Raw genomic sequence first — 57,671 nt, forward strand, 5'->3', positions numbered from 1 at the left:
GTTGCATGGGAGCTCGCATCATCAAGGGGAATGGGCGCATGATGCAAGCAAAGCCATTTATGCACTAGACTATCTCATTGAAGAACATTTATGAGTTGAATTCACAATGGCAAGACTGGATGTCAACCGTTCCGGCGAGCTGGAAGTGTTCGTGCGCGTGGCCGAGCTGGGCGGCTTTTCCGCCGCCGCGCGCGCCTGCGGCATGACGCCGTCGGCCGTCAGCAAGCTCGTCTCGCGGCTGGAGGCGCGCCTCGGCGCGCGCCTGCTGAACCGCTCCACGCGCCAGCTGCAGCTGACGGCCGAGGGCTGCGGCCTGTACGAGCGGGGAATACACGTGCTGGCGGCCCTGGACGAGGCCGAGCGCTGCGCCGGCGTGCAGGATGTGCCACGCGGCAAGATCAAGGTGAATGCGAACGTGCCCTTCGGCCAGCATTTCCTGCTGCCGCTGGCGCCGCTGTTCCTGGAGCGCTATCCGCAAGTGACGCTCGATATCGTGCTGACGGACGAAGTGGTCGACATCCTCGGCCAGCGCGCGGACGTGGCCGTGCGGGCCGGCCCCCTGAAAAGCTCCAGCCTGCTGGCGCGCAAGCTGGGCCAGACGCGCATGGCGATCGTCGCATCGCCCGCCTACCTGGCGCGGCGCGGCACGCCGCAGGTGCCCGCCGAGCTGGCGGCGCACAACTTGCTCGACGCCAATTATGCGCGCGCCCGCGCCGGCTGGCCGCTGCGCCTGCCCGAGGGCGACATCGTCGTGCCTGTCATAGGCAATGCCCAGGCCAGCGATGGCGAAGCCTTGCGGCAGCTGGCGCTGGCGGGACTGGGACTGGCGCGCCTGGCCGCCTTCCAGGTGCGCGCCGACATCGCCGCCGGGCGCCTGCTGGCGCTGCTGGAGGGGTACAACCCGGGCGACAGCGAGGACGTGCATGCCGTCTTTGTGGGGCAGGGCGGGCACGTGCCGCTGCGCGTGCGCGTCTTCCTCGATTTCTTGGCGGAACATGTCGACCTGGGATGAGCGTGCCCAGGCGCAATAGGCTACAGGCGGACACGGCCGCGCAGTACAATATCGGCATACAACAAATACGGTCCGCAATGGGTCGGCCCGTATCGTGTCTCTGAATGGAAATATGTTCCTGGTAAAACCTGAACGCCGCCGCCTGCTGCAGGTGGGCGCGACCGTGGCTGTCATCGCGCTGGGCCTGGCCTCGCGCGCCTTTCCCCAATTCGTTCCCGCCGCGCTCGGCAAGTATCCGGGCGACGCCCTGTGGGCCATGATGATCGTCTTTGCGCTGGGCGCCATCGCCACGCGCATGCGCACATGGCCGCTGGCGCTGATCGCGCTGCTGATCTGCTTTGCCGTGGAATTTGGCCAGCTGGTCCAGACGCCGTGGCTCGTCGCGCTGCGCGCCCATCCGCTGGGCCACCTGGTGCTGGGGTCGACCTTCGCCTGGGGCGACCTGATCGCCTACGTGGCGGGCGTGGCGATCGCGGCGCTGGTGGATGCAGCGGCGCTGTTCAAGCGCCGCTGAACCCGATTACTTGACGTTCCCCTCCGCATCGCGCAGTTCCACGGGCGCCAGCTTGAGCTTGGTCAATTGCGGGGCGATCTTCGCCTTGTCGCCCACGCCGATGACGATCAGCGTTTCCGGCTGCAGGTATTTCTTCGCCATCTGCTGCACCTGCTTGTCCGTCACGCCCGCAAAGCGCTGCGGCAAGGTGCTGTAATAGTCGAGGCCCAGGCCGTAGATATACGTGTTGGCCATGCTGCTGCTGATGCTGGCATTCGTCTCGAACTGGCCCGGCAGCGACAGCACCTGCGAATTGCGCGCATTCGACAATTCCTTGGCCGTGAGCGGCTTGGCGATCATGGCGCGGATTTCCTTGAAGGTTTCCGACACGGCCGGACCCGTCACGTCGGTGCGCACGCCGGCGGCTATCGAGAACGGTCCCGGCTGGCTACGGTACTGGAAGTGCGAGCGCACGCCATACGTGTAGCCCTTCTCTTCGCGCAAATTATTGCTCAGGCGGCTAGTAAACAGGCCGCCCAGCGCCGCGTTCATCACTTGCAGCGGCGCATAGTCGGGCGTGGCGCGGGCCACGCCGATGGCCGACAGGCGCACGGCCGTCTGCGGCGCACCCGGCTTGTCGACGAGGATCAGCCGCGCCTTCGTCGTCTGCGGCGCCGCCGCTACCGGGGCGGCCACCGTGCCCGCCTTCCAGCTGCCGAACTTGGCTTCGGCCAGGGCCTTCAGTTCCGCTGCGCCGATGTCGCCCGAGACGATCAGGGCCGCATTGTTGGGCAGGTAGTGCTGCTGCCAGTAGCCTTGCAGGTCGGCACGGCGCGTGGCTTTCAGGGCCGCTTCCGTGCCCAGCTGGATGTAACCGTAGGGATGTTGCGGGCCGTACAGGGCGGCCGCTTCCACGCGGGCCGCCACGGCCGCCGCGTTTTCGCGCTGCTGCGCCAGTTCGCCGAGGCGGCTGGCGCGCTGGCGTTCCACCTCTTCTTGCGGGAACTGCGGGTGCTGCACCACGTCGGCCAGCACGTCGAGCGCCTGCGGGAAGGTGGACTTGAGCGAGGTCAACTGGGCGAACGAGGCATCCGCGCCGGAGCCGGTGCCCAGGAAGGTGCCCAGCTGCGCCACGTCGTCGGCGATCTGCGGCGCGCTGCGCGTGGCCGTGCCTTCCTGCAGCAACTGCGCCGTGAAGCTCGACAAGCCCGGCTGCGCCAGCGGATTGGCGCCCGAGCCGCTCTTCACCACCAGCTGGCTGGAGACGAGGGGCACGGCCGGGTTGTAGTTGTGGATCACGGTCAAGCCGTTGCTCAGGGTGAAGGACGTCGCTTGCGGCAGAACAAGCTTTGGCGCGGGACCCGCCTTCGGCACCGCGTTGCGCCACGGCTCGTCCGGGTTGATGGCCGTGCCCGGTGCAGCCTTGACCTTGCCCGGCGCGGGCGTCGCCACTTCCGGACCCAGGTCCGGCTTGCCCGGCACGCCATACACGACCACGCGTGACTGGTTCTTCAGGTAGGTGTCCACGGCGCGCTGCACGCCGGCCGCCGTCACCTGGCGGTAGCGCTCGATATCCTTGGCCAGGTAGCCGGGATCGCCCAGGTACTGGTTGTACTGGTTCATCATGTTGGCATTGCCGCCCACTTTTTCCACCTGGATCAGCAAGCTCGTCTCGATGCTGTTGCGGGCCCGTTCCAGCTCCTTCTCCGTGGGGCCGTTGGCGCGCAGCTGCTCCAGTTCCGCCTGCATGGCTTGCTCGATTTCCTCGGGCTGGTGGCCGGGACGGGCCGTCACGTCCACGGTAAACACGGAGGCGAGGGCGTTCGAGCTCTGGTTGGCGCCCACGTCCTGCGCGATCTGCTTGTCGTACACCATGGATTTATACAGACGGCTGGACTTGCCGCCGGCCAGGATCTGCGCGGCCATCGTCAGTTCCGCGTCGTCAGGGGCATAGGCGGACGGCGTCAGCCAGGCCATGAAGACGCGCGGCAGCTCGACCCGGTCCTGCACCACGATGCGGCGTTCCTGCGTGATGGGCGGCGTGACGACATCGGGTTTCGGCACGGCCGGGCCGCTCTTGAAGCTGCCGAAGTATTTGTTGACCAGCTCCTTGGTCTTCGCCTTGTCGATGTCGCCGGCGATCACCAGGCTGGCATTGTTGGGGCCATAGTACTTGGTAAAGAATTCCTTGATGTCGTCCAGTTTCGCGTTCTGGATGTCCGCGTGCGAACCGATGACGCTGGCGTAATACGGATGGTTCTTCGGAAACAGCTGGTGGTACAGGGCCTCCTGCACGATGCCGTAGGGCGCGTTTTCCACGCTCTGGCGGCGCTCGTTGCGCACCACGTCCTGCTGGTTCGTCAATGCCGTCTGGTCGAGCACGTCCAGCAGGTAGCCCATGCGGTCGGAATGGGCCCACAGGGCCAGTTCCAGCTGGTTCGACGGCACCGTGTCGAAGTAATTGGTGCGGTCGAAATCCGTGCTGCCGTTCGAATCCGTGGCGCCCGCTCCCTCCAGCAGCTGGTCGGCCATGCCGCGCGGCACGTGCTTGGTGGCGGCAAACATCATGTGCTCGAACAGGTGGGCAAAGCCCGTCAGCCCCGGCGCTTCATTTGCCGGTCCCACGTGGTACCAGATGTTGACGGCCGTGACGGGCAATTTATGGTCTTCCACGAGGATCACGTCCAGGCCGTTCGGCAGCGTGTATTTCTCGTAGGCCGTACTCGGCACGCTGGTCGCTCCCGTCGCGGCGGCCGCAGCGGCGGCGTGGACGACGGTGGACGGGGCGCCGTACAGCGACAGCATCAGGGCGGGTATGGCCAGCAGTTTGATCGGTTTCATGCGTGCTTCCAGAGAGGGGTTGGTAGGATGCTACGGTTGGCTTGTGGCTTGCGTGGGGGGCGCCGCGGGCGTGCTCTTGTAGAGCAGGGCCGCGCCGCCCAGCACGAGCAGGGCGCTGGCGAGGGAAACGATGGCGGCGGCGCCCAGCAGGCGCCATTCGCGCGGCGTGAAGCCGGCCGGCGATGGCGCGGACACGGGCGTCTGCGGCACGGAGGGGGGCGGGGCGGCGGCCGGCAATTACAGCCTCAGCGCGCGCCTGCGCCGCCAGCGCCTCCGTGGCCCCTTCCAGCAGGGCCAGCTGGCGCCCGACGGTTTCCGCCAGCACCGCTTCGTTCAGCGCCACCAGGGCGAATACGGGGTCGTCGACGTCGATCTTGATGCCCGTCTTGTCGAACACCTGCGTGCGCAGTTTATGCGGGTCCATCTACCACTGCACCTTGTCGAGCTGTTCGAAGATGTCGCGGTAGACGACCTTGATGCGCTGCTTTTCCATGATGTTGAACTTGTCGTTCTGCAGCACTTCCTGCATCGTCAGGCGCGCCGTGTTCATCTTCTTGACGTCCGCGCCGAAGGTGTCGGGATTGCGCTGGCTCAAGGTGATGCTGCCTTTCACGCGCGCGCGGTTGTCGGCATACGATTGCGATTCGATGAACTGCTTGCCGGACGCCGATTGCAGCAGGCCGAAGTGCTCGTTCTGCCACAGCACCAGCGGCACCTTCGTCGATTGCGCCGTGGCAACAAAGCCCGTGGCCGTGTCGTGCAGGGTGTCGCCGCCGCCGACGATGGTGTGGATGTAGACCTTGCGGCCCGATTCTTCCAGCAGGGAAAAACAGTCGTTTTCCAGCAGATAGCCCATCAGGGGCGAAAAGGTGTTGGCGCCATTGTCGACCACGCAGTTGCCGTCGTCTTCGAGGATGTCGATCATCAGCGCGTCGAAGCGCTTCGGATCGATGTTGCGCGCATCCGTCATCACGGGCACGTGTTTGACATTCATCGCCTTGTAGCGCGAAAAGGTGGCGTTTTCCTGATCGGTGTCATAGCAGCGCAGGGGCGTGCTGTCCTTGCCGCCCATCCATTGCGCCAGCAGGGTCGAGACGAGGGTCTTGCCGATGCCACCCTTGCCCTGCAGGATGAAATGTACCGTGTTTTGCATTGCGACTACTCCAGGTTGTTGCGTCAGTTGCGTCAGAAATCGGGATCAGTGACAGCGGGCCATGCCGCTGTCGGGGGCCGGGCGCTTCACTTGCCCGTCGTCGGGCACGCCCAGGTATTGCCAGCTGTAGCCATCGTCGTGCAGGCGCAGCTTCAGCACGCCATGGCTGCTGTTGTCGCGCATTTCACTGTGCGGCATCAGGTAAAAGAAGGGCGTCAGGAAGGCGCCGCCCGTGCCGACGACGAACTGGCGCACGCCGCGCTGCGTGTCGACCTTGCCTTGCGCATCCTGCGGCGCGAAGCGTTCGTAGTCGTGGTCATGGCCCGACAGCACCAGTTCCGCGCCCGCGTCATACAGGGCTTGCCAGGCCGGCTGCATGGTTTTCGGCGCGATATGCCCGCCGGAACTGTACAGCGGCGCATGCCAGTAGGCGAGGGTGCAGCGCCGCGGGTGGCGCGCCAGGTCGTCCCGCAGCCAGGCCAGCTGTTCCGCCAGGCGCGCGGCCGGCAGGTGGCTGTTGAGGGAAATCACGTGCCAGGCGCCCAGTTCAAAGCTGTAGTAGTCGGGGCGGCCGAAATAGGCGGCATAGCCGCTGGCCTCCCGCGAGCCGTAGTATTCATGGTTGCCCGGAGTGGGGAAGGTGCGCTCCTTGAAGCGGCCCCAGGTGGGCGCGTAGCAATCGCGAAATTCCGCCGCCAGGCCCGCCGGATAGGTATGGTCTCCCAGGCTCAGCACGGCCGCGCGGGGCTTGTCGGCCAGTTCGCCCGCGATCAGGTCGGCCGTCTGCGCCGCTCCCGTGTAGGCCCAGCCCCGCTGGCGGCAGTCGGCGATGTCGCCGGCCGCGTACACGGTGTAGGCGGGTCCCTGCAAGGGCGGGCCGGCCGGCTCCTGTCCCGCCGGTGCGGCGGCGCAGCCGGCAAGCAGCAGCAGGCAGGGCAGTGGCAGGCAAAGGGGCGGGCGCGTGAACAGGGTCATGAAGGCGGCGTGGCGGGGGTGTCTGGCGATGGTTGAGAATAGTTCTTTTTGACGTATAGGGCAACCATGGCGCTGTCCCATGGCAACTGGCATTTTTACCACAATCCTTTGCAAAGTTGCCATGGGGAAGAACGAATCTGGTTATGATGTTAATCAGGATACCATTGTTGCAGAGCAATTTTTTTGTGAACCATCCACGCCAGAGTGTGCATGAGGAAGCAGTGCCGATCTCCAGTCTCGATAAAGCCGACATCGACCGCCTGAATCAGCAGGCCCTGTCTTGCCTCGTCGGCAACCGCCGCCAGGCGCGGCGGCTGGCACAGATGGCGCTGGCGGCGGCGCAGCGCCAGCAATATGGACGCGGCGCCGCGTATGCGGAACTCAATCATTGCTGGCTGGCCTATTACGGGGGCGAGGCCGAACCGCCGTGCGGCGGCTTGCGCGACTATTTCCGGCAGACGGGCGACCTCGAAGGCGGCATGGAGGTCGCCGCCCTGCAGGGCGCGTATGCGAGCCGGCGCGGCGACTTTGCCGAGGCGGAGCAGCATTTCTTGCAGGCGCGCACGCAGGCCGCGCAGATTCCCGACTCGCTGCATAAGTTCATGCTGTATGCGCGGCTGGGCGTCGATGCCCTGAACCGCGGCGACACGCAGGACGGCCCGCGCAATTTCCTGCTGGCGCTGGATATCGCCGAGCGCTTCGGCAGCCCCGCGCACCGGGTCAACAGCCTGTCGAACCTGGCGTCGTCGCAGCACGACCTGGGCAATGACGAAGACGCCATCCCCCTGCTGGTCGAGGCGCTCGAGATCATCGGCACGCAAAAGCTCAAATACCAGCAAACCATCGTCTCGGCCAACCTGGCCATGTGCTTATTGGCCACGGGCAAGCCGGCCGAGGCGCTGGCGCTGGTCGAGCCGTTCTATGAGTGGCCGGAAGAAGACCTGGCCATCCGCGCCTTCCTCTTCTGCATTGCCGCCCATGCGGCCATCCTGCTGCAGCAGCCGGCCAGCGCCCTGCAGCTGCTGCTGCGCGCCGAGGAATATGCGCGCCGGGGCCAGGACCTGGAAGAGCAGATGCACGCGTGGCTGGTGCGCGGCAAGCTGGACCTGGACGCGGGCCAGACGGCGCAGGCGCTGGCCTCGCTGACGCAGGCGCACAGCCTGCTGAGCTGGACGCGCAATCCGTTTCACCAGCAGCAGATCCTGCGCGGGCTGGCCGAGATCAACGCCCGGCTGGGGCAATGGCAGGCCGCCTATGGCTATCTGCAGCAATACCAGGCCGCGTTCGAGGCCAGCAGCAAGTCGGCGCGCGCCTCGCGCAGCCTGATGCGCAACCTGGAAAAGGAAATGCACAGCCTGAAGGCCGAGCGCGACAAGGCGCTGGAGCTGCAGGCGGCGCGCGAGTCGGAAAACCTCAAGCTCGAGCACCTGAACCGCGAGCTGGCGCACCAGATCCTGCACGTCAATTCCCTGCAGGACAGCCTGAAGGAGCAGGCCATGCGCGACCACCTGACGGGCCTGTACAACCGCCGCCATTTCGAAACCTGCCTCAATGCCATCCTGCACGAGGCCGACGCCCAGGCGCCCGTGACCATCGCCATCATCGACCTGGACTTCTTCAAGCGCGTCAACGACACCTTCGGCCACAATTTTGGCGACGAGGTGCTGATCCAGTTCGCGCGCCTGGTGGAAAGCCAGCTGCGCGGCAGCGACATGCTGTGCCGCTACGGCGGCGAGGAGTTCTGCCTGCTGTTGCGCGAAGCCGACAGCGTCATCGCCGCGCACAAGATCGACGATATCGCCGCGCGCTACCGCCAGTTGCTGATCCGCCAGGCGCCGCACAGCTTGACGGGCTGCACCTTTTCGGCCGGCATCGCCGAATACCCGCGCCACGGCGCGGGCCGCCACGAATTGCTGATGCGCGCCGACAGCGCCCTGTATGCGGCGAAACAGGCGGGCCGCGACCGCGCCTGCGTTGCCGATCCTACTTGATAAATCGCAATAGCCCCTGCAGGGCATGGGCGACGGCCTGTTCGCGCACGGCTTGCCGGTCGCCCGCAAACACCAGCCGTTCCGTGTGCACGTGGCCGGCGCGGGCCCAGCCGAAGCAGACGGTGCCGACGGGCTTGCCGGGCACGCCCCCCGTGGGGCCGGCGATGCCCGTGGTCGAGACGGCCACCTGGGCGTCGCTGTGGGCCAGGCTGCCCTGCGCCATGGCGGCGGCCACTTCCTCGCTGACGGCGCCATGCGCGGCGATCAGGTCGGCCGGCACGCCCAGCATGGCGGTCTTGGCGGCGTTCGAATAGGTGACGAAGCCCCGCTCGAACCAGGCGCTGGAGCCGCCGACATCGGTGACGGTCTGCGCCACGCCGCCGCCCGTGCACGATTCGGCCGTGGCCAGCAGCAGGCCGCGGGCCTGCAAGGCGTGGCCGACGGCGGTGGAAAGGGGGAAGAGCGCGTTGTCCATGCGGGATGCCTGTGTGCGGTGGGGGAGGAAGCGTGACTGTAGCATGGCGTACGGTAAAAGAAACTTTCCCCGGTATCGGCGAAAATGCGTACACTCTTTTATACATTTGCTACCAATATGGGCAGGCAGGCGGTCTGCCGCCGCGCCGCCCTGGTTCGCATCGCCCGAATAGGGACGCGGCATGGCGCCGCGCCTTCGAATGCATTATCTTTACTCGGTTGTCATGGCATTTCTGAACTGGACCTGGCGGCAGCAGCGCGGCCCCCTGCGTAGCCCCTTGCGTGGCGCCGGCCGCGGCCCTCTCCGCTGGGGCTGGCTATTGCTGCTGCTGGGCGCCCTGTGCGCCGATGCGGGGGCGCAGGTGCCGGCCGAGCTGGAACGCCAGGTGAAGGCGGCGTATCTGTACAAGTTTGCCGGGTTCGTCGAATGGCCCGATGGCAGCTTTGCCCGGCCCGATGCGCCGCTGGTGATCGGCGTGGCCGGCGCCGATGCGCTGGCCGATCAGCTGGAACTGAGCGTGGCCGGGCACAGCGTCAACGGGCGCAGCGTGCAGGTGAAGAAAGTGCGGCGCGGCGAGCCGCTGGCCGGCCTGCACGTGCTGTACCTGGGCGCGCTGGACAAGGCGACGCTGCAGGAAATGCTGGCCGCCAGCCGTGGCCTGGCGTTGCTGACGGTCTCCGATTCCGATGAGGTCTATGCCATGGGCAGCATGATCAATTTTGTGATGGCCGAGGACAAGGTGCGCTTCGACGTGGCCCTGAAGCCCGTGGCGCAGGCGCACATCCGCATCAGCGCGCGCATGCTGCTGGCCGCCTACCGCGTGCAGACGGGGGGCGCCTAGATGATACGGCTGCGTTCCATCCGCCGCAAGCTGATGTCGGTGGTCCTGCTGACTACCCTGGTGGCGCTCGTCATCTCGCTGGGCACCATCGTCGTGTACGACCTGCGCGTCTACCACCGCAACCTGGTGGCCGACATCAGTACCCAGGCCGAGCTGCTGGGGCACATGAGTTCGGCCGCGCTGGCCTTCGACGACGAGCGCCTGGCGCTGGAAAACCTCAACCTGATGCGCATCCGTCCGCGCGTGACGGCCGGCGCCCTGTACAAGGCCGACGGCAGCCTGTTTGCCAGCTACCGCGCCAACGAGGGCGTGGGCGCGCTGCCGGCGCAGGTGGGCAAGGAAGGCGAAAGCATCGCCGGCAATTCCGTGGAATTGTTCAAGCCCATCGTCGACAATGGAGAGCTGCTGGGCACGGTGTACCTGCGCGCCGACTATGAACTGGCGGGCCGCACGGCCGATTACCTGGCCATCGCCCTGGGAGTGACGGTGCTGGCGCTGCTGGTGGCCTTGCTGCTGCTGCGCCGCCTCGACTACGTCATCACCCAGCCCATCGTCGACATCGCCGACGTGGCGCGCGAGGTCATCGAGACGGGCGACTATTCGCGCCGCGCGCGCAAGCTCAGCGCCGACGAGGTGGCGCAGCTGGTCGATTCCTTCAACAAGATGCTGGCCGAGATCGAACTGCGCACGCAGGCGCTGGAGCGCTCGAACGGCGAGCTGGCGCGCGAGGCCGAGCAGCGCGCCCAGGCGCAGCAGGAAGTCATGCGCCTGAACCAGGAGCTGGAAGTGCGCGTGCATGAACGCACGGTGCAGCTGGAAATGACGAACGGCGAGCTGGCCATGGCGATGGAAGAGGCGCGCAGCGCCAACTATGCCAAGTCGGCCTTCCTGTCGTCGATGAGCCATGAATTGCGCACGCCCCTGAATGCCATCCTCGGCTTCGCGCAAATCCTCAGCTCCGACCGCCTGCCGTCGACCCTGGCGCAAAAGAAGGAATTCGCCGGCCACATCCTGAAGTCGGGGCGCCATTTGTTGACATTGATCAATGAAATCCTCGACCTGGCGAAGGTCGAGTCGGGCACGGTGAACCTGTCGCTGGAACCGGTGGCGCTGGACGCCATCCTGCTGGAATGCCGCGACATGATCGCGCCGCTGGCCAGTCAGCGCGGCATCGGCATGACCTTCCCCGACGCCTGCCCCCTGAACGTGCTGGCCGACCGCACGCGCCTCAAGCAGATCCTGCTGAACCTGCTGTCGAACGCGCTCAAGTACAACCGCGAGCATGGCGAAGTGCGCATCGCCTGCGCGCCGCAGCCGGGCGGGCGCGTGCGCATCAGCGTGCGCGACACGGGCATGGGCCTCGATGGCGAACAGGTGGCGCTGCTGTTCCAGCCCTTCAACCGCCTGGGCCAGGAAGGCGGCACGGAAGAGGGCAGCGGCATCGGCCTGGTCGTCACCAAGCGCCTGGTGGAACTGATGGATGGCCACATCGGCGTGAGCAGCGAGGCGGGCGTCGGCAGCACCTTCTGGATCGAGCTGCGCGCGGCCGCCAGCGTGCCAGAGCCCGTGTCGCCGGGCCTGCCGCGGCCCGACCTGGCCGGCGCCCTGCTCGACAACAGCGCCCCCGTCACCCTGCTGTACGTGGAAGACAATCCCGCCAACCTGACCCTGGTCGAGGAAATCGTGCGCTACTGCCCCCAGTTGCAGCTGCTGACGGCCAGGGATGGCCGCCTGGGCGTGGAGATGGCGCGCAGCCATTTGCCGCAGCTGATCTTGATGGATATCAACCTGCCGCACATTAACGGCACCGACGCCTTGCAGCTGCTGCGCGCCGACCCGCGCACGGCGCACATCCCCGTCATCGCCCTGACGGCCAACGCCATGCCGGGCGACGTCGAGCGCAGCATGGCGATGGGCTTCTACCGCTACCTGACCAAGCCGATCAACCTCGAGGAATTTACCGAGGCGATCAACAGCACCCTGGCCTACGTGGCGCAGCAGCGCCGGCAGAAAGGCACGGGCGCGCCATGATCAGCCAAGCCGACATCTATGGCGCCAAGATCCTCGTCGTCGACGACCAGGAAGTCAACCTGCGCCTGCTCGAACACCTGCTGGCAAGCGGCGGCTACACGGCCATCACCAGCACCCTCGACGCGCGCGCCGTGGCGGGCCTGCACCAGCGCCACCAGTTCGACCTGATCATCCTCGACCTGGTGATGCCCGCCATGAGCGGCTACGCCGTGATGGATGCGCTGCGCCCGCTGGAGCTGGAAGGCTACCTGCCCGTGCTGGTGATCGCCGCCGACCCGGACGCCAAGCTGGCGGCGCTGGAGGCGGGCGCGCGCGACTTCATCAGCAAGCCCTTCGACGCGCTGGAAGTGCTCACGCGCATCCGCAACATGCTCGAAGTGCGGCTGCTGCACCGCGCCGCGCGCCACTACAACGCGCTGCTGGAGCGCACGGTGGGCCAGCGCACGGCCGAACTGCAGCGCTTCCGCGGCGCCATGGATGCCACCACGGACGCCATCTTCCTCGTCGACGTGCTGGGCATGGCCCTGGTCGACGCCAACGACGGCGCCTGCCGCCTGCTCGGCTATGCGCGCGGCGAACTGCTGTCGCTGGCGCCGGGCGCCCTGCTGCCGTCGCCGCCGCCGGCGCCGCTGGCCGCGCTGCAGGGCGGTTCGGCCCACCTGGCCACGGAAGTGACGGAATGCGAACTGGTGCGGCGCGACCTGGGCCTGGTGCCCGTGGAGCTGGGCTGGCACTGGTATGCGCAATCGCCCGTGGCGGGCGAGCCGGCCACGGGCGGCCTGCTGCTGATCGCCGTGGCGCGCGACATCAGCGAGCGGCGCCAGGCGCAGGAACGGCTGAAGCACCTGGCCCATTACGACGGCCTGACGGGACTGCCGAACCGCAGCCTGTTCTACCAGACCCTGGCCCAGGCTGTCGAACTGGCGCAGGAAAAGAGCTGGCGCATCGTCGTGCTGTTCATCGCCCTCGACCGTTTTAAAAGCATCAATGACACCCTGGGCGCGGCGCTGGGCGACGAGCTGCTGCGCCAGTTCAGCAACCGCCTGGTCGAATGCGTGCGCCTGCGCGACACGGTGGGGCGCCTGGGCAACGACGAATTTGCGCTGATATTGACCATGAGCCGCAACCAGCAGGAGGCCGTGGCAGTGGCCAACCAGGTGCGCGAAACCCTGCGCGCGCCGTTCGACCTGCGCGGCCACGCGGCCACCCTGACGGCCAGCATCGGCATCGCCATGTATCCCGACGATGCGCTGGATCCGGAAACGCTCATCAAATATGCGAATACGGCCATGGGCGGCGCCAAGCAGGCGGGCCGCGACGGCTACCGCTTCTTCACGGCCGGCATGAACGTGCAGGTGCTGGCGCGCCTGGACCTGGAACTGGCGCTGCGCCATGCGCTCGAACATGAGCAGTTCATCCTGTACTACCAGCCCAAGGTGGACTTGCGCACGGGCCGCATCAGCGGCGTGGAAGCGCTGCTGCGCTGGCGCCGCCCCGGCTACGGCCTGGTGGCGCCGGCCGAATTCGTGCCGGTGCTGGAAGACACGGGCCTGATCGTGCGCGTGGGCGCCTGGGTGATCCACGCCGCCTGCCGCCAGATCGCCGAATGGCGCGACAGCGAAGTGGGACCCGTGCACGTGGCCGTGAACGTGTCGAGCCGCCAGTTTGCCGAGGGCGACCTGGAAGGCGAGGTGACGCGCGCGCTGGCGCAGTACCAGGTGGCGCCGGAACTGCTGGAGCTGGAACTGACGGAAACGGCGCTGATGTCGAATGCGGAGCGCACCATCGTCGTGCTGGGCAAGCTGAAGAAAATCGGCGTGAAGGTGGCCATCGACGATTTCGGCACCGGCTATTCCAGCCTGGCCTACCTGCAGCGCTTCCCCATCGACAAGCTGAAGATCGACATCGCCTTCGTGCGCAACATCACCAGCAACCCGAACGACGCCGCCATCGCCCTGGCCATCGTCAGCATGGCGCACAGCCTGAAGCTGAGCGTGGTGGCCGAAGGCGTGGAATCGCGCCCGCAGCTGGAATACCTGCGGCGCAACCGCTGCGATGAAATCCAGGGCTTCTATTTCAGCCGCGCCCTGCCGGCGCTGGAGCTGGGGCAGATGATCGCCGCCGGCGCCGGCTTGCCGCCCGGCCACGATCCGGCCGCCCAGCCGGCGCAGACCCTGCTGATCGTCGACGACGACGTCAACGTGCTGTCGTCGCTGCACCGCCTGTTCCGTCCCGAGGGCTACCAGATCCTCACGGCCAGCACGCCGGCCGAAGGCTTCGAGATGCTGGCCCTGCACCGCGTGCACGTCATCGTCTGCGACCAGCGCATGCCGAGCATGAGCGGCACGGAGTTCCTGAGCAAGGTCAAGGAACTGTACCCCGAAACCATCCGCATCATCCTCTCCGGCTACACGGGCCTGGAAGCCGTGCTCGACTCCATCAACCGGGGCGCCATCTACCGGTTTTATACGAAGCCGTGGGACGACATCCAGCTGCGCGACAACATCCGCCTGGCCTTCCAGCACTACTGGATGGTGAACCAGCCGGGGCTGGCGCGCGTGACGGTGCGGTAGACCTTATGCGCTGAAGTGGTCGAAGGACGCCAGGCGCAGATCGAGTGGCTGTCCCGTTGCATCCACCAGGCGCAGGCCCGGTGCCGCCTCGATGCGGCCCACGCGGGTGGCGGGCGTGCCGCAGGCGATGGCCAGGGCGGCGATGGCCTCGCGCGACGATGCCGGCGCCGTGAAGCACAGTTCATAGTCGTCGCCGCCGGCGGCCGTGTAGCGCCGCCGCAGGGCCGTGTCCTGCTGCGCCAGGATGGGACCGGCCGGCAGGGCATCGACGTCCAGGGTGGCGCCCACCCGCGACGCCTTCAAGATGTGTGCCAGGTCGCCCGCCAGGCCGTCCGAGATGTCGATGGCCGCATGCGCCAGGCCCTGTTCCGCCAGCGCGCAGCCCAGCGCCACGCGCGGCGTGGGCGTATGCATGCGCGCCGCCGCCGTCAGCAGGTCGGCTGGCGACAGCTCCTGCTCCATGCGGTAGCCGGCCAGCGCCAGGCGCGCGTCGCCCACCGTGCCGCTGACCCAGATGTCGTCGCCCGCCACGGCCGCGCTGCGGCGCAAGGCCTGGCCCGGCGCCAGTTCGCCAAAGACGGTGATGCAGATATTTAAGGGACCCTTGGTGGTGTCGCCGCCGATCAGTTCGCAATCAAAGGCGTCGGCCAGGGCAAACAGGCCTTCGGCAAAGCCGGCCAGCCAGGCGCGGTCGGCCTGCGGCAGGGCCAGGGCCAGGGTGAAGGCCACGGGACGGGCGCCCATGGCGGCCAGGTCGGACAGGTTCACGGCCAGGCTCTTGTGCCCCAGCATGCGGGCATCGGCGCCGGCAAAGAAGTGCCGGTCCTCGACCAGCATGTCCGACGAGATGGCGATCTGCTTGCCCGCGCCGGGCGTCACCAGCGCGCAATCGTCGCCGATGCCCAGGGTGGCGCGGCCGGGGCGCTGGCGCACGAAATATTGTTTGATCAGGTCGAATTCGGAAAGCGCGTCGTGTGGGGCCATGGTTCGTCTGCTGGTTGAGGGAGGGTGTGGCGCCCCTATTATAGGCTGGCCTACAATGGACGCCCCAGCCACTACCGTCCACCTTCCCATGCCCCTCCACGATATCCACGCCGTGATGCAATCCTATCTTGACGATGGCTGGCTGCGCGAGCCGCAGGCCGTTGGCCTTGCCAGTTTCACGGCGCCGGAACTGCTGGCGCGCGGTTTTGATGAACTATGCGATGGCGGCCAGCTGTGCCTGTATGAGGATGAACGCTGGTTCCGCCGCGCCAGCCGGGCCGTGCAGGCATCGTTCAAGGTGTATCTGCAAGGCGGCCGCTTGCACGCGAATGGGCTGGAACTCGGTTATCAGGTGCGCCTGGCCAGCGTGCTGCGCGCGGCGCGGCGGCCCTTGCCGCCGTATCGATTGCTGCTGGAGGCGGGGGCGCACAGCGGCGCGCTGCTGTTCGACAGCGGCCTGGTGCTGCAGTTTGCCGCCAACCTGCGCGGCGCGCCCCGCCATTATTTTTTGACCCTCGTCGAGGGGCAGTTACCCGACCCCGGCGCGGGCGAGCTCGACCTGCGCGCCGCCAGCGAGGGCCACGTCCAGGCCCTGTACGGCCACCGTGCGCCGGAACAATTGCAGCGCCAGGCAAGGCGCGGCCATGCCGCCCTGCGCGAGCTGGCGCGCGTGCTCGCTTAAACCTTCTTCGCCTGCGCCATGCCCTGCAGCAGCTTGGCCAGCAACCGGTCGAGCTGGCGCTGCTCGTCCCCGCTCAGCGCCGACAGCATGGCGTGCTCGTTCTCCACGTGCAGCAGCACCAGTTTGTCGATCAACTCCAGCCCCCTGGGCGTGAGGGCCACCAGTACGCCGCGCCGGTCCGTCGGGTGCTTGCGGCGTTCGATCAGTCCCGCCGCTTCCAGGCGGTCGATGCGGTTGGTCATGCCGCCCGAGGACAGCATGGCCGCCTCGTACAGGGCCGTCGGCGTCAGGGCATGGGGCGCGCCCGAGCGGCGCAGGGTGGCCAGCACGTCGAATTCGCCCGGCTGCAAGCCGTGTTCGGCGAACAGGGGGTTGAGCCAGTCGCGCGCCATCAGCTGCGCTACCGTGCCCAGCTGGCCCACCAGCTGCATGGCGCTGGTGTCCATCTGCGGCAGTTCGCGCTGCCATTGAGCCGCGGCAAATTGCGCGCGCGTGTGTTCTTGCGGGGTATCCGTCATGGGGCGTCCTCTGTCTATCTTAGCGTCAAGATATAAATCTATCTTTGTGTTAAGATACTTTTCATCGAGTTATATTTTGATGCTGCATTAAACCATGTGCCTCCCCGCGAGGCAAGGACTACTCTCCCATGCCATTCGACCGACCTGTTTCCTCCCCCCGTGCCTCTTCCGCCCTGCTGGTGGCCGCCATCATCCTGCTGGGCCTGAACCTGCGCCCCATCCTGGCCGCCATCGGCCCCTTGCTCGACAGCATCCAGGCCAGCACGGGCATCAGCAATGCCGATGCGGGCTTGCTGACCACCGTGCCCGTCTTCGCCATGGGCGTGTGCGCGCTGGCGGGCGCGCAGTTGCAGCGCCGCCTGGGCGTGGCGCGCGGCATTGCGCTGGGCATCGCCATCATCGCCGGCGCCTGCGCGCTGCGCTGGCCCCTGCACGGCAGCGGCGGCCTGATCGCCACGGCTGCCCTGGGCGGCCTGGGCATCGCCCTGGTGCAAGCCTTGTTGCCCGCCTTCATCAAGCGCCATTTCCCCGAGCGGGCCGGGCAATTGATGGGCTTCTATACGACGGGCATCATGGGCGGCGCGGCCATTGCCGCCGCGTCCGCCTCGCCCCTGGCGCAGTCGCTGGGTTGGCAGGCGCTGCTGGCCCTGTGGGCCGTGCCCGCCGTGGCGGCCGCACTGCTGTGGCGCCGCGCGGCGGCCGGGCGCGTGGACGTGGCCAGCGGCGCGGGCGCCAGCCTGCCCGTGGGCAGCCCCCGCGCCTGGCTGCTGATGGTGTTTTTCGGCATCGGCACGGGCGCCTATACCCTCGTGCTGGCCTGGCTGCCGCCGTTCTACACGGAGCTGGGCTGGAGCGCGGCCGACAGCGGCTTGCTGCTGGGCGGCCTGACCCTGATGGAAGTGTTGGCGGGACTGGCCGTTTCCACCGTCATCCACCGCTTTCCCGACCGCCGCATCCTGTTGCTGGCCGTCCTGCTGGCCGTGCTGGCGGCCTGCCTGATCGTGGCGCCCGCGCAACTGGCGCTGCCCGCCGTGATATTGCTGGGCTGCGGCATCGGCGCCCTGTTCCCCCTGTCGCTGATCGTCAGCATGGACCACGTGACGGACCCTTCCGGCGCGGGCGCGCTGCTCGGTTTCGTGCAGGGCGGCGGCTACATCATCGCCAGCAGCATGCCCTTCATCGCCGGCCTGATCCGCCAGCAGTCGTCCAGCCTGGCACAGGCGTGGATGGTGATGGCGGCCGGCGTGGCGGTGCTGCTGCTGATCGCCTTGCGCTTTGCGCCGGGCGCGCGGCTGGCCATCCCCCGGTGATTCTTAAAATCAATGAAAAATGAGAATTCGATAGTTTTTGCTGCTATCTCCGTTTGCGCAAGCGGGCGGCCTTACAATGGCAGGTTATGCGTTTTCGTGATATCAGACTGTGGCTAGCGGAAAATACCTAGCTAATTGAAAGAATCGGTCTGATAAAATCCGAAACACCCGATCGATCAAACAGGAAGGCAGCACAGCATGGATTCGTCATCTGATAAAAAAGAAGAATTGCGTCAACAATTGCGCTTGGCCGCACTCGAATACCACGAGTGCCCGCGCCCCGGCAAAATCAGCGTGACGCCCACCAAACAACTGACCAACCAGCGCGACCTGGCGCTGGCCTACTCGCCAGGCGTGGCGGCTCCCTGCGAAGAAATCGTCATCGATCCGGCCAATGCCTATAAATATACGGCGCGCGGCAACCTGGTGGCCGTCATCACCAACGGCACGGCCGTGCTGGGACTGGGCAATATCGGCCCGCTGGCCGCCAAGCCGGTGATGGAAGGCAAGGGCGTGCTGTTCAAGAAGTTCGCCGGCATCGACGTCTTCGACATCGAGATCAACGAATCGGACCCGGACAAGCTGGTCGACATCATCGCCTCGCTGGAACCGACCTTCGGCGGCGTGAACCTGGAAGACATCAAGGCGCCGGAGTGCTTCTACATCGAGCGCCAGCTGCGCGACCGCATGAAGATTCCCGTCTTCCATGACGACCAGCACGGCACGGCCATCATCGTCGGCGCAGCCATCCTGAACGGCCTGAAAGCCGTCGGCAAGCAGATCGAGGATTGCAAGCTGGTCGTGTCGGGCGCGGGCGCGGCGGCATTGGCCTGCCTGGACCTGATCGTCGACCTGGGCTTCCCGCTGAAAAACATCTACGTCACCGACCTGGCCGGCGTCGTCTACAAGGGCCGCACGGAACTGATGGACCCGGACAAGGAACGCTTCGCGCAGGATACGCCGCTGCGTACCCTGGCCGAGATCATCCCGGACGCCGACATCTTCCTCGGCGTGTCCGCCGGCGGCGTGCTCAAGCAGGACATGGTGCGCAAGATGGCGCCCAATCCATTGATCCTGGCGCTGGCCAACCCGAATCCGGAAATCCTGCCGGAAGAAGTCAAGGCCGTGCGCAGCGACGCCATCATCGCCACGGGCCGTTCGGACTATCCGAACCAGGTCAACAACGTGCTGTGCTTCCCGTACATCTTCCGCGGCGCCCTCGATTGCGGCGCCACCACCATCACGCGCGAAATGGAAATCGCCGTGGTGCACGCCATCGCCGACCTGGCGCATGCCGAGCAGTCGGACATCGTCGCCACCACGTACGGCATCAGCAACCTGTCCTTCGGTCCCGAATACCTGATTCCGATGCCGTTCGATCCGCGCCTGCTGATCAAGATCGCGCCAGCCGTGGCCAAGGCGGCCGAGGATTCGGGCGTCGCCACGCGTCCGATCAAGGACCTGCAAGCCTATGCGGACAGCCTGCAGCAATTCGTCTACCGCAGCGGCACCTTCATGAAGCCGTTGTTCCTGATGGCCAAGTCCACGCCGGCCGACCTGAAACGCATCGTCTACGCCGAAGGCGAAGAAGAGCGCGTGCTGCGCGCCGTGCAAGTGGTGGTCGATGAAAAACTGGCGCGCCCCATCCTGGTCGGCCGTCCGCCCGTGCTCGAAGCGCGCATCCAGAAGTTCGGCCTGCGCCTGAAGCAGGGCGTCGACTTCGACGTCATCAACCCGGACTTCGACGAGCGCTATCGCGATTACTGGAATACGTACTACGACATGACGAGCCGCAAGGGCGTCACCGAGGAATACGCTAAACTGGAAATGCGCCGCCGCCATACGCTGATCGGTTCCATGATGATCCACAAGGGCGACGCGGACGGCATGATCTGCGGCACCTTCGGCACCACCCAGCTGCACCTGAAATACATCGACCAGGTGTTGGGCAAGCGCGCCGGCAGCAATGTCTACGCCGCGATGAACGTGCTGATCATGCCGGAACGCCAGCTGGTGATGGTCGACACGCACGTCAACGAGAACCCGGACGCCGAGCAGCTGGCCGAGATCACCATCATGGCCGCCGAAGAGATGACCCGCTTCGGCCTGTCGCCGCGCGCGGCCCTGCTGTCGCACTCGAACTTCGGTTCCAGCGACAGCGCCTCGGCGCAGAAGATGCGCGCCGCCCTGGCCATCATCAAGGAACGCGCGCCGGACCTGGAAATCGACGGCGAAATGCACGGCGATACGGCCCTGGACAGCAAGCTGCGCCAGAAAATCATGCCGCATTCGGCACTGAAGAACGACGCCAACTTGCTCGTCATGCCGAACATCGAGTCGGCCAACATCGCCTACAACCTGGTCAAGACGGCGGCCGGCAACGGCATCGCCGTGGGCCCGATCCTGCTGGGCTGCGCCAAGCCCGTGCACATCCTGACGCCATCGGCCACCGTGCGCCGCATCGTCAACATGACGGCCCTGTGCGTCGTCGACGCCGTGGCACAGCGCAAAGCCTAAGGCTGTAGCTGTCGCTTGAAAGCCGCGCCATCCGCAAGGAGGCGCGGCTTTTTTTACATGGGCGGCACGGGAAGGGCCGCGGCGGGCGGATGGCGGTGCCGGTGGTAGTGGCGGTACAGCATGATCTTGCCCCATACCAGCAGCAGCGCCGCCAGCGCGAACAGGCCCAGCGTGATCTTGAGCGAGCTGAAATAGGCGCCGGCCTGCCGTTTGATGGCGTCGACGAAAATCATCGGCACCGACTTGTCGAGTTTGCTCAAGTCGGCATGGCGCGCGCCTGGCTTCAGTGTGCCATCAGCACCGGTACCGTCATCTGCCGCAGCACGGTTTCCGTCACGCCGCCCAGCAGGAGTTCGCGGAAGCGCGCATGGCCGTAGCCGCCCATCACCAGCAGGTCCGCATGCACCTCGGCCGCCATGGCCAGCAGGGCCGCGCCGATGTCGCCCGTGGTGACGGACGAGCGCACCTCGACGGGCACGCCGTGGCGGCTCAGGTAGGCGGCGATGTCGGTGCCCGGGTGGCGCGCCGGCTGCGCGTGGCCGGCGGGCGGGTGCAGCAGGGCCAGCACCACCAGGCGCGCCGCGCGCAGGAGCGGCAGGGCGTGGCCGATGGCGCGCGTCGCCTCCATACTGCCATCCCAGGCCACCACCACCGTGCCGCCTGCCTGTGCGCCATCGGCGCCGGGCGGCACGATCAGCACGGGCCGGGCCGCGTTGAGCATCACGTAGGGCACCAGGTCGCGCATGGCGCCGGGCAGGGCTTCGCCGGCATCGTGCTGGCTCAGCACCGTCAGGTCGCTGTAGCGGGCGCTGACGGCCATGCCGCCATCTTCGTCGTCCTCGATCAGGCGCCGCTCCAGCGAGACGGCGCCGGCCTGGCGCGCCAGGGTTTCGAACTGGTCCAGCGCCTGTTCCGCCCGCCCGTACAGGGCGGCGATGTGCGTCGCCACGGCGTCGCCGCGCATGCCGCGGTTGTTTTCCAGGGTCAGGCGCGAGACGCCCGTCATCGCCGCGCCGATCAGGTGCGCCTGGTGCGCGTGCGCCAGCCGCGCCGCGATGGCGATGCGCCGTGGCGCATGGCGCGACAGGTCGGCGTGGACGAGGATGGATTTGTAGGCCATGGTGTCATTCGCTAGTCAGGATGGCAACAAGGCTAGAACGGCAATGCGGCCAAGTCCAGCATTGCCGTGGCGGGTGGCGGTTTTCTTGTGGGAGGCTTGATTTGGGTCAATAAATGCGGCAGCAGGCGGCTGGCCGCATCAAATTTCCGTCAAGCCCTTTGCCGTGTTCAAGGCGTTTTGCAGGGCTTGGTATTGCTTGGCGGCATGGTCGTCGAGAATGCTGCGGTTGCCCGTGTCGGTGGCCGAGTCGGGCAAGACGGTGAGTTCCGCGCGGGTTTGTTTCGCTTGCTGGATTTCCACGGTTTTCCAGTTGCCGTCGCCGGAGACGAAGCCGATGCGGAAGCGCGCCTTGACGGCATCGCCGCGGCGCAGGCCGGTGCTGTTGCCGCTGTCGTTATTGTAATTGCTGAACAGCTCGGATTCCGCCACGGGGTCGGGCTTGTCGTCGACGTACAGGCGGGCGACGAACTTGACGCTGCTCAGGTCGTGCGAGCTGCCGTTGTGGATGGTGGCGACGACAGTCGGCTGCAGGCCGAAAAAATCCTTCTCCATCGTAAAGTGCACGTCGCTGGCGGTAATGCGGGATAGATCCGCCTGGCCGGCCACATACGCTGCCCTGGCCGTTTCCAGCTGCGCCAGCTTGGCCGGCACGTCGCGGATCACCTTGTCGCGCTCGGCGCGGATGATGGCTTTCGGCGTGCCGTTGGGGTAGCTGGCATGCAATTGCTCCAGATTGAAATCGCTGACGGCCCAGTCATAGGCGCGCTGCTCCTTGTCCGGCATGTCCTTGAGCGCCTCCTGCAGGGAGGTCTTGTAGGCTTCCATGCCGTGGCCGGTATCGAGCCGATGGTCGCTGCCTTTGGAACAGGCCTGTAATAGCATGAGCACGAGGAGCGCCGCTCCCAGCTTGCTGCGTGTACGCATAGTCGTATGGAATGGTGAGGGTTGATGGCAAGAATGCGCCGCCGATTTTAATGCCAAATAGAAAATGTCGCCATTGAAATATTTCTTTGGCGAAACAGGTGACACCCATGCGGCGCGTACCGCCGGAGCCAAGTGGAAAGCATGGCATGCTGGTGTTTGCTTTTATTGATGCAGATCAATGTTCGCTTTGACCAGTCGCCCATAATGGCAGCGAACTCTTTGCCCTTTCAGTGGTCTGCATCGGCGTCGGCACCAACATGTCCGACACTTCCTTGTGTGACGCAACAACGCTGGCCGTGGCGGGAGTTCACTTCTCAGGCCGCCGTGTGGCCGGTCTCCTTTTCCGCCCAGCGCAGCCGGATGGCGTCGATGGCGGGCATTTCCTGCACGAACAGGTCGACGAGATGCGCATCGAAATGGCGGCCTTTTTGCTCCTGTAAATACGCCACGGCGTCCGCCACGGGCCAGGCGCGCTTGTAGGGACGGGCCGAGGTCAGCGCGTCGAAGACGTCGGCCACGGCGACGATGCGCCCGGCCAGCGGGATGGCCTCGCCCGCCAGGCCGTGCGGGTAGCCGCTGCCATCCCATTTTTCATGGTGCGACAGGGCGATCTCGCGCGCCAGCGCCAGCATGCCGCCGGCGGCGTGTTCGCCGAGGATCTCGCCGCCGATGCGCGCGTGCGTCTGCATGACGGCCCATTCGTCCGCGTCGAGCTTGCCAGGCTTTTGCAGGATGCGGTCGGGGATGCCGATCTTGCCCACGTCGTGCATGGGCGCCGCGTGCAGCAGGTCGTCGGCCGCCGCTTCGTCCATGCCGGCCGCCACGCCCAGCAGGCGCGCGTAGTGGCTCATGCGGATCACGTGCAGGCCCGTTTCATTGTCCTTGTATTCGGCCGCCAGGCCCAGGCGCTGGACGATCTGCAGGCGCGTCTCCTTCAGTTCGTCGATGCGCACCAGCGACAGGTGCGTGCGCACGCGGGCGCGCACGATGGCGGGGCTGAGGGGCTTGGTGAGGTAGTCGACGGCGCCCGCCTCGAAACCGCTCAGCTCGTCGCGCATGTCGTTCAGGGCCGTGACGAAAATGACGGGAATGGCCGCCGTCAGCGGCTCGGCCTTCAGGCTGCGGCAAGCTTCGTGGCCGCTCATGCCGGGCATCATCACGTCGAGCAGGATCAGGGCCGGGCGCTCCTGCTGCGCCAGTGCCAGCGCCCGCGCGCCATCCTTGGCGAACAGCAGCGCGTAGTCGTCCTGCAAGATGTGCCGCAGCAATTGCAGGTTGGCCGCTTCGTCGTCGACGAGCAGCAGCAGGGGCTTGGCCTGGCGTGGCACGCTCATGGGTACTCCGTATCGAATGATTGCAGCAAGTCGTGCAGCAGTGACTGTGCCAGGGGGAAATCAAAGTCGTCGATGGCGTGCGCGAGTGCCACCAGCGGCGGCGTCTGCGCGCCCATGGCGCTGTGCAGCTGGGCTTGCGCCACGTCATCCAGTTCGCCGCGCCGCAAGGCTTGCAGCAGGGTGCCGGCCGCCCGCCGCGCGGCCGGCAAGTCGCCGGCGCCCGCCGTGGCCGCGGCGCTGGCGGGCGGCGCCAGGCTGGCGATGGCGGCGATGGCCGCCGGCCATTGCGCCTGCAGGGCGGCGGCCGCCGCGCCGCGCTGCTGTGCCGCTGCGGCATCGCTTCCCGCGCACAGCTGCTCCAGCGCCGCCAGGGTGGCCGCCAGTTGTTCCAGTCCCAGGTTGCCCGCCACGCCGCGCAGCTTGTGGCATTGCGGCATGAGCGCCGCGCGGTCGTTGGCGGCGATGGCGGCCAGCAGCGGCTGCGGCACGCGGGGATGGTCGTGGCCGAAGCGCGCCAGCGCGGCGCGGTAGGCGCCCTCGTTGCCGGCCCAGCGCTCCACGGCTTCCGCGTCATGCAGCACGCGCCGGCCTGCAGGCGCGGCCAGGTCGCCCCCATCGGCGGGAAGGGCGTGCGCCAGGCCCAGCACGCGCGCGATTTCCTGCGACAGGGCGGCCCACTCGACGGGCTTGGTGGCGAAGCCGTCCATGCCGGCCGCCAGGGCCGCCTTGCGGTGCGCCTCGAGCACGCTGGCCGTCATGGCGATCACGGGCACGCGCGGGCGGCCCTCGCGCAGGGCGGCCGCGCGGATGGCGCGCGTGGCGGCCAGGCCATCCATGCGGGGCATTTGCAGGTCCAGCAGCAGTACGTCGAAATCGCGCTGCTGCGCCATGTGCAGGGCCTGTTCGCCATCGCCGGCCGTCTCCACCGCATGGCCGCGCTTGCGCAGCAGCAAACACAGCAGTTCCAGGTTTTGCGGCACGTCGTCGGCGGCCAGCACGCGCAGCGGCGGCAGGCGCACGTTGCGGCGCTCGCTGGCGGGCAGCGCTTGCCGGTGCGCCGGGACGAGGGGCAGCATGACGTGGAAAACGCTGCCGTGCGGCAAGGCGGCCTCGGCCCAGATGCGGCCCTGCATCAGCGACACGAGCTGCCGGCTGATGGTGGTGCCCAGGCCCGTGCCGCCATAGCGCCGCGTGGTCGACGCATCGGCCTGCACGAAGGGGTCGAAGATGGCGTCGCGCCGCTCGGGGGCGATGCCGATGCCGCTGTCCTGCACCAGCAGGTGCAGCTGGCCGTCGTCCAGGCGGGCGGCCAGGCTGACGCTGCCGCTGGCCGTGAACTTGATGGCGTTGTCGAGCAGGTTGCCCAGCACTTGGCGCATGCGCAGTTCGTCGCCATGCAGCAAGGCCGGCAGCTGCGGATCGTATTGCACTTCCATCAGCAGGCCCTTGGCGCGCGCATGGGTGCCATACGTGGAAACCAGCTCGTCGACCAGCGCCAGCAGGCTGTAGTCGCGCAGTTCCAGCGCCATGGCGCCTTTGTCCAGCTTGGCCGTATCGAGCACTTCATTGAGCAGGCGCAACAGCGAGCGGCCGGACTGGCGCACCGTGTCCAGGTGGCGCCGCTGTTCCGGCGTCAATGGCGAGTCCAGCAGCACGTCCGTAAAACCGAGGATGGAATTCATGGGCGTGCGGATTTCATGGCTCATGTTGGCGACGAAGCTGGCCCGCGCGGCGGCCGCCAGTTCCGCTTTTTCCTTGGCCATGCGCAAGTCTTCCTCCATTTGCCGGCGCTCGCTGATGTCGAGGATGACGCCGTCCACCCAGCGCACGGCGCCCACCGGGTCATGCACCACCGTGCCCCGCTCCCACAGCCAGCGCGACCTGCCGTCCGCGTGCAGCAGCCGGTATTCGAGCAGGTAGGGTTCGCCCGTGGCGACGCTGCGGTTGAAGACGTCGATGACGTAGGCGCGGTCTTCCACGGCGATCAGGCCCGTGATGCTGCGGCGCGGCACGGGACCGAGGAAGTCGGCGGGCGGATAGCCCGTGACGGCTTCCACGCCGTCGCTGATGAACAGCATGGGCTGGTTTTCGGCCGTGGTGCAGCGGAAGGCGATGCCGGGAAGGTTGCCCATCAGCGAGCGCAATTGCTGTTCGCTTTCGCGCAGGGCGGCCAGCATGGCGCGCCGTTCGCTGACGTCCGTAATGAACAGCACGTACAAGTCCTGGTCGGCCAGGCGCGCGCTGGCCATCGAACGCTGCACGGCCACGGGGGCGCCATCCTTGCGCAGGTACAGGATTTCCTCGCTGGAATGCACGGCATCTCCCTGGCCCGTGCGCAGGTAGTGCAGCAAGCCATGCTGTTCCGACTGGCGCACGTCGCTGACCAGCACGCTGATGGGGCGGCCGATGATCTCGTCCCGGCGCCAGCCCAGGATGCGCTCGGCGGCGCCGTTGAAATCGACGATGTTGCCTTCCTTGTCGATGGTGATGACGCCGTCGACGGTGGTCGTCAGCAGCGAGCGCGTCCAGTTCTCGCTCTGGTTCAGGTGGCGGAACAGTTCGCGGTAGCGCAGCACGCCCACGGCCGAGGCGACGAGGATGGTCAGGGCGACGGTCAGCAGGGTCACGCTGATGACGAGCAGGGGACGGTTGGCATCGGCATCATTACCTGGCGGAATTGTTCCCACGAAGCGGGACGCCTGCATGCCCATGTAATGCATGCCCGCGATCGCACAGCCCATGACGACGGCGCCGATCAGGTTGCGCTGCGCCGCGCCCAGGGCGCCGCGCCAGCCGCGCAGGCCGAAGCGTACCCACAGGGCCACGCTGGCCAGCACCACGGCCACCACCAGCGACAGCACGAACAGCAGCGGGTCGTAGCGCAGCGACAGGCCGACGCGCATGGCATGCATGCCCATGTAGTGCATGGCGCCGATGCCCAGGCCCACGAGCAGGCCGCTCCACAGCAGCCGCGGCGCCGTGACGGCGCGCCGGCTGATGGTGGCCAGGGCCACGAACGAGGCGGCCACGCTGGGCACGATGGACAGCAGGGTCAGGCCCGGGTCGTAGGCGACACTGGTGCACAGCTCGAAGGCCAGCATGCCGATGAAATGCATGGCCCACACGCCGCAGCCAAGGGCCAGGCTGCCGGCGAACAGGCACAGCAAGTGCAACTGGCGGCTGATGCTGGCCTGCGAGCGGCTGTAGGCCGTCATCTGGAAGGCCATCCACGACGTGAAAATGGCGATCACGAGCGACAGGACGACCAGTCCCGGGTGATATTGCCCCTGCAGCAGCAGGGCGGGATCGGCGGGCAGGCGGAACAGCTGTTGGACGCTGGCAGGTATCATCGTGGGCAAGGCAGTAAGGCGTCGGGGCGCGGAAAACAGGATAGGGGCCGGCCGCCTCTGCGGGTGACCGATGCAGATTACCTTACCAGATTTCTGGAAACAAATAGCTTAATTGTAATTATTTTGCCTGTCGTGCAATGCCTGTTGCGGCAGGAAAAGGCGGCGCACGCCGTGCGGCGCCCGTGCCGGCGAGGAAGTTGCAGTTGGGAATTGTGTGGTTTTTCTGCAAACGGCGACGCCGTGGCGGCGGCCATGCTACATTCGCGTCCTGTTTTTTCTGAAAGGATGACGATGCCTTTAGGTAATAACTTTTTGCAGCACAATCAGCAGGCCTGGGACGCCCAGGCGGCGCAGAACAGCCCGTGGTCGCAGCCCGTCGACGGCGCCACCATCGCGGCGGCCCGCGCAGGGCAGTGGCAGATCCACCTGACGCCAGGCCCCTTGCCGGCCGGCTGGCTGGGCGAGGTGCGCGGCCGGCGCATCCTGTGCCTGGCGGGCGCGGGCGGGCAGCAGGCGCCCGTGCTGGCCGCCGCCGGCGCGCACGTCACCGTGTTCGATCTGTCTGAGCAGCAATTGGCGAAAGACCGCATGGTGGCCGAACGCGACGGCTTGCCGCTGGTCACGGTGCAGGGCGACATGCGCGACCTGGCCTGTTTCGCCGACGCCAGCTTCGACGTCATCGTCCACCCCGTGTCGAACCAGTACGTGCCCGACATCGCCCCCGTGTGGCGCGAATGCGCGCGCGTGCTGGCGGACGGCGGCGTGCTGCTGAGCAGCTTCTTCAACCCGGCCGTGTTCATCGGCGACCGCGACCCGCAGTGGGCACAGCAGGGCCTGATACGCCCCCGTTACGTGCTGCCGTACTCGGACGTGGCGGATCTGGACGCCGTTGCGCTGGCCGCGCGCATGGACAGGGGCGAGGCGCTCGTCTTCGGCCATGGCCTCGACAGCCAGATCGGCGGCCAGCTGGCGGCCGGCTTCGTGCTGGCGGGTTACCACGAGGAAATGCATCCCCACCCGCGCTTTGAAATCGAAAAATACCTGCCCAGCTTTATCGCCACGCGCGCCGTGCGGCTGGCGCGCGCGGCATAGGTTTTAATTGTAGGGTTGCAAGTCCAGCCACACGGCATACGCCAGGCGCTTGCCGTTCCACAGGCCGCCGCCGCGGATGACGGCGTCGCACGAGGTCAGCTGGCCCACGAGGTCCATGCGGCCCAGGTTGCGGCGCAGGCGCAGGGCGTCGTTGTGCGACAGGTAGCCCACCAGCTGGGCGTCGATGAAGACGGCGATGGCCTTGTCCTGGAAGGGGTTGGCATCGTCGCAGACGAGCAGGGCCAGGCATTTTTCTTCCGCATTGCCGGGGCCATGCTCGCCCGCCAGTTTGGCGATGGTGCTCTGGTACATCGATTCGTTTTCCACTTCCGACGCGAAGCGTCCCTCGTCGCGCCAGTGATGCGCGGGCGCGCCCGGGGGAATCGCCGGCACGTACTGGCGTATCGACAGCAGCGGCTTTTGCAGCGGCTGGACGGGCGTGCGGCCGCTGAAGACGTAATACAGCAGGGCGATGACGATCACGATGGCAAGCAGGTAAAGCATGGTATCTCTCTGATTTCGGGGTAGGGGAGGCCGGGGGCAGGGGCGCGCCGCGCGCCGCTGGCGCTACTATAGCAAGTTCGCCGCCCGGTCCCAGGGAATTCCCGCCAGCAGGCGCCGGCGCCGCCGCAGCGCGCGCGGGTCCTTCAGCACGATGGGCGCTGCGCCCGTCAGGCCCGAGTAATACTGGCCGTGCCGGCGCAGCAGGGCGGCGTAGTCGCGCCAGGCGTGGCCCTGCGCCAGCATGCGCGCATCGCAGTCGACTTCGATGGCAAAGCGCAGCCGGTGCAGCTGCCACCACAGGGGCAGGTTCCACGGCATGAGCACGATCAGGGCATGGGCCAGGGCCAGTAGCTGCGGGTCGCGCGCGGCCAGCCGGCATTGCTCGTGCGCCAGCAGCAGCGCTTGTTGCTGTGCATCAATCGAGGATAGCCACACGGGCATGACGATGCGCGGCCGCAGCCAGCCCGCCACGCAGGGGCCGATGCCGCCGCTCAGGTACACGGGCGTGCCCAGCATGCTGGACTGTTGCCAGCGGCGCTGGTGCGCCAGCAGCCAGGCGCCGCGCAGGGCCAGCATCAGCAGCATGCCGAGCGACAGGACGAGCCATGCCAGTTTCAGCTGCGCCTGCTCCGCCGGCATGGCCGCCAGCACGCCGGGCAGCCAGGCCAGGGGCACGATGGCGGACACGGCCAGCGCCGCCAGCCACGGCCAGCGCGTGCTGCTGCGCCGCCGCTGCAGCCGGCGCTCCGTCCACCAGGCGGCCCCGCCCAGCAGCAGCGCCAGCGCCATGCTGGCAGCCAGCCAGGCCGGCATCAGCATGTCTGCCCGGCTAGCCGTAAAAGGAGCGGCGACGCCGCTCGTGTTCCGGGATGGAAAAGCATTGCAGTCATGTTGCTCGCAGTCGTGGAATGAAAATAGCGGGCAGTGTAGCCTTTGCACGCCTGCCCTGGCGCCACGGCTCGCCCGCCAAGCCCGTTTTTGCAACCGCAGCGATGTCGTAGTGGCCAAATTAGCATGCTTAAAAGAAATAAATGCTAGTATTGCATTATTTATTTCAGGCATGATCATGAGAAAAACGTTGTTGCTGTCACTCCTGTTGTGGTGCGCCGGCGTGCAGGCGCAGCCGGCAGCCGACGCGTTTGCGGGCAAGCCCGATTGCCTGGTCGAGCGCAGTGGCCAGTCTGGCGAGGCGACGGCCGTATGGAGCGGCGGATGCAAGGATGGTTATGCTGAAGGGCTGGGCACGTTGCAATGGTTTCACGCGGGAAAGGAAGGCGACCGCTACGAAGGCGGCTTGAAGCGTGGCTTGCCGCATGATTCGGGCAGTTTCCTCGGCAAGGACGGTACGCTCTATCAAGGCGGCTACCAGGCAGGAAAACGGCACGGCAAGGGGATCTTCGTCGCGGCGGACGGCACAAAACTGGCCGCCAGCTACGAGGCAGGCGTGCTGACTGGCCCGGTGGTGCTGGTGCTTCCCGATGGCGGGCGCTACGAAGGCGCCTGGCACGGGGCGGCGCGCGATGGTCATGGGGTGATGCAGTATGCCTTGGGCGGACGCTATGAAGGCAACTGGAGCAAGGGCCAGCGCGAGGGCAAAGGCATCATTACTTATCCGAATGGCCTGAGCCGCGCCGTCGAGTACCACGAAGATCGCGAAATCGGACAGCCTCCCTTGCCGCCAGCGGAGGCGCATCGCTTGCTGAGTCCTCCCGACTTTTCCGCCAACTGGGCTTGGCGCGAGGTATCGAGCAAATCTATCGTGCCCTATGAACTGCCTTATCATGAGTTGACGCCGGCGCAGCAGCGCCGCTACAAGCAGAGATATAAGATACTTCTGGAGGATGACGAGCCCCCCTATCCCGTCAATGGCAGTGCGGAAATTGTCCGTGCGCTGGCTATTGCGATGCAAAAATTGGGCGCTCCCAATGACCAGGGCGACTTGCGCGCCGACGTGCTGATTGATGAACAGGGCATACCCGTCTCCGTGCGGGTACTCGAAGCACCGGGACCCAAGGTGGCTGAGTTGATCAGCAAGGCATTGTTGGTGGGCAAGTACAAGCCTGCCGTCTGTGGCGGCACGCCTTGCAGCATGTACTACCCGGTCTCCTTTTTAATGAGTACGTATTAGTTAGTAAGCTGCTCAGCGCTTGAGCGCCATCCCGACGGACGCGGGCGCTGTGTGTCGGAAACCGAACTGCGCGTACAAGTCTTGCGCCTGGCCGTCGGCGATCAGGCTGACATAGGCGCTTTGCGGCACCTCGGTCTCGATGAATTGCATGATCTCGCGCATGATCAGCTTGCCCAGGCCCTTGCCCTGGTGGGCCGGCAGCACGGCGATATCGACCACCTGAAAGAAGCAGCCGCCGTCGCCGATGATGCGGCCCATGCCGACCACTTCGTCGCCCTGCAGGATTTGCACGGCAAACAGCGAGTTCGGCAAGCCCTTGGCGGCCGCCGCCGTGCTTTTGGCGCTCAGGCCGGCGGCGACGCGCAGGTGCTGGTAGGTGGCGATGGCGGGAATGGCCAGGCGGGTGATGTAGGGTAGTGCTGCGCTCAAGGCGGTCTCCTGTTAAATGAGTTGTAGCGACAATTATAGGCGGCGATGCGCGTCCGGGCCGGCACGCTTTATTCGCCCCGCCCTATGTCGCCGGTGCCGCTTTTGCGCTATGGTGGCGGCATCCCTTGAATTGTTGAAAGTACGCCATGTCCGCAGGATTTACCGCCACCGAGTTGTCCGTCGTCAATGAAGACGATGCCCTGATCACCACCCTGGCCGCGCCCGCCGGCAAGGGCGAACCCGTCTACCTGATGCTGCAGCGCGCCGATGCCTACGACGAGCAGGACGTGGCGCTGGGCATGGATGAGCCCTACATCGAATATGGCGGCCAGGAATTTTCGTGGTACGGCCACATGCACGCCGTGATCCTGCATCCGAACCGCCTGTCCGTGCAGATGGATGCCGAGGCGGCTATGCAGATGGACGACGATGGCCAGATCGACGTGCGTTTTACCTTGACGCCGGAGCGCTACGCCCAGCTGCAGCAGGCGCTGCGCACGACGTTCGACGGCTGCGACTACTATCGCGAGGAACGTTGATCTGCGCGGACGGCGCCGGCCACGGCGTCGTCTATGATCGATAGCTGGTGATGACTGGGGGAGAAAGCGATGACGGTGCTGATACTCGGTTTGCTGCTGTTTCTCGGGGCGCACTCGGTGCGCATCGTCGCCGACGGCTGGCGCGGCGTCCAGCTGGCGCGCCTCGGCGAACAGCGCTGGAAGGGGCTGTACTCGCTTATTTCCCTGCTGGGCCTGGGCCTGATCATCTGGGGCTACGGCCTGGCGCGCCAGCAGCCGCAGCTGCTGTGGACGCCGCCCATGGGCTGGCGCCATGCCAGCGGCCTGCTGATGCTGTTGTCGCTGATTCTCCTGGCGGCGGCCAATGTGCCGCGCAACCGCATCAAGACCCTCGTGCACCATCCTATGCTGCTGGGCACGCAGCTCTGGGCCGTGGCGCACCTGCTGGCCAACGGCAACGTGGCCGACGTCGTGCTGTTCGGCAGTTTCCTGGTCTGGTCGCTGGCCGACCTGCGTGCCGCCATGCGGCGCGACCGCGCGGCCGGCGTCGCGTACCAGGGCGGCACCGTGACGGGCACCCTGGTCGCCATCGGCGCCGGCGTGGCCTTGTGGCTGCTGCTGGCGTTCTGGCTGCACGGCGTGCTGTTCGGCGTGCAGCCGTTTGCTTATTAATGGAATATTGAGATGGATCAAACGATGGAGTTCGCCTTGCGCGGCCAGCTGGTCGACTTGCTGCCCCTGCAGGCCGGGCACGCGCCGCAACTGCTGCTGGCCGCCGCCGATGGCGAACTATGGAACATGAGCGTCACCGTCGTGCCGGGTCCCGCCACCATGGCCGCCTACATCGACGCGGCGCTGGAAGGGCGGCGCGCTGGCACGGTCATGCCCTTCGCCATCGTGCACAAGTCCACGGGGACCATCGTCGGCAGCACCCGCTTCTGGAAAATCGACAGGGTCAACCGCAAGATGGAGATCGGCCACACCTGGCTGGCCGCCTCCGTACAGCGTACGGGCGTGAACACGGAAGCGAAATGGCTGCTGCTGACGCACGCCTTCGAGACCATGCACGCCGTGCGCGTGCAGTTGACCACCGATGAACTGAACGAAAAATCGCGCGCCGCCATCCTGCGCCTGGGCGCCGTGCAGGAAGGCATCGTGCGCCACGAGCGCATCATGCCGGACGGACGCAAGCGCAATTCCGTGCGTTTCAGCATTATCGATACGGAGTGGCAAGCGGTGAAGGCGGGGCTGGAGAAAAAGCTGGGGCGTTAATATGAAAAAACCCGCAGCATCTGGCGATGGACGGGTGTTAATCAGTATTGCTTGATGTTCTGTGGGGGGGCAGGATCACCGGAGTCGAAAACCGCTCTGTTATAGACGCATCCCAATTGACTGCCAGAATATCGTCGGAGCAATACGCGCAAATTCACACTAGGAACGAACGTTTTTCGATGAAGGGGACGGAGCCAACGCGCTCTTTGAGTGCAACAAGAAATGGCTCTGGCGTTTCCAAACCAGGAAGCGCGGCCTCTCCGCCATTGCCTTTAAGCAGGATCTGAGCAATATCCTCGCTGAAAAAGCGACGTTTGATTGTAACTGCGCGAACGCCTTGGTAGGGAATCACATAACTTGCATCAGACGATACGACTGAAATGCCTTCATCGATGAGTACATACGACACCGTGGAAAGTTCAGCCGCAGTCTCGCGAAGACGTCGAACTTGCATAAGGCCAACTCCGCCAACGACGAGTACTGTGAAAAGAAATGGTCCAGCAGGAGTGTCCTTGGATTTTGCTGGTCCAAGGAACATTAGGTAGCTAAGGAGTAGCACGACGCTCACCAACACAACTACAACCCGCCTAGGGCCACGTTGAAGGGACTTGATGTATTGTGCTGACGGTTTGTAGCGCATGGATATGTAGCCTTGAATCGAGCAATCGTGAAAAGTGTATGGCGGAAAACGCGTTTCGACAAATGGCCGCTCTTGGCCGATCCCGGCCGACGGCGTTCAGGATAGCGGTTTCCTATCTGTAAAACGCACTAATTCTCACTCTAGGCTGGCACCGCTCTGAAGCCAAAGGGCAGCATTTCCGTGCACGCGTGGCCGTTTCGCAGCGGGGAACCAGTCTAATTGCAAAATTGCAGTTACTAAAATGCCCTCTACCCCTCTACTGGGTCACGAGCTGCGCAGAAGCGCTGCCTTCGGGGATAATCAGGGCAAAGTCGTAGCCGTTGATCAGGTTGAACACTTCAATGTCGCCCCCCGCCAGTTTGCGTGAGCCTGGCCGCAGTGACCGCAGATCAAAGAGAGACCAACTGCCGTCGGTGGCGCTCGCGCTGGCCAGCAGTTTGGAGGCCGAGCTGCCAAGTGCGATTTGTGCCGGCTGATATGGCTTGCCCGCGCCCGCGAATCTCAGTTGCGTACCCTTCACCGCCAGCACGATCAGGTGCAGCGAGGTATGGCCCTGGCCTTCGGCGCGTTCAGCCAGAAAGTTGCCAATGTCTCGATTGTTGAGTGGATTAATTCCCTTGTATGCGTGATTTGCGCCGACTTTGACCACCAGCTTTTGCTCTTGCATGCTTAGCCAGGTTTCCCGGGGCCGCTTTAACAGCGTCAAACGTAAGCGGTTGGACAGGTCGCGATCACCTGGCACTTGCGAGACGCTTTTCTGAAAGATGGCGCGGGTGGCCAGCAATGCATCGAGCAGGCCTCGCGCGGTTTGCTCTTTGGGGCCGCTAAGTAGCGGGCGCAAGGAGGTCAGTTCCTCGGTTGAGGCCGACAGTATGAAGTACTCGAAGGGATTGCCGGTGGATGCCGCCTTTTGAGCCGCGACATCTTCCATTTGACGCAAGGCTTCCAGCTTCGCGCGGGCGGCCGGATTAACCGGCTGGGTCAGCATCAGGGTGATCAGGTATTTGGCCGCCCCTACGAATTCCTGATCGATGCCCCATTGCTGGAAGCGCGGTCCTGCGGCCCGGGCAAAGCCGGCGAGCATCTCTGCTTCCTAGCGCATGGTGTAGAAAGCAACGGAGTCCGGATAGGTGGCGTTGAATCTGGCGATGGCAGCAACCGCGTCGGTGCCCTTGAGTATCCTTTCGAGCGCGCTCGTCACGGCGGGACCACTTTCAGTTACCAATGTCGTGAAGCCGGCAGGGGGCAAGGCATTGAGGTAGGCGGATGAGAACTGGGCGATCTCGGCGACACCGTGATCCTCGCCGAGGAGAACGTACTGCGCCTGGCGCGAAGCCTGCAGCAGCAGTGCCGCACCGGGTCCCGATAACGTGCCTTTGTCCAGGGTGATGGCGAGCCGGCTAGCTGTGAGTTTTTCGAGGACGGCGGTATCGGCGACGGCCGAATCGGCGAAGCCGAGCGTCAGGGTGGCGGCAAGGAAGGCGAGACGGAAGAACATGGTAGTGTGGGCCGATCAGGGTGGTTAGTGAATAAGTCAACAGTTTAAATTGTCGCTAGCAACGTAGGCTTCTGGACGCTTGGCGCCGTTAACTAATTAAATCCACCCTCGCCAGCCTGTCCCGAGAATAGCAAATTGCCGAACAGAAAACTACACGCATTATCACGCCCCGCTGTCTGCCTTATCCATGTCCCTGACGGTCGCCACCATGTCGAAATGCAAGCGGAAACGCTGCTGCCCAGGCCGCCAGCACCGGGATGCCGATTATCTGGCGCGCCCGCTTGAGCGTTTCCGGATGGCGCCCCGCGGCATGGCCAGCCTGGGCGGTAGTGGCGGATCCGGCAGGTGCGCCATGTGCTCCAGGCAGGGCGCTGCGGCGGCCGCTGCTCCGCTCGACGCTTGCAGCAGCGCATAGCGCGCCGCTTGCCCCTCGGCCGTGGCCGGCGCGTGGCAAGTCAACCCGGCCAGCGCGCCAAATTCCGCAACCGTGATGTCGCTGTCGCTGCCGCAGCCGCAGCCGCAGCCGCAAGGGTCTGCGGCCATGCCGGACGCTGCCTGGCTGCCCGGACAGTTTGATCCAGGCCTGGAAGCGGCTGCGCCGCACCTCCAGCGCAGCGGCGCCCTGCCAGCCGCGCGCATCCAGGCGCTGCAGTCGGCCTGTTGCAAGCCGTCGAGCAGCACCAGGCCCTGCTGGCCTGCTGGCCGCAGGGTGATGTTCTAGCGGCGCGCATTCATGCGCTTGAGCCAGGCTAGGCTGCGCAGCAGTTCCAGCCCGCTCTACTGCCGCATCTCTTGCCTGCCGTCCCGTGCCTGCACCAGGCTGACGACGAACTGCGCGCAGCCCATTGCCGTCATTTGCCCGCGCACGGCTACCGCCCTGCGGGAGTGAGCAGGATCAGCGCGGCCAGCATGTTCTGCAGCTTGGGGGGATTACCCTCTCATGAGGACCTGGAAAAAGCGTCCGCCGCTTGAACTGGCCCTGCGTAGTGGCAACGCTGAACTTTGATTGCGTTGGAAAATAAGAAAAGCCGTAGGAAAATGCAAAAAAAAAGGGTTACAAGCCGGAGCGGGTAACCCTTTGACCTACTTACTCATTCTGTGGGGGGCTGATGGGGTTCGAACCCACGACAACAGGAGTCACAATCCTGGATGTCGCGGAATTGCTGCATTATCCAGTTATCGCGAGACACATTTATTAATGTGCGCGTGGCTATAAAACTCCCCAGATACACTTTCTTAAATCAGGCGTTCAGCACGCACAGCAACGTCTTTGTGGCCATGGTAGTCGGTGCTTGCAAATTGGTTGCTCGAGACAATAATTGCCGGCTGAACAGGTTCTAGCTTGAGACAGGGAGCGATGATTGTGGCTGTTGGTGCAGCGGCAATCAGCCATGGCCAGGCTGTTCTTGGTGTTGCTGCAGGGTATCAGACACTAGCATTGGCCGTCTCTTTTTGGGTGTTTAAACAACTTTTATCACTGGGTAGCAACAGTATTTTTGGGATGCGGTCAATCAAAATTAATGCGCGCGCTTCAACCCATCGGAAAGCGATCGCGGCTGTTATGGATGCGGCCACGGAAGCGGCAATTATCAGCCAAGCATTAGTGACGTTCAGTGCTGATCGGTTGTATGCTTCAATCACCAAATATGAAGTTAGGGAGCTAATAATCGCAAAGTGTACGAGATACAGTGGGAATGAAATTTCTCCAAGAAATACCGAGATTTTATTGGAAAAGAACGCTATTGCCGATTTTGAGGTGTAAAAGCAATACACCAACACTGGCGCGACCAGCATGTTCACATGCCCCTGAACTCCCGGCATTTCATTGGTAACGATCAGGATTGCTATCATTGCTGCGGCCAATGCGCCTCTGCAGAGGCGGAACTTGGTACCTGTCATTTGTTTGTCGAAAAAACCGTTTGACCGAAGCTGTGCGAACAATACTCCAATCAAAAATAAAGCGTTGAATGAACGGATCAAATAAAGAAATACTATTGCTGTGATCAAGGTCTGGGTCGGATAAGACAGGCGTCTAGACATGTACAAATAAAGGATAACTACAAAAGATCCGACCATTTCAACTGACATTGTCCAGAGGTATGGGTTGTAAGAGATAGCGACAGTGTGTGCGTCATAAACCGAAATTAACGAGTACCGTAGCATTCCAAGTAGGCTAGGGTTAAAGTTGATGGCAGCGCCTAGCCAGTCTTCTCTGTGAACAATTGCAGCAGCTTGGATGTTGAAGGTCAGCCCAGATCGCATAAGGGCGTACACGATGCTACAGGACATTAAGATAGGAACTGTCAGCCTAAAGTAACGTTTGATCAAAATTGAATCAAGTGATCGATAGGAGTTGGTCCGGAAGTATGAAATCGAAAGTGCGTCTCCTGATAGTACGAAGAAAATTGCTACCGCCAATCCCCCGTTGAAAAAGATATGTGTGAGAGGGTTACGGAACTGAGGAAATAATGCTCCGAACATTTCGTTAATCAGGTGAAAAAATAGAACTGAAGCCGCGGCCCAACCGCGTATTCCGTCTAGTTCAAGATTTCGTTTCTGCATTTTTGGCTCATTGTGGGAAAAATCCTTGTATTGTAAGCAGGTCACGTCTGTCTTCCAAGAAATATCGATGTTACACAGAGTCGATTGTATTTTTTGACTATTTGGTCACTATGCAGCTAGTCAAATTAGTTCGCCATTGAAGGCACGCCCCATGCGTTACCCGCCAATACGAACTCAATTTCGTCCTAATTTCTTCGTGATCTGCCCAGCAGTTTCGTTGTAATAAGCCTGCAGTTGCCGAATGTCTTTATGTCCGATCATCCTGGCCAGTTCAAGAATGCCCAGCTTCTTGGCTAGTCTTGTGACGGCTTCGTGCCGAGTGTCGTGGACGGTTAAATTTTCGATGCCAACGCGAATGACTGTCTTCCGAAATAATGCATCGCGACTTTCGTCGGACACTTTGAAATAGGGTTCATGAGCGCTTGGCTTTGGCAGTCCGCTGAAAATCTCAAGCGCACGCTTAGATAGGGCGACGTCCCGCTTGGCATCATTTTTTGTGCGAGGCAGGTGCGCTACTGCGCCTGTGACGCGTTCTGGTGTGATGCTGAGAATTTCTCCTGATCGCATGCCCGTTTCGAGTGCAAATAAAAATGCGGCTGCGACGATACTTGAGGTGTTTGTGATTTCGCCGTCGTACCCGAGTGCCAGGCATATTCTGTCAATTTCATCTTGGCTGATGAGACGGTCCCTGAGCTCTGGGTCCTTTGGTCGACGCACATCGGCCGTGGGGCTTTTCGAGGCCCAGTTCCATTCGCGGCGCGCAGTTGTGAAAACGTGCGAGATCAAGTTGAGATCGCGGTTGACCGTTGAGTCCAATACTGTTTTAAGACGCATATCGCGCCATTGCCCCAGGATGTCCGGGGTAATTTCCGCAACCAGGTAGTCGTCTAATTTCTTATCGGCAACAATGTGCTTGGCGATTGCGGAAAGTCGGATGGTTTCCCATTGTGCGCCATTCTTGTGAAATCTCGTAGCGGTACCGCTCAAATGCTTGTTGGCAAGTTTTGCCTGCGACGATGCCAGTGGCGTCGCTAAGGCGCAGTTGTGCTTCCCGTTCGGTCGCCCATGCAACGGCTTCTGCCTTAGTACTGAATGTCTCCGATTCGCGGGTGCCAAGCACTGCTATTTCTGCGCGCCAACCGCCTGAACGTTTTCTGAATGATGCCATGATCTCTCCAATTTGGCGTAATCATGGCGTAAATTTGGCGTAACGCCTATCAGTTTTTATCGGGATCAATCGGGAGTGATCGGGTTGATCAGGCAAGAAAAAAGCCACTAAATCCTTGATTCTATTGGATTTAATGGCTTTATCGGTACTTCTTCGATTTGTCTGGTGGTGCCGGGAGCCGGAATCGAACCGGCACGCTGTTTCCAGCGCGGGATTTTGAGTCCCGTGCGTCTACCTATTCCGCCATCCCGGCAACGCGAGACGCATTATCACTGATTTATCCTGATCCGGCAAGTTTTTTGCTTTGTATACTGTTTAGCGCGTTTTTGGCAAGCAGATCAGGCATGCAAAACGCCGTCCCGGATCTGCACCCGGGACGGCGTTGTCACAGTGCGGCGACGCTAGACTCAGTTATGCACGGAGTTCAGCTGGCGCGCGATGATGTCGTGGTTCAGCCAGATGACGGGCGCTGGCGGTTCCGACATGGTGTGGAACATCAGCGGGCCCGTGCCTTCCAGCACCAGCGAGCTCAGGTGGTCGGTGATGAGTTCCTTGCGGTCCTTGTGCAGCTTGGTGATGTCGTCCGACGTGCCGATCATGACTTCGGCCAGTTCCGGCGTGTTATCCATCGGCCAGGCGGCGAAGTTGCGGAATTGCACGCTGGTCGTGTCGCCGTTGTAGGCGGCGATGCGGTCGAGCAAGTCTTGCAGCGACACGCCGTCTTCCAGCAAGCCCTGGCAGATCTTCCACTGCTCTTCGGCCCAGGCGCCGCCGCCTTCTTTTTTCAGCGCGTCGAGCAGGGGGAACAGGGACAGTTCCACGCCGACGAAGATGTCGGACGAGTTGGTGCGGATTTCCGGGCAGTTGAAGACGGTTGCCTTGATGCCTTTTTCCCACGCGGCCTTGGCCACGTTTTCCAGGCGCATCTTGGCCAGGCCTTGCGTGTAGTTGCTATACGTTTGCCACTGGTATTTGCCGTCGATCAAGATCTCCGTGCCGTGGTAACCGTAGGCGCTGTAGCGTACCTGGCCGCCCGTTTTTTCGATGCGGGCGCGGATGGCGGCGCTGCCGTCGATCAGGTGCTGCAGGGTGTTGGCCGTCACTTCGTCGAAGTTCATCAGGATCAGCTTGCCCAGGTCGCTGTCGAGCAGGGCACGCGAGGACATGAAGCGCTCGCCGCGGCCCTTGTAGATGCGGTTGGCGATGGCGAGGAAAACCTTGACCTTCGGAATGCCGCCAGCCATGGTGTGGGCGAAATACACATTGCTACCGTCAGGAATCAGGGTGTCCAGCTCGGCCATGGCTTTCGCCACGGAGGCCGTGAAACGGGCGATGCCCGCTTCGCGGCAGCGTTCGATCTGCGCCCAGTCCAGCTTGTCTTCTTGCCAGCTTTTCAGGGTCATGTCGGCCAGCAGGGCCGTCGGCGTCGGCTCGCCGGCCGGCGCGTCGAGGTCGAAACCGGCCATCAGCGGCACGTTGATGATGCGGCCGCCCAGGTTGGCTTCCGCTTCCGCCAGCTCTTCCGCGTTCAGCGGGCGCAGCGCCATGTTTTCATCGCGGCGGCCCACCGTCATGCCGACGATATTCATGCCCGCCTTGCGCGCTTCGTCCAGCAGGCCATTCACATAGCCGCGGCCGAACAGCTCGCCGAACAGCACGAAGGTGTCGCCCTTGCGGAAGATATTTTTTTGCGGGATGTCTCTTAAGGACGTGATCTCGGTCATGGTGTCAATTCATTCAAAAATTAGCAGGGCAGAGGGAGAGCGATCTGCCTGCAGGTTCAACATAGTTGTAAATTATGCGCCATTTCAGTGGGGAAAATCATGTTGCGAACGATTCTCGTCTGGAACGGCATCTTCTTCTGCGGTGGAGCTCTTATTCTTTCGCCATGGCGTATTTTACGCTGCCGCTGCGCGCAGCGCCCGCGGACAGGGCCAGACAACGCCCGGCAGGCGCCGATATTACCTCAGCTTGAGCGCGCAGGTAAGCAGAATTGATTTAAAACAAATTTAAAACAGATCCTGCTGGCCCGACACGAGGCGCGAAAAATCGTCGCCCAGGAAAGGCAATATCGCGTCCGCCACGGGCTGCAGCTGGCGCGTCAGGTAATGCTGGTAATCGATGGGCGAGCGCTGCGTTTCCAGCGGTTCCGGGCCCGCCACCGTGATGACATAGCTGATCCAGCCGCCGTTCTGGTATTGCAGCGGCCGCCCCTGCGCCAGGTTGTAGGCGTCGGCCATGCGCGCGGCGCGCACGTGGGGCGGCACGTTGCGCTGGTAGTCCTCGAGCGGGCGGCGCAGGCGTTTGCGGTAGACCAGCAGCGCGTCGAACTCGCCGCGCACGGTGCGCGCCACGTAGTCGCGCACATAGTCCTGGTAGGCGGCGCGCTGGAAGATGCGCCGGTAGAGTTCCTGCTGGAACTGCTGCGCCAGCGGCGTCCAGTCGCTGCGCACGGTTTCCAGGCCCTTGTAGACCATGTCTTCGCTGCCGTCGGGCTTGCCTACCAGGCCCGCGTAGCGCTTCTTGCTGCCTTCTTCCGAGCCGCGGATCGTGGGCATCAGGAAACGCCGGTAATGCGTCTCGAATTCCAGCTCCAGCGCGTTCTCCAGGCCGAACTCGTCGCGCAGGTGGCGCTCCCACCACGCATTCACGTGCGCCACCAGGGCGCGGCCGATCTTGCCTGCCGCGTCGTCGCTGTGCGCCGTCTTCAGCCAGACGAAGGTGGAATCCGTGTCGCCGTAGATGACCTGGTAGCCCTGCTCGGTGATCAGCTCGCGCGTGCGGTGCATGATGTCGTGGCCGCGCAGGGTGATCGACGAGGCCAGGCGCGGATCGAAGAAGCGGCAGCCGCTGGAGCCCAGCACGCCATAAAACGCGTTCATGATGATTTTCAAGGCTTGCGACAGGGGCGCGTTGCGCTCGCGCTTGGCCGCCTCGCGGCCCTGCCACACCTGTTGCACGATGGCGGGCAGGCAGTGTTTCACGCGGGAAAACTGCGCCCCCCGGTAGCCGGGCACGGTATCGGCTTCGTCGCCGCCCGTGCCCACCACCAGCCCCACGGGGTCGATGAGGAAGGTGCGGATGATGGACGGGTACAGGCTCTTATAGTCGAGCACGAGCACGGAATCGTACAGCCCGGACTGGGAATCCATGACGAAGCCGCCGGGGCTGTTTTCGCCGGAGACATCGCCCAGGTTGGGCGCCACGTAGCCTTGCCGGTGCATCAGCGGCAAATACAGGTGTTCGAAGGCGGCCACGGAGCCGCCGCTGCGGTCGGCCGCCAGGCCCGTCACGCTGGCCCGTTCCAGCAAGAAGGTCAGCAATTCGGTCTTGGCGAAGATGCGCGTGACCAGTTCGCAATCCTTGAGGTTGTAGCGGGCCAGGGCGGGCTTGTCTTCGCGGAAACGCCGGTCGATCTCGGCCATGCGCTGGTAGGGGTTGTCGATGGACTTGCCTTCGCCCAGCAAGGTCTGCGCCACGTTTTCCAGGCTGAAGGATGGAAAATTCCACGTCGCCGAGCGCAGCGCCTCGATGCCGTCGATGATGAGGCGCCCGGCCGCGGCGGCAAAATAGTGTTCCTGCTTGCCGCCATGCGCGCGCCACTCCATGACGGCGCCTTCGCGTCCCAGCTTCAGGGGCACTTGATAACGCTCGGCATGTTCCTTGAGCACGCGCAAGTCGAACTGCACCAGATTCCAGCCGATGATGGCGTCCGGATCGTGTTGCGCCATCCACGCGTTCAGGCGTTCGAGGATCTGCGCGCGGCTGTCGCAGTATTCCAGGTCGAAGTCGCGCTCCCCGTCGACGCCGTTTGGCGGCCCCAGCATGTAGACCTGGCGCTGGCCGCAGCCTTCCAGCGCCAGCGAATACAGGTCGCCGTGGGCCGTCGTCTCGATGTCGAGCGATGCCAGTCTCAATGCGGGACGGTAGCCGGCCGCGGGTTTCAAATGGACGCTCTCGCCCGCGATGACGCCGTCAAATGCCACCGGCGCCGTAATGAAACGCTCCATCAGGTAGCGCTCGGGCGGGCGGATGTCGGCCTCGTACACGTCGACGCCATGGGCGCGCAGCTGCTTTTCCAGCTTCAGCAAGTGCCGGTATTGCTTGCAGTACAAGCCCAGCACGGGACGGTGGTGGAAGTCGGACAGGGACAGGGGGCGCAGCTCGGCATGGCGTTCGCCGCGCAGCAGCTGCTCCGCCTGCTCGCGCTGCTCCATGGGGATGAAGGCGACGGACGTCTGCACGGGCAGGCGCACGTGGCGGGGCCCGGCATCCGTTGCCAGCCAGAAATCGACCTCCGTCCCGGCGCTGGTATCGCGCCAGTGGCGGGTGAGGATGAAGCCCTGTTCGGGCGGGTGCTGCGTGTTGCCTGTCATGGTGCCGTCAGTTGCCGTGGGTATCGTGTGTGCCGGTCTGCACATTACAGCAAGGCGGTGCAGGGTGGGGGCGGTTGCGGCTATAATTTTTGTAGTCGATGACCATAAGAAGAGCGCGTCGCGCCATTACCCTGGAGACAGCATGCAAGCAATGAGTTATGTACACGGCGCCCACGAGACGCCGCTGATCGGCGAAACGATAGGCGCCTACCTGGACGGCATTGCCGCCCGCTACGGCCAGCACGATGCCCTGATCGTGGCGCACCAGAACGTGCGCTGGACGTATGCCCAATTCCAGCAGCGCGTGCACCGCCTGGCCGCCGGCCTGCTGAAGCTGGGCCTGCAGCCGGGCGACCGGGTCGGCATCTGGTCGCAAAACTGCGCCGAGTGGGTGCTGACGCAGTTTGCCACGGCAACAGCCGGTTTGATCATGGTCAACATCAACCCCGCCTACCGGCGCTCGGAACTCGAATACGTGCTCGACAAGGTGCAATGCAGCGCGCTGATCCTGTCGCCCAGCTTCAAGTCCAGCGACTACCTGGCCATCGTGCAGGACGTGGTGCCGGAGATCGCCCGTGCGCGCGCCGGCGCCCTGCAGTCGCCGCGCCTGCCGCAGCTGCGCCACGTCATCCGCCTGGGCGCGGCCGCCACACCGGGCATGCACAACTTCGACGCGCTGATGGACGGCATCACGGACGCCGACCTGGCGCACCTGGAAGAAGTGAGCGCTACCTTGCAGTTTGACGATGCCGTCAACATTCAGTTCACCTCCGGCACCACGGGTGCGCCCAAGGGCGCCACCTTGACGCACCACAATATCCTGAACAACGGTTTCTTCATCGGCGAAGCCATGCGCCTCACGCAACAGGATCGCCTGTGCATCCCCGTGCCCCTGTACCACTGTTTCGGCATGGTGCTGGGCAATCTGGCCTGCGTCACGCATGGGGCGGCCATGGTGTTTCCGGGCGAAGGCTTCGACCCGAAGGCCGTGCTGGAAACGGTGCAGGCCGAGCGCTGCACGGGCTTGCACGGTGTGCCCACCATGTTCATCGCCATCCTCGACCATCCTGATTTCAAGCAATACGACTTGTCGAACTTGCGTACCGGCATCATGGCCGGTTCGCCCTGCCCGATGGAAGTCATGACGCGGGTCATCGAACTGATGCACATGGCGGAAATCACCATTGCGTATGGCATGACGGAAACGTCGCCCGTCAGCTTCCAGACGGCGATCGAGGACCCGCGCGAAATGCGCGTGTCGTCCATCGGCCGCGTCCACCCGCACCTGGAAGTCAAGATTGTCGATGCGGAAGGGCGCATCGTGCCGCGCGGCGAAAAGGGCGAATTGCTCACGCGCGGCTATTCCGTGATGCAGGGCTACTGGGGCGATCCTGAAAAAACCGCGGAAGCCATCGACACGGCGCGCTGGATGCACACGGGCGACCTGGCCGTCATCGACGAGAAGGGCTTTTGCAGCATCGTCGGCCGTTCGAAGGACATGGTCATCCGCGGCGGCGAAAACATCTATCCGCGCGAGGTGGAGGAATTCCTGTACCGCCACCCGAGCGTGCTTGACGTGCAATGCGTGGGCGTGCCCGACGCCAAGTATGGCGAAGAGTTGTGCGCCTGCATCATTCTGCGTCCCGGCACGCAGGCCACGAGCGAGGACATCCGCGCCTTTTGCGATGGCCAGATCGCCTATTACAAGATTCCCCGCTATGTGCGCTTCGTCGAGGAATTCCCCATGACGGTGACGGGCAAGATCCAGAAATACCTGTTGCGCAAGCAGGTGGCGACGGATCTTGGGCTGAGCGCGGATTAAGTTTTTCGCCAGCCCATAAAAAAACACCGGGACGCTCGCGCGGCCCGGTGTTTTTTATTGCTCTAGCGTAAAGCTCAGGCCAGTTGCGCCTGCGGTGCGCGCGCTGGCGTGCGGCGGCGCATGAAGGCCAGCAAGCCCAGGCCGGCCAGCAGCATGGCGTAGGTGCCTGGTTCCGGCACAGCCGACACGCTCACCGTGTTGAAGCCGGAGCCGTTCATCGACACGTGGCCGGAATTGATGGAGCTGACGGAATTGGCGATCAGGGTGCCGTTCATGTTGCCCGAGCCGGAAAACGCGGCGTTTGGCGCCAGGATGCTGCCGTTGATGCCAACGTTGTTCAGGCTGGTGGTGGTGGCATTGGCAAAGTTGAACAGCGTGCGGTCGGCGAAGCTGCCGAAATTGTCGAAGCCGCCGCTCATGGTGATGTTGGTGGCCGTGCCGTTGATGATGATGCTGGCCGTGCTTTTCAGCGAGGACAGGTCCAGGGTCAGGTTGTGCAGGTTTGACGCATCGATGTTGAAAATATTCACATCGGCGTTGATGTTGCCCACCAGGGTCATGTTGCCGTATTGCGACACCACGGTGCCGTTCGATTGCAGCTTGGCCACGTCGCTCGACAGGGTCGTCAGTTGCTGCTTGGCGCCCGCAAAGTCCAGGGTGGAGGCATTGCCCTTGCTGATGTTATTAGTGGGGAACCATTGTGGCGCCGTCAGGGTGGCGTTGGCATTGTTGACGCCGTACACGGCCGAACCGTTGAGCGTGCCCCAGCCCGTCGTCAGGTTGCCGCCCGCGACGATGGTGTTGGCGGCGGCGCCCGGCTTTTTATTCGTGCCCACGCTGTAGTTGTCCAGGTAGACATTGCCGCCGGCCGCGATGCTGCCGCCGACGCTGGTGAAGCCGGTGGCCGTGCTGCTGCCGATGTTGCCGAAAATAAAGGCGGAATAGCCGTTGGCGACGCCGAGGTCAATCACGGTGGCCTGGGCCGAAGCACTGAAGGAGAAGGCGAAGAGGGCGGCGCTGATGAGCGGTAAGGTACGTGTGGCAAAAAATTTCATGGACATTCTCATAGTGAATTGGGGGACGATGTGGGCGGGAAAGCAAGACACCGCCATCGCGCAAGCCACCATTATAATCTAAAAAACAATTTTAGTTCAATTTAGGTAATTAACTATATTTTAAGACAACACTTTTCCTGCCGCCGGCGCGGCGGTGACGGGCATGAAAAAACCGGGCGAGCCCGGTTTTTTTGTTGCCTACCTGATGCGCTGATACAGGCGGAAGCGTTCCACGTCATCGGTGGGGCGGCGTCCTTCCCACAGCTTGATCCAGTCGGCGCCATGGTGCTCGGGCAGTTGTTCCTTGTTGTCCGGTACTTTGATGCTGTCTTGCAACAGGAACACGTCGCATTGCTGCTGGTTCACATTGGCAAAGGGCAGGTGGCCATAGTAGGCGAACGAAGCGCGCTGGGCGCCACCGACGTTGCTGTTGATGCACGTCGTGCCCGGCGGCAGGTGCACGGAAATCTGGTGCGCCACGCTGGCGTAGCTCTTGCTGTAGTTCAGCGGCGGCAGGAACAGGGTCATGATCAGCACCCAGATGAGGATCAGGCCGCCGGACGACAGCACCACGGCGCGCCACAGCACGGCCGGCTGGCGCGAGATGCGCCAGTGCACGAGGGCCACCCAGCCCGCGCTGACGCAGGCGGCGACGAAAAAGGCCACCAGGTCCAGCTCGGGTTTGAAGCCGGGCAATAGTTTCAGTGCGTTATAGGCCAGGCGCGGCGGCCAGCCCGTCAGGGTGGCGAACCAGAACAGCCACAGCACGAGGGCGCAGATGGTCAGCACCATCACGGAGAACCAGTCGATGGCGTTGATGGCGCCCCGTTTCATGGTCAGCAGGCCAAACGCGGCCATCACGGCCAGCGGCGGCAGCAGGGGCAGCAGCTGGCTCGGCTCGGGATCGGGGTGGCACAGGCTGAGGATGGCCAGCATGGCGACAAAGGTCAGCGGCACGACGATGTGCAGCACGTGGTGCTGGCGGCGCCAGGCATACACGGCCCAGGCGGCGAAGGGCCAGGCGGGCCAGAAGAACCAGATGCCGACGCGGAAGAAATACTGCACGCTTTTCACGCTGGGCGGGGCGAACTGGCGGCAATTCCACTCCATCCACGCCTGCAGCGGCGAATGACCGTAGGGTTGCAGCCATTCGCCCGGCAGCAGCCACACGAGGGCCAGGGCGATGGCCACGAGCACGGCCAGCGCCAGGTGGCGCACGCTGCGCAGCAGCGGCAGGCGCAGGAAGACGGTGCACAGCAGCATGGCGACGCTCAGCGCCGCGGGCGTGATCCAGCCGCGCGTGAGGGTCAGGCCGCCCAGCGCCAGGCCCAGCAGGGCAGCATTGCGCACGGACGGGCCTTCCACATAGCGCACGGCGCGGTACAGCAGGTAGGCCATCAGGGAGACGTACAGCGCCTCGGCCGTGATGTCATGGCTGTGCTGCAGCAGGCCCAGGCAGCCCAGGTAGATGAGCACGGCGGCATCGGCCAGGGTGCGGCCGAAATCGTCCGGTTCGGGCTGGCCGCCGAAGGCCAGGCGCAGGGGCTGGGCGTCGTTGCGGCGGCCCAGGTTGAAGGCCGTGTACCAGACGGACAGGGTGCTGACGACGAAAATGCCGATGGTCGACATGCGCGCGCCGAAGACGTCGCCATCGATCCAGCCGAACAGCTTGATGGCGATGGCGCCCAGCCAGAAGGCCAGCGGCCCTTCGTCGGGCACGGACAGGCCGGCGATGTTGGGCCACAGCCAGTCGTTCAGGCCGCCATGCGCCATGGTCCACATGATGCCGAAACTGGCGGCGTCATCGTTCTTCCACGGTTCGCGGCCGATCAGGCCAGGCAGGATGTACAGCAGGCCAAGCGCAAACAAGGCCCATCGTGGCAGCGCGAGTGTGGCAGCGGCGGGAAGGCGGACTGGCTTCATCGATAGTCGGTATCAGAAAAAATGGCAAGACGCGACGAATGGCGTCGGGTATGCGCGAGTATAAAGTAAAGCGGCCAAAGACAAAAAAGGCAGCCGTAGCTGCCTTTTCTCTGGTAGCCGAAGCTGCCCTCTTTGCCGCAGAGCGGCAAAAATCAGCCTGCTGCGACTGCGGTTTTCGAACCAACGGAACCGAACTTCTGACGGAACTTCTCGACGCGACCGGCGGTATCGACGATTTTGTGCTTGCCCGTGAAGAATGGGTGCGATTCAGCCGAAACCTCGATCTTCACCAGTGGGTATTCTTTACCGTCAAGGGTGATTTTTTCGCGGGTTTGGATGGTCGAACGGGTAACGAATTTGAAATCGCACGACAGGTCGTGGAAAACAACTTCGCGGTAATCTGGATGGGTATCGACTTTCATGGGATTCTCTCTGAGTAGGTAGCCAAACAGCACTTCGTCGGTCGTCTTGCTTCTTGACCCGATTGCCGATCACTTGCCAGGGTTTAAAATAATGCAACCGTCGATTATATAGCGCTTTCCCGCCGCAGGCAATAAAAAAGCCGCTCCAGGAGCGGCTTGGGCCGGTAGCGCCTTGATATGACGCCACCGAGGGGAGGGAAACCGTAGCGAGCAGGCCCGATATACGGCCGAGTAGCGCAGCTGTACGAAGGTACAGCGAGCAACACAGGCCGTAGAGCGGGACGCGCAGTAGGTTTACCCCCCTCGGCGCATCATGTCGAAGAACTCGGCGTTGTTCTTCGTTGCTTTCATCTTGTCGAGGATGAACTCCATCGCCTCGATCTCGTCCATCGAGTACAGCAGCTTGCGCAGGATCCAGATTTTTTGCAGCTCGTTCGGCTTGATCAGCAGTTCTTCGCGGCGGGTACCCGATTTGTTCAGGTTAATTGCCGGATAGACACGTTTTTCAGCCAGGCGGCGTTCCAGATGCACCTCCATGTTGCCGGTACCCTTGAATTCCTCAAAGATCACGTCATCCATGCGCGAACCCGTTTCGATCAGGGCCGTGGCGATGATGGTCAGCGAGCCGCCTTCTTCGATATTGCGCGCGGCGCCGAAGAAGCGTTTTGGACGTTGCAGCGCGTTCGCATCCACACCGCCGGTCAGGACCTTGCCCGAGGCAGGGATGACGGTGTTGTAGGCGCGCGCCAGGCGGGTGATCGAGTCGAGCAGGATCACCACGTCTTTTTTCATTTCGACCAGGCGCTTGGCTTTTTCCAGCACCATCTCGGCCACTTGCACGTGGCGCGTGGCCGGCTCGTCGAAGGTCGAGGCGACGACTTCGCCGCGCACCGAACGTTGCATCTCGGTAACTTCTTCCGGACGTTCGTCGATCAGCAGCACGATCAGGGTGATGTCGGGGTGGTTCGCCGTGATCGCATGCGCGATGTGCTGCAGGATCACGGATTTACCGGATTTCGGCGACGCCACCAGCAGGCCGCGCTGGCCCTTGCCGATCGGGGCGATCAGGTCGATGATGCGGCCGGTGATGTTTTCCTGGCCATTCATTTCACGTTCCAGACGCAGCGGCTCGTTCGGGTGCAGCGGCGTCAGGTTTTCAAACAGGATGCGGTGCTTCGAGGCTTCCGGCGATTCGCCGTTGACCTTGTCTACTTTGACCAGTGCGAAATAGCGTTCGCCATCTTTCGGGGTCCGTACCTCGCCTTCGATCGAATCGCCGGTGTGCAGGTTGAAACGGCGGATTTGCGAAGGGGAGATGTAAATGTCGTCGGTGGACGCCATGTAGCTGGCGTCGGGCGAGCGCAGGAAGCCGAAGCCGTCAGGCAGCACTTCCAGGGCGCCGTCGCCAAAAATCTGTTCGCCGGACTTGGCGCGTTTTTTCAGGATAGCGAACATCAGCTCCTGTTTGCGCAAGCGGGCTGCGTTGTCAATGTCAAGACCGATCGCCATCTCAAGCAGGGCGGATACGTGTAGGGCCTTTAGTTCGGATAAATGCATATGTGTTGAGTGTCCCGAGACGGGATGTAAAGGTAGGGGAGGGAACTGCGTGGCTTGATTAATTATTCGGGAAGGTTTTGCACGAATGGTACGAAAGCCGCTTCCCGGTGTGTCCAATCAGGCGGCGCTGCGGGCGCAGCGCTGCCTATCATACATTAAATGTTGCTGTCGACGAAAGCGGTCAACTGGCCCTTGGCCATGGCGCCCACTTTTTGCGCAGCGGCGACACCATCCTTGAACAGGATCAAGGTCGGGATGCCGCGGATGCCGAACTTGGCAGGCACTGCCTGGTTGGCGTCCACGTCCATCTTGGCGATCTGGATGCGGCCGGCATATTCCTTGGCCACTTCTTCCAGGATCGGGGCGATGGCCTTGCAGGGACCGCACCATTCTGCCCAGAAGTCGACCAGTACTGGCAACTCGGATTTCAGGACGTCTGCTTCAAAAGATGCATCGCTAATGTGTTTGATATTTTCGCTCATATTTTCCTCAAATGAGGGTGGGATCAATAATGCCTGGAATTAACCATACGCTGGTTCGCCATCCATGCTTCCTGGAGTGCAGCTAGCAGATGGGGGCAATGGGCACAGTTTCAATGTTCTTGGAAGGTGCGACCAGAGGTATGCAGGCGGGGATGGCTGAAATAATAACCCATTTTTTCAAAGCGTGGCGATTATTGCAGAAAAACTTGAGGCAGATCTGTCCGGGGCCCGTTGAGCGGGCGCCAGGGCCGCATGCCTGCTGGTCCCGCGGCCTGTCTGCCATCGCCGTTGCCCCGCCGCCGTATCAGGCTTGCACGCCGGACAGGCGCGCCGTGTGCTGCCGTTGCAAGTTCACCATGAGCTGCAGTTCCGCGCTCTCCATCGGCTTGCGGAAGGTGCCTAATATATGCAGGCCATTGGCCACGGCCAGGCGTTCGGCAGCCAGGCGCACGGCCGAATGCAGGCCCGACAGCAGCACGACGCCGCCGCGGAAGCCGTTTTCCGCCGCCATGCGCAGAAATTCGATGCCATCGACGTCGGGCATGGACAGGTCGCAGATCAGCAGGTCGGGCTGGTGCTGCTGCAGGGTGGCCAGCGCCTGCTCGCTGTGCGATTCGCAGCGGATGTCGAACTGCCCCAGCTGCTCCAGCATGTCGCTGAGCACGTCGAGCATGAAGACATCGTCATCCAGCAGCAAGATGCGCATGGGCGCCAGGCCCGCGTCGTCCTGGGCCTGGGCCTCGGTGTGTTGATTAGATGCATTGTTCATCGTGATGTCTTTCAGTTTCCGGTTTGTATGCTGCATCGTGGTCGATGCCGTTACCTTGCCGCAAAGCAAATCGGCGGTAGCTAATCGTCATTGGCAAAGCTGGTGTTGTTCATGATTTGTTCGGTGATCTGTTCCAGCAGCGGCCACAGCCGGGTGACGATGCGCTGCGCCCGCTCGGCCTCCTCGGCCGGCTCGCCCGGCGGCAGAGTTTCCAGGCTATGGCACAGCTCGGCCAAGCCCAGCGCGCCGACCGTGCGCGCCGAGGACTTGATGCGGTGGCCCAGTTCGCGCACCTGGTGCACGTCGCCGCGCGCCAGGGCCGCATCGATGTCGCCGAAGCCATCCTGCGTCGTCTGCAGGAACTTGAAGGCAAACTTGCGCACCTTTTGCGGGTTGTAGCCCAGCAGCTTGGCCAGGATGGACAGGTCGATCACCTGCGGATCGCCGGCCAGGGTGGTCTTGAAGGCGGGCGCGGCGCGGGTGCGCGCCGGTGGCGGCGGCGTCTCGCGCGCCGGCAGCCAGCTGGCGATGGTCTGGTACATCATGGCCGGCTGGATGGGCTTGGAAATGAAATCGTCCATGCCCGCGTCCAGGCAGCGCACGCGGTCCTCGCTCGTGGCCGTGGCCGTCATGGCCAGCACGCGCAAATGGGCCAGCTGCGGATCGGCGCGGATGAGGCGCGTGGCCTGCAAGCCATCCATCAGCGGCATCTGCACGTCCATCAGCACGCAGTCGAACTGCGTCTGGCGCAGCAAGTCGAGCGCTTCCTCGCCATTGTTGGCCAGGCAGACGGAGGCGCCCGCTTCTTCCAGCAGTTCCAGCGCCACCTGCTGGTTGAACGTGTTGTCTTCCACCAGCAGGATGCGCGCATGCTTGAGCGTGCGCATCACCAGGGCCGCGTCGGCGCTGGCGCGCATGGCGGCCGCCGTCTGCACCATGCTGTCGAGCATGGCCGGCGCCGCCTGGTCGGAAATGCCCAGGTTGGCCGTGAACCAGAAGGTGCTACCGGCGCCGGGGCGGCTGTCGACGCCGACGTCGCCGCCCATCAGCTGGGCCAGCTGCTTGCAGATGGCCAGGCCCAGGCCCGTGCCGCCGTATTCGCGCGTGGTGGAGGTGTCGGCCTGCTGGAAGGACTGGAACAGCTTGCTCATCTCGTCCTGCGACAGGCCGATGCCGTGGTCGCACACTTCAAAGCGCACCAGGCAATGCTTCGCATCCGCCACCACCTTGTGGACTTTCACGGTGATGCTGCCCTGTTCGCTGAACTTGATGGCGTTATTCGCGTAGTTGATGAGCACCTGGCCCAGGCGCAGCGGGTCGCCCACGAGCACGGCCGGCAGTTGCGGGTCGATCTCGAACAGCAGTTCCAGGTTCTTGCCGGCGGCGCGCGGCGCCACCACCGTCATCAGTGTCTGCACGACGTGGTCGAAACTGAAATTGACGCGCTCGATCTCCAGCTTGCCCGCCTCGATCTTTGAAATGTCGAGGATATCGTCGATGATGCCCAGCAAGTGTTCGCCGGCGAAGCGGATCTTTTCCAGGTAATCGCGCTGGCGCGGTTCCAGTTCCGTCTTCAGGGCCAGATAGGCCATGCCGATCACGCCATTCATCGGCGTGCGGATTTCATGGCTCATGTTGGCCAGGAACTGTCCCTTCGCCAGGCTCGCCTCTTCGGCCACCTGCTTGGCCTGGTCGAGCTGCTCGGTGCGCTGGGCCACGCGCTCTTCCAGATGTTCATTGAGCTCGCGCAAGGCGCTCTCGCTGCGCTTGTGATAGGTGATGTCCGTCAGGCTGGCCACCACCATGCCCACCTTGCCGTATTCATCGCGGATGGCTTCGGTATTCACGGAGAGCCACGACAGGCTGCCGTCCGGCTGCTGCACGCCCATCAGCACGTCGCGCATGGCTTCGCCCGTCGACAGGGTGATGTGCACGGGATGGCTGCGCTGGTCGAAGGCGGAGCCGTCCTCGCGCACGGCTTGCCACAGGCTGTTGCCGGCCGGGCTGGCCGCCAGCATGCGTTCGGCGGCCGCATTGCTTTCCAGAATGTGGCCGTGGCTGTCCTGCACCACCAGGCCATTCGTCACGGCGCCGAAGACGGAGGCCATGCGCTGGCTCGAATTCGACAGGGCGATCGAGGCCTGGCGCCGCTCCGTGATGTCGGTAATCATCGCCAGCGTGCCGCCCGGCTCGCCATTCTCCGACTGGATGCTGGTGCTCGACAGCAAGCCCCACAGGCTCGACAAGTCCTTGCGGAAAAAGCGGAAATCCACCTGGTCCGGCTGGCTGGCGGCACTGCCGTGGCTGGCCAGGCGCCGCTGCATCAGCAGCTGGCTGTCGCGGTCCATGAAGTCGAGCATGGGGCGGTGCAGCATTTCCTGCACCGTGTAGCCCAGCATGTGCGCCATCTTCGGGTTGACGAAGGTGGTCTTGCCATCCGCATCCGTCATCCAGATGCCTTCGGCCGCCGTCTGCACGATCAGGCGGTAGCGCTCCGAGCTGGCGTGCAGCGCTTCCTCGGCGCGCTGGCGCTGCGTCATGTCGCGCAGCGAGACGATGGAAAAGACTTGCCCGGCCATGCGCAGCGGCGACAGGCTGACCTTGGCGGGGAAATGCGTGCCGTCGCGGCGGCGCGCCATCATCACGCGGCCGGGCAGGCTGTGGCGCGCCTGCGGGTCGCCCGCGGACTGGCTGACCGTGCTTTCCGGCACCAGTTGCTCCAGCGACATACCCGTCAGTTCGGCCAGGGGATAGCCGAAGCAGCGCGCGCCGATCTGGTTGGCGTAATGCACCTTGCCTTCGACGTCGGCCACCAGCATGGCTTCGGGCGCCGCTTCGAGCATGGAGCGCATGCGCGCTTCCTCGTCCTGCTTGCGTTCGCCGATGTCGCAGACGATGCCGCTGGCCTGCGTGGCGGCGCCATCGGAGGCGCGCGTCAGCACGGCGCCGCGCGCCAGCAGCCAGCGCCAGTGGCCGTCGCTGTGGCGCAAGCGAAATTCGCAGCTGAACGTGCCCGGCGCCTGGCCATCGAAATGCTGGCGAAACGCCAGGCTCAGGCGAGCGCGGTCGTCGCGGTGCACTTCGGCCAGCCAGGCGGCCAGCGTGTGTTCCAGGCGCGCGTGCTTGTCGCCGAGCATGTCCTGATACAGGGGAGCGAACAGCAGCTGGTCGGCCTCGCGGCGCCAGGTCCAGCCGGCCATGGCGGCGCCGCGCAAGGCTTGCACGGCATGGGCCTCGCCACGGGCATCGGCGGGACATTGTCCGTGCCGCGCCTGACGTCGCCAGCGCCAGGCTTGCCAGCACGCCAGTGCCGCCAGGGTCGTGGCGCTGGCCGCCGCGTACGGCCACAGCAGTGCTGGCGCCACGCCGGGCGCCGCCTGTGCCAGGACAGGCAGGGACAGCCCGATGCCCGCAGCGAGCACCGTATGCGCGAGCCGGCGCAGAGCACGGCGCCGGCGGCGTGGTGCGCTGAAACTCGTGTGGCTGCAATACGACAAATGCATCCCTTTCTGGGGCGTGATTGGACCGTGCTGGCGTACGGGACGCGCGCAAATAAGCGCCCATGGCGCCTTCTGGCGGCCACTATAGCATCGAATATTTACTCGGAGTATTTAAGTTCTGAAACGGTCAGAACGGGGCTTTCTTTTGCCCCGCAATGGCCAAATTTTTCGCGATTTGGTGAGAATCTGAGAGAAATTGAGCGCCAAATCGTGCTATTGAAGCGGCAGCCTGGAAGGCGCCTGCTCAAGCCACCGCGTGCGGTACCGCGCCGGCGAGCATCACCGGCCGCAAGGCGCGCCGCGCGGCCGGTGTTTCCGGTGTGCTCAGCTAAAGCTGCCGGCGAACTGATAGCGGTGGCCGGGATGCCACATGGTGGCGATCGAGGCGACCTTGCCGCCCGAGCGCGTCTGGCGGCGCAGCACCAGGCAGGCCTGTTTCGTGTCGATGGCCAGCATCTCGGCGATGTCGCGCGGCGCCGACAGCGCCTCGATGCTGTAGGTGGCGCCCTGCAGGGGGGCCGCGGCCATCAGGTATTCGTTCGGCGTGATGCTGGAGAAATCCTGCGTCATGTAGTCGGGCGCGCGTTCGGGATTGACCCAGCGGTCCTCCACCTGGATGGGTACGCCGTTCTCAAAATGCACGATCAGCGAATGGAACAGCGGGTGTTCCGGCGGCAGGCCGAATTGCTTTGCCAGCAAGTCCGATGCCTTGGTGCGTTCCAGCAATTGCAGGCTGCTGCGGTGGATATGTCCGCGCGCGCGCACTTCATCGGCGATACTCTTGATTTCCAACAAGGTCGCCTGGTATTTTTGCTGCGCCACATAGGTGCCGGAACCCTGGCGCCGCGTCAGCACCTGCTCGCTGGTCAGTTCGCGCACGGCGCGGTTGACCGTCATGCGCGAGACGCCGAATTGTTTCACCAGGGCTTGCTCGGAAGGAATCACGTCGCCCTCCTTCCAGCGGCCGGCGGCGATGCCGGCCAGCAGAAAATCCTTGATGCGCTGGAAAATGGGCGTATTTTCTTGTGTATTGTGGTCGTCCAATGCGGTGTCTCCGAAGCGCGGGCAGGGCGCGCTTCCGGACGGAGGCGCGATGGCCGATTTTAGCACCGAGCACGCTGCCTGCCGCCAGCCATTTTTTTGAATTCAAAAGCAAGCGCCGGAGTGCGGTGCGCGCAGGCACTGGCTATGCTGAAGACTGACTATTGACTTGCAGGGAGTCCGCCATGAAACACTTGTATCTGACAGACGATGAGCGCTGGGAAGGCGTGCAGCGGCGCGCGCCCGACGCCGACGGCGTCTTTTATTACTCGGTGCGCACGACGGGCGTGTATTGCCGCCCCTCCTGCGCGGCGCGTCCCGCCTTGCGCCGCAACGTGGCCTTCCACGCCAGCTGCGAGCAGGCCGAGGCGGCCGGCTTTCGCCCCTGCCTGCGCTGCAAGCCCAACCTGCCGCCGCTGGCCCAGCGCCAGGCGGCCATCGTGGCCGAGATCTGCCGCCTGATCGACGCCAGCGACGCGCTGCCCGACCTGGACAGCCTTGCCACGGCCGCCGGCATGAGCCGCTTTCACTTTCACCGCGTCTTCAAGGCACACACGGGCATCACGCCGAAAGCGTATGCGGCGGCGCGGCGCGGCGAACGCCTGAAGGCCGGCCTGCAGGGCGCGGCGAACGTCACGGAAACCTTGTATGCGGCCGGCTTCAATTCCAGCGGCCGCCTGTATGCCGCCACGCCGGGCCTGCTGGGCATGACGCCGGGCGCCTTCCGCGACGGGGGCAGCGGCGCCGTGATCCGCTTTGCCATCGGCGCCTGCTCGCTGGGCGCCATCCTCGTGGCCAGCACGGACAAGGGCATCTGCGCCATCCTGATCGATGACGACCCGGAAGTGCTGCTGCGCGACTTGCAGGACCGCTTTCCCCGCGCCGAGCTGCGCGGCGCGGAAGCCGATTACGAGCGGACCGTGGCGCAGGTGGTGGGCCTGGTCGAGGCGCCGGGCCTGGGCCTGGACTTGCCGCTCGACGTGCGCGGCACCGTGTTCCAGCAGCGCGTGTGGCAAGCCTTGCGCGAGATTCCCGCCGGCAGCACCGTCAGCTACGCCGAGCTGGCCAGGCGCATCGGCGCACCCAATGGCGCCCGGGCCGTGGCGGGCGCCTGCGCCGCCAATGCCCTGGCCGTCGCCATCCCCTGCCACCGCGTGGTGCGCAACGATGGCGCCCTGTCCGGCTACCGCTGGGGCGTGGAACGCAAGCAGGCGCTGCTCGAGCGCGAGGGCGAGCGGTGAGGGCGCCGGACTGGCAGGGGATCGAGGTTGAGCTGAATCAATACGGCTGCGCCGTCCTGCCCGGCCTGCTGGATGCGCATGCCTGCGCGGCGCTGGCGGCCCGGTATGACGATGCCTCGCATTTCCGCAGCAAGGTGGTGATGCAGCGCCATGGTTTTGGCCAGGGCGAATACCAGTATTTCGCCTATCCCCTGCCGGACGTCGTGGCCGCCCTGCGCGAACAGCTGTACGGCCCGCTGGCGGCCATCGCCAACCGCTGGCAGGCAGCGATGGGACTGGACGTGCGCTTTCCGTCCAGCCATGCCGATTTCCTCGCGCGCTGCCATGCGGCGGGGCAGACGCGGCCCACGCCCTTGCTGCTGCGCTATGGCGCGGGCGACTACAACTGCCTGCACCAGGACCTGTATGGCGAGCACGTGTTTCCGCTGCAGTTGGCCGTGCTGCTGTCGCGCCCGCAGGAAGACTACACGGGCGGCGAGTTCGTGCTGACGGAGCAGCGCCCGCGCATGCAGTCGCGCGCCGAAGTGGTGCCCCTGGCGCAGGGCGAC

The 57,671-nt window shown here is 64.3% G+C and carries 48 protein-coding genes and 1 tRNA gene (1 of these 49 running past the window's edge); 17 read left to right on the forward strand and 32 right to left on the reverse strand.

Annotated features, from left to right (window positions below; translation table 11 throughout):
• Window positions 1–106 precede the first annotated feature (106 nt).
• Together EBS11_RS17895 and EBS11_RS17900 are read left to right on the forward strand one after the other, a co-directional pair.
• Window positions 107–1,012, forward strand: coding sequence for a LysR family transcriptional regulator (locus tag EBS11_RS17895; RefSeq protein ID WP_290604916.1), 906 nt, complete (start codon window positions 107–109; stop codon window positions 1,010–1,012).
• 112 nt (window positions 1,013–1,124) lie between these two features.
• The gene (locus EBS11_RS17900; RefSeq protein ID WP_290604918.1) at window positions 1,125–1,526 is read left to right on the forward strand and encodes a DUF2809 domain-containing protein; all 402 of its coding nucleotides are present in this window, start codon (window positions 1,125–1,127) and stop codon (window positions 1,524–1,526) included.
• 6 nt (window positions 1,527–1,532) lie between these two features.
• Here the strand turns inward: EBS11_RS17900 and EBS11_RS17905 are convergent, their stop codons facing one another.
• The 4 genes from EBS11_RS17905 to EBS11_RS17920 form a co-directional block, all read right to left on the reverse strand.
• Window positions 1,533–4,346: a pitrilysin family protein gene (locus EBS11_RS17905; protein WP_290604920.1), complete on the reverse strand. Its 2,814-nt coding sequence runs from the start codon at window positions 4,344–4,346 to the stop codon at window positions 1,533–1,535.
• 30 nt (window positions 4,347–4,376) lie between these two features.
• Window positions 4,377–4,583 carry a hypothetical protein gene (locus tag EBS11_RS17910; protein WP_290604922.1) on the reverse strand — a complete coding sequence of 69 codons (207 nt, stop codon included), beginning with the start codon at window positions 4,581–4,583 and terminating at the stop codon, window positions 4,377–4,379.
• Window positions 4,584–4,770: 187 nt separating this feature from the next.
• Complete coding sequence (locus EBS11_RS17915; protein WP_290604924.1) at window positions 4,771–5,499, reverse strand: hypothetical protein; 729 nt, start codon at window positions 5,497–5,499, stop codon at window positions 4,771–4,773.
• Between the two features lie 45 nt (window positions 5,500–5,544).
• Entirely contained in the window at window positions 5,545–6,474 is a 930-nt protein-coding gene (locus EBS11_RS17920) for a metallophosphoesterase (protein ID WP_290604926.1), read from the reverse strand.
• A gap of 221 nt (window positions 6,475–6,695) precedes the next feature.
• Between EBS11_RS17920 and EBS11_RS17925 the strand changes: the two genes are divergently transcribed.
• Window positions 6,696–8,465, forward strand: a complete 1,770-nt coding sequence (locus EBS11_RS17925; RefSeq protein ID WP_290604928.1) for a GGDEF domain-containing protein — start codon at window positions 6,696–6,698, stop codon at window positions 8,463–8,465.
• On the opposite strand, the gene EBS11_RS17930 is transcribed toward EBS11_RS17925, so the two are convergent.
• Window positions 8,458–8,940: a CinA family protein gene (locus EBS11_RS17930; RefSeq protein WP_290604930.1), complete on the reverse strand. Its 483-nt coding sequence runs from the start codon at window positions 8,938–8,940 to the stop codon at window positions 8,458–8,460. The two genes, EBS11_RS17925 and EBS11_RS17930, sit on opposite strands and share 8 nt — an antisense overlap.
• A gap of 223 nt (window positions 8,941–9,163) precedes the next feature.
• On the opposite strand from EBS11_RS17930, the gene EBS11_RS17935 reads away from it, so the two are divergent.
• Genes EBS11_RS17935 through EBS11_RS17945 form a run of 3 tightly spaced genes read left to right on the forward strand, consistent with a single transcriptional unit; the run spans window position 9,164 to window position 14,385 of the window.
• A complete protein-coding gene (locus EBS11_RS17935; RefSeq protein ID WP_290604932.1) occupies window positions 9,164–9,781 on the forward strand; it encodes a YfiR family protein in 618 nt (205 codons plus the stop codon).
• On the forward strand, window positions 9,782–11,812 hold the full coding sequence (locus EBS11_RS17940) for an ATP-binding protein (RefSeq protein ID WP_290604934.1): 2,031 nt from the start codon (window positions 9,782–9,784) through the stop codon (window positions 11,810–11,812).
• Window positions 11,809–14,385: an EAL domain-containing protein gene (locus EBS11_RS17945; RefSeq protein ID WP_290604936.1), complete on the forward strand. Its 2,577-nt coding sequence runs from the start codon at window positions 11,809–11,811 to the stop codon at window positions 14,383–14,385. The genes EBS11_RS17940 and EBS11_RS17945 overlap by 4 nt, the downstream gene beginning before the upstream one ends.
• Before the next feature lie 3 nt (window positions 14,386–14,388).
• On the opposite strand, the gene thiL is transcribed toward EBS11_RS17945, so the two are convergent.
• Entirely contained in the window at window positions 14,389–15,369 is a 981-nt protein-coding gene (thiL, locus tag EBS11_RS17950; protein WP_290604938.1) for a thiamine-phosphate kinase, read from the reverse strand.
• A gap of 88 nt (window positions 15,370–15,457) precedes the next feature.
• Between thiL and EBS11_RS17955 the strand changes: the two genes are divergently transcribed.
• Entirely contained in the window at window positions 15,458–16,051 is a 594-nt protein-coding gene (locus tag EBS11_RS17955; protein WP_290604940.1) for a hypothetical protein, read from the forward strand.
• Here the strand turns inward: EBS11_RS17955 and EBS11_RS17960 are convergent.
• On the reverse strand, window positions 16,048–16,569 hold the full coding sequence (locus EBS11_RS17960; protein ID WP_290604945.1) for a MarR family transcriptional regulator: 522 nt from the start codon (window positions 16,567–16,569) through the stop codon (window positions 16,048–16,050). The two genes, EBS11_RS17955 and EBS11_RS17960, sit on opposite strands and share 4 nt — an antisense overlap.
• A gap of 128 nt (window positions 16,570–16,697) precedes the next feature.
• Between EBS11_RS17960 and EBS11_RS17965 the strand changes: the two genes are divergently transcribed.
• Window positions 16,698–17,879, forward strand: a complete 1,182-nt coding sequence (locus EBS11_RS17965) for an MFS transporter (RefSeq protein ID WP_290604947.1) — start codon at window positions 16,698–16,700, stop codon at window positions 17,877–17,879.
• Window positions 17,880–18,077: 198 nt separating this feature from the next.
• Window positions 18,078–20,396: an NADP-dependent malic enzyme gene (locus tag EBS11_RS17970; RefSeq protein ID WP_290604949.1), complete on the forward strand. Its 2,319-nt coding sequence runs from the start codon at window positions 18,078–18,080 to the stop codon at window positions 20,394–20,396.
• A 53-nt stretch (window positions 20,397–20,449) separates the two neighbouring features.
• Here EBS11_RS17970 and EBS11_RS17975 read toward each other — a convergent pair whose 3' ends face one another.
• The 5 genes from EBS11_RS17975 to EBS11_RS17995 all read right to left on the reverse strand — a co-directional run bounded on the left by EBS11_RS17975 (window position 20,450) and on the right by EBS11_RS17995 (window position 27,124).
• Window positions 20,450–20,656 (reverse strand): hypothetical protein, encoded by a 207-nt coding sequence (locus EBS11_RS17975; RefSeq protein ID WP_290604952.1) that lies wholly within the window; start codon window positions 20,654–20,656, stop codon window positions 20,450–20,452.
• 23 nt (window positions 20,657–20,679) lie between these two features.
• Window positions 20,680–21,516 carry a universal stress protein gene (locus EBS11_RS17980; protein WP_290604954.1) on the reverse strand — a complete coding sequence of 279 codons (837 nt, stop codon included), beginning with the start codon at window positions 21,514–21,516 and terminating at the stop codon, window positions 20,680–20,682.
• 138 nt (window positions 21,517–21,654) lie between these two features.
• Window positions 21,655–22,440 carry a hypothetical protein gene (locus EBS11_RS17985; RefSeq protein WP_290604956.1) on the reverse strand — a complete coding sequence of 262 codons (786 nt, stop codon included), beginning with the start codon at window positions 22,438–22,440 and terminating at the stop codon, window positions 21,655–21,657.
• Between the two features lie 314 nt (window positions 22,441–22,754).
• Window positions 22,755–23,774, reverse strand: a complete 1,020-nt coding sequence (locus tag EBS11_RS17990; RefSeq protein ID WP_290604958.1) for an HD domain-containing phosphohydrolase — start codon at window positions 23,772–23,774, stop codon at window positions 22,755–22,757.
• A complete protein-coding gene (locus tag EBS11_RS17995; RefSeq protein WP_290605013.1) occupies window positions 23,771–27,124 on the reverse strand; it encodes an MHYT domain-containing protein in 3,354 nt (1,117 codons plus the stop codon). The genes EBS11_RS17990 and EBS11_RS17995 overlap by 4 nt, the downstream gene beginning before the upstream one ends.
• 285 nt (window positions 27,125–27,409) lie before the next feature.
• Here EBS11_RS17995 and EBS11_RS18000 point away from each other — a divergent pair, with 285 nt between their 5' ends.
• Entirely contained in the window at window positions 27,410–28,216 is an 807-nt protein-coding gene (locus tag EBS11_RS18000) for a class I SAM-dependent methyltransferase (protein ID WP_290604960.1), read from the forward strand.
• A 3-nt stretch (window positions 28,217–28,219) separates the two neighbouring features.
• On the opposite strand, the gene EBS11_RS18005 is transcribed toward EBS11_RS18000, so the two are convergent.
• Together EBS11_RS18005 and EBS11_RS18010 are read right to left on the reverse strand one after the other, a co-directional pair.
• Window positions 28,220–28,720 carry a hypothetical protein gene (locus EBS11_RS18005; RefSeq protein WP_290604962.1) on the reverse strand — a complete coding sequence of 167 codons (501 nt, stop codon included), beginning with the start codon at window positions 28,718–28,720 and terminating at the stop codon, window positions 28,220–28,222.
• A 66-nt stretch (window positions 28,721–28,786) separates the two neighbouring features.
• A complete protein-coding gene (locus EBS11_RS18010) occupies window positions 28,787–29,533 on the reverse strand; it encodes a M56 family metallopeptidase (RefSeq protein WP_290604964.1) in 747 nt (248 codons plus the stop codon).
• Here EBS11_RS18010 and EBS11_RS18015 point away from each other — a divergent pair.
• Complete coding sequence (locus tag EBS11_RS18015; RefSeq protein ID WP_290604966.1) at window positions 29,508–30,848, forward strand: hypothetical protein; 1,341 nt, start codon at window positions 29,508–29,510, stop codon at window positions 30,846–30,848. The two genes, EBS11_RS18010 and EBS11_RS18015, sit on opposite strands and share 26 nt — an antisense overlap.
• Before the next feature lie 12 nt (window positions 30,849–30,860).
• Here EBS11_RS18015 and EBS11_RS18020 read toward each other — a convergent pair whose 3' ends face one another.
• Window positions 30,861–31,277 (reverse strand): GNAT family N-acetyltransferase, encoded by a 417-nt coding sequence (locus EBS11_RS18020; RefSeq protein ID WP_290604968.1) that lies wholly within the window; start codon window positions 31,275–31,277, stop codon window positions 30,861–30,863.
• A gap of 146 nt (window positions 31,278–31,423) precedes the next feature.
• Here EBS11_RS18020 and EBS11_RS18025 point away from each other — a divergent pair, with 146 nt between their 5' ends.
• The 3 genes from EBS11_RS18025 to EBS11_RS18035 all read left to right on the forward strand — a co-directional run bounded on the left by EBS11_RS18025 (window position 31,424) and on the right by EBS11_RS18035 (window position 33,067).
• On the forward strand, window positions 31,424–31,816 hold the full coding sequence (locus EBS11_RS18025; protein ID WP_290604971.1) for an Imm10 family immunity protein: 393 nt from the start codon (window positions 31,424–31,426) through the stop codon (window positions 31,814–31,816).
• Window positions 31,817–31,885: 69 nt separating this feature from the next.
• Window positions 31,886–32,467, forward strand: a complete 582-nt coding sequence (locus tag EBS11_RS18030; RefSeq protein ID WP_290604973.1) for an NnrU family protein — start codon at window positions 31,886–31,888, stop codon at window positions 32,465–32,467.
• Window positions 32,468–32,479: 12 nt separating this feature from the next.
• On the forward strand, window positions 32,480–33,067 hold the full coding sequence (locus EBS11_RS18035; RefSeq protein ID WP_290604975.1) for a GNAT family protein: 588 nt from the start codon (window positions 32,480–32,482) through the stop codon (window positions 33,065–33,067).
• A 154-nt stretch (window positions 33,068–33,221) separates the two neighbouring features.
• Here EBS11_RS18035 and EBS11_RS18040 read toward each other — a convergent pair whose 3' ends face one another.
• From EBS11_RS18040 to EBS11_RS18080, 9 genes are all read right to left on the reverse strand, one after another.
• Window positions 33,222–33,707, reverse strand: a complete 486-nt coding sequence (locus tag EBS11_RS18040) for a hypothetical protein (RefSeq protein ID WP_290604977.1) — start codon at window positions 33,705–33,707, stop codon at window positions 33,222–33,224.
• Between the two features lie 256 nt (window positions 33,708–33,963).
• The gene (locus tag EBS11_RS18045) at window positions 33,964–34,791 is read right to left on the reverse strand and encodes a hypothetical protein (protein WP_290604979.1); all 828 of its coding nucleotides are present in this window, start codon (window positions 34,789–34,791) and stop codon (window positions 33,964–33,966) included.
• 9 nt (window positions 34,792–34,800) lie between these two features.
• Window positions 34,801–35,205, reverse strand: a complete 405-nt coding sequence (locus EBS11_RS18050; protein WP_290604981.1) for a hypothetical protein — start codon at window positions 35,203–35,205, stop codon at window positions 34,801–34,803.
• Between the two features lie 264 nt (window positions 35,206–35,469).
• Window positions 35,470–35,748: a hypothetical protein gene (locus EBS11_RS18055; RefSeq protein ID WP_290604983.1), complete on the reverse strand. Its 279-nt coding sequence runs from the start codon at window positions 35,746–35,748 to the stop codon at window positions 35,470–35,472.
• An 882-nt stretch (window positions 35,749–36,630) separates the two neighbouring features.
• Complete coding sequence (locus EBS11_RS18060) at window positions 36,631–37,812, reverse strand: acyltransferase (protein WP_290604985.1); 1,182 nt, start codon at window positions 37,810–37,812, stop codon at window positions 36,631–36,633.
• 129 nt (window positions 37,813–37,941) lie between these two features.
• Window positions 37,942–38,754: a site-specific integrase gene (locus tag EBS11_RS18065; RefSeq protein ID WP_290604987.1), complete on the reverse strand. Its 813-nt coding sequence runs from the start codon at window positions 38,752–38,754 to the stop codon at window positions 37,942–37,944.
• 347 nt (window positions 38,755–39,101) lie between these two features.
• Window positions 39,102–39,188 (reverse strand) — tRNA-Leu (locus EBS11_RS18070).
• A 154-nt stretch (window positions 39,189–39,342) separates the two neighbouring features.
• Window positions 39,343–40,659 (reverse strand): hypothetical protein, encoded by a 1,317-nt coding sequence (locus EBS11_RS18075; RefSeq protein WP_290604989.1) that lies wholly within the window; start codon window positions 40,657–40,659, stop codon window positions 39,343–39,345.
• Between the two features lie 285 nt (window positions 40,660–40,944).
• Window positions 40,945–43,311 (reverse strand): DNA polymerase II, encoded by a 2,367-nt coding sequence (locus EBS11_RS18080; RefSeq protein WP_290604991.1) that lies wholly within the window; start codon window positions 43,309–43,311, stop codon window positions 40,945–40,947.
• 142 nt (window positions 43,312–43,453) lie between these two features.
• On the opposite strand from EBS11_RS18080, the gene EBS11_RS18085 reads away from it, so the two are divergent.
• On the forward strand, window positions 43,454–45,133 hold the full coding sequence (locus EBS11_RS18085; protein WP_290604993.1) for an AMP-binding protein: 1,680 nt from the start codon (window positions 43,454–43,456) through the stop codon (window positions 45,131–45,133).
• A 74-nt stretch (window positions 45,134–45,207) separates the two neighbouring features.
• On the opposite strand, the gene EBS11_RS18090 is transcribed toward EBS11_RS18085, so the two are convergent.
• The 8 genes from EBS11_RS18090 to hutC all read right to left on the reverse strand — a co-directional run bounded on the left by EBS11_RS18090 (window position 45,208) and on the right by hutC (window position 55,885).
• Window positions 45,208–46,188: a choice-of-anchor A family protein gene (locus EBS11_RS18090; RefSeq protein ID WP_290604994.1), complete on the reverse strand. Its 981-nt coding sequence runs from the start codon at window positions 46,186–46,188 to the stop codon at window positions 45,208–45,210.
• A gap of 198 nt (window positions 46,189–46,386) precedes the next feature.
• Window positions 46,387–48,111 carry a glycosyltransferase gene (locus EBS11_RS18095; protein WP_290604995.1) on the reverse strand — a complete coding sequence of 575 codons (1,725 nt, stop codon included), beginning with the start codon at window positions 48,109–48,111 and terminating at the stop codon, window positions 46,387–46,389.
• 152 nt (window positions 48,112–48,263) lie between these two features.
• Window positions 48,264–48,533, reverse strand: coding sequence for a type B 50S ribosomal protein L31 (locus EBS11_RS18100; protein WP_076566155.1), 270 nt, complete (start codon window positions 48,531–48,533; stop codon window positions 48,264–48,266).
• Window positions 48,534–48,827: 294 nt separating this feature from the next.
• The gene (rho, locus tag EBS11_RS18105; protein WP_010401543.1) at window positions 48,828–50,090 is read right to left on the reverse strand and encodes a transcription termination factor Rho; all 1,263 of its coding nucleotides are present in this window, start codon (window positions 50,088–50,090) and stop codon (window positions 48,828–48,830) included.
• A gap of 155 nt (window positions 50,091–50,245) precedes the next feature.
• A complete protein-coding gene (gene trxA, locus EBS11_RS18110; protein WP_034780502.1) occupies window positions 50,246–50,572 on the reverse strand; it encodes a thioredoxin TrxA in 327 nt (108 codons plus the stop codon).
• Window positions 50,573–50,876: 304 nt separating this feature from the next.
• Window positions 50,877–51,341, reverse strand: coding sequence for a response regulator (locus EBS11_RS18115; protein WP_290605000.1), 465 nt, complete (start codon window positions 51,339–51,341; stop codon window positions 50,877–50,879).
• A gap of 80 nt (window positions 51,342–51,421) precedes the next feature.
• Window positions 51,422–54,763, reverse strand: coding sequence for a PAS domain-containing hybrid sensor histidine kinase/response regulator (locus EBS11_RS18120; RefSeq protein ID WP_290605001.1), 3,342 nt, complete (start codon window positions 54,761–54,763; stop codon window positions 51,422–51,424).
• A 402-nt stretch (window positions 54,764–55,165) separates the two neighbouring features.
• Window positions 55,166–55,885, reverse strand: coding sequence for a histidine utilization repressor (gene hutC, locus EBS11_RS18125; RefSeq protein ID WP_290605003.1), 720 nt, complete (start codon window positions 55,883–55,885; stop codon window positions 55,166–55,168).
• A gap of 182 nt (window positions 55,886–56,067) precedes the next feature.
• Between hutC and ada the strand changes: the two genes are divergently transcribed.
• A complete protein-coding gene (ada, locus tag EBS11_RS18130) occupies window positions 56,068–57,123 on the forward strand; it encodes a bifunctional DNA-binding transcriptional regulator/O6-methylguanine-DNA methyltransferase Ada (RefSeq protein ID WP_290605005.1) in 1,056 nt (351 codons plus the stop codon).
• Window positions 57,120–57,671: the 5' portion of a 2OG-Fe(II) oxygenase gene (locus EBS11_RS18135; protein WP_290605007.1), read on the forward strand. Its footprint extends 138 nt past the window's final position; 552 of the gene's 690 nt are visible here — the first part of the coding sequence; it begins with the start codon at window positions 57,120–57,122; the stop codon falls past the right edge of the window. The genes ada and EBS11_RS18135 overlap by 4 nt, the downstream gene beginning before the upstream one ends.

This window comes from Janthinobacterium sp., assembly GCF_009923995.1.
GTDB lineage: Bacteria > Pseudomonadota > Gammaproteobacteria > Burkholderiales > Burkholderiaceae_D > Janthinobacterium.

Coding starts and splice junctions, on each gene's coding strand:
- EBS11_RS18025 (WP_290604971.1), top strand. CDS start 31,424: ATGTCCGCAGGATTTACCGCCACCGAGTTGTCCGTCGTCAATGAAGAC.
- EBS11_RS18075 (WP_290604989.1), bottom strand. CDS start 40,659: ATGACCGAGATCACGTCCTTAAGAGACATCCCGCAAAAAAATATCTTC.
- EBS11_RS17930 (WP_290604930.1), bottom strand. CDS start 8,940: ATGGACAACGCGCTCTTCCCCCTTTCCACCGCCGTCGGCCACGCCTTG.
- EBS11_RS18000 (WP_290604960.1), top strand. CDS start 27,410: ATGACGATGCCTTTAGGTAATAACTTTTTGCAGCACAATCAGCAGGCC.
- EBS11_RS17900 (WP_290604918.1), top strand. CDS start 1,125: ATGTTCCTGGTAAAACCTGAACGCCGCCGCCTGCTGCAGGTGGGCGCG.
- EBS11_RS18015 (WP_290604966.1), top strand. CDS start 29,508: ATGCTGGCAGCCAGCCAGGCCGGCATCAGCATGTCTGCCCGGCTAGCC.
- EBS11_RS17985 (WP_290604956.1), bottom strand. CDS start 22,440: ATGCGTACACGCAGCAAGCTGGGAGCGGCGCTCCTCGTGCTCATGCTA.
- EBS11_RS17970 (WP_290604949.1), top strand. CDS start 18,078: ATGGATTCGTCATCTGATAAAAAAGAAGAATTGCGTCAACAATTGCGC.
- EBS11_RS18030 (WP_290604973.1), top strand. CDS start 31,886: ATGACGGTGCTGATACTCGGTTTGCTGCTGTTTCTCGGGGCGCACTCG.
- EBS11_RS18090 (WP_290604994.1), bottom strand. CDS start 46,188: ATGAAATTTTTTGCCACACGTACCTTACCGCTCATCAGCGCCGCCCTC.
- EBS11_RS17940 (WP_290604934.1), top strand. CDS start 9,782: ATGATACGGCTGCGTTCCATCCGCCGCAAGCTGATGTCGGTGGTCCTG.
- EBS11_RS18035 (WP_290604975.1), top strand. CDS start 32,480: ATGGATCAAACGATGGAGTTCGCCTTGCGCGGCCAGCTGGTCGACTTG.
- EBS11_RS18100 (WP_076566155.1), bottom strand. CDS start 48,533: ATGAAAGTCGATACCCATCCAGATTACCGCGAAGTTGTTTTCCACGAC.
- EBS11_RS17980 (WP_290604954.1), bottom strand. CDS start 21,516: ATGGCCTACAAATCCATCCTCGTCCACGCCGACCTGTCGCGCCATGCG.
- EBS11_RS18040 (WP_290604977.1), bottom strand. CDS start 33,707: ATGCGCTACAAACCGTCAGCACAATACATCAAGTCCCTTCAACGTGGC.
- ada (WP_290605005.1), top strand. CDS start 56,068: ATGAAACACTTGTATCTGACAGACGATGAGCGCTGGGAAGGCGTGCAG.
- EBS11_RS17945 (WP_290604936.1), top strand. CDS start 11,809: ATGATCAGCCAAGCCGACATCTATGGCGCCAAGATCCTCGTCGTCGAC.
- EBS11_RS17915 (WP_290604924.1), bottom strand. CDS start 5,499: ATGCAAAACACGGTACATTTCATCCTGCAGGGCAAGGGTGGCATCGGC.
- EBS11_RS18010 (WP_290604964.1), bottom strand. CDS start 29,533: ATGCCGGCCTGGCTGGCTGCCAGCATGGCGCTGGCGCTGCTGCTGGGC.
- trxA (WP_034780502.1), bottom strand. CDS start 50,572: ATGAGCGAAAATATCAAACACATTAGCGATGCATCTTTTGAAGCAGAC.
- EBS11_RS18005 (WP_290604962.1), bottom strand. CDS start 28,720: ATGCTTTACCTGCTTGCCATCGTGATCGTCATCGCCCTGCTGTATTAC.
- EBS11_RS18085 (WP_290604993.1), top strand. CDS start 43,454: ATGCAAGCAATGAGTTATGTACACGGCGCCCACGAGACGCCGCTGATC.
- EBS11_RS17905 (WP_290604920.1), bottom strand. CDS start 4,346: ATGAAACCGATCAAACTGCTGGCCATACCCGCCCTGATGCTGTCGCTG.
- EBS11_RS17935 (WP_290604932.1), top strand. CDS start 9,164: ATGGCATTTCTGAACTGGACCTGGCGGCAGCAGCGCGGCCCCCTGCGT.
- EBS11_RS17965 (WP_290604947.1), top strand. CDS start 16,698: ATGCCATTCGACCGACCTGTTTCCTCCCCCCGTGCCTCTTCCGCCCTG.
- EBS11_RS18050 (WP_290604981.1), bottom strand. CDS start 35,205: ATGTTCTTCCGTCTCGCCTTCCTTGCCGCCACCCTGACGCTCGGCTTC.
- thiL (WP_290604938.1), bottom strand. CDS start 15,369: ATGGCCCCACACGACGCGCTTTCCGAATTCGACCTGATCAAACAATAT.
- EBS11_RS18055 (WP_290604983.1), bottom strand. CDS start 35,748: ATGGCCGCAGACCCTTGCGGCTGCGGCTGCGGCTGCGGCAGCGACAGC.
- EBS11_RS18080 (WP_290604991.1), bottom strand. CDS start 43,311: ATGACAGGCAACACGCAGCACCCGCCCGAACAGGGCTTCATCCTCACC.
- EBS11_RS18115 (WP_290605000.1), bottom strand. CDS start 51,341: ATGAACAATGCATCTAATCAACACACCGAGGCCCAGGCCCAGGACGAC.
- rho (WP_010401543.1), bottom strand. CDS start 50,090: ATGCATTTATCCGAACTAAAGGCCCTACACGTATCCGCCCTGCTTGAG.
- EBS11_RS17955 (WP_290604940.1), top strand. CDS start 15,458: ATGCCCCTCCACGATATCCACGCCGTGATGCAATCCTATCTTGACGAT.
- EBS11_RS17960 (WP_290604945.1), bottom strand. CDS start 16,569: ATGACGGATACCCCGCAAGAACACACGCGCGCGCAATTTGCCGCGGCT.
- EBS11_RS17995 (WP_290605013.1), bottom strand. CDS start 27,124: ATGATACCTGCCAGCGTCCAACAGCTGTTCCGCCTGCCCGCCGATCCC.
- EBS11_RS17990 (WP_290604958.1), bottom strand. CDS start 23,774: ATGAGCGTGCCACGCCAGGCCAAGCCCCTGCTGCTGCTCGTCGACGAC.
- EBS11_RS18095 (WP_290604995.1), bottom strand. CDS start 48,111: ATGAAGCCAGTCCGCCTTCCCGCCGCTGCCACACTCGCGCTGCCACGA.
- EBS11_RS17920 (WP_290604926.1), bottom strand. CDS start 6,474: ATGACCCTGTTCACGCGCCCGCCCCTTTGCCTGCCACTGCCCTGCCTG.
- EBS11_RS17895 (WP_290604916.1), top strand. CDS start 107: ATGGCAAGACTGGATGTCAACCGTTCCGGCGAGCTGGAAGTGTTCGTG.
- EBS11_RS18045 (WP_290604979.1), bottom strand. CDS start 34,791: ATGCTCGCCGGCTTTGCCCGGGCCGCAGGACCGCGCTTCCAGCAATGG.